The organism is Stenotrophomonas panacihumi (assembly GCF_001431645.1).
Lineage (GTDB): Bacteria > Pseudomonadota > Gammaproteobacteria > Xanthomonadales > Xanthomonadaceae > Stenotrophomonas_A > Stenotrophomonas_A panacihumi.
Genome location: NZ_LLXU01000058.1, coordinates 111,577 through 169,247, shown reverse-complemented (window position 1 = coordinate 169,247; position 57,671 = coordinate 111,577). Strand labels below are relative to the sequence as shown.

Below are 57,671 nucleotides of genomic sequence, written 5' to 3'. Positions count from 1 at the left end.
CTCCGCCCGTGCCGACGAAGGCATGTGGATGCCCACCCAGCTGCCGGCGCTGGCCAAGCCGCTGCGCGAGGCCGGCTTCAAGGGCGACCCGAAGGATCTGGCCGACGTCACCCGCGCGCCGCTGAGCGCGGTGGTCAAGGTCGGCGGCGGCACCGGCTCGTTCGTGTCCAACGACGGCCTGCTGCTGACCAACCACCATGTCGCGATGGGCGTGATCCAGTACAACAGCTCGCCGGAGCACAACTTCATCGACGACGGCTTCATCGCCGCCGGCCGCGCCGACGAGCGTGCCGCCAATCCGGACTTCCGCGTCCTGGTCACCGTCGGCTTCGACAAGGTCACCGACGAGGTGCTCAAGGACGCGCGCGGCAAGCAGGGCCGCGCCTATTACGACGCGGTGGACGCGGCCAGCAAGCGCATCGTCGCCGACTGCGAGCGCGACGGCAGCGTGCGCTGCAGCGTGGCCAACATGTACTACGGCAGCGACTTCTACCGCATCCGCCAGCTGGAACTGCGCGACGTGCGCCTGGTCTACGCGCCCCCGCGCGCCATCGGCAACTACGGCGACGAGATCGACAACTTCATGTGGCCGCGACACAGCGGCGATTTCACCCTGCTGCGCGCCTACGTCGGCAAGGACGGCAAGCCGGCCGACTACAGCCCGGAGAACGTGCCCTACCATCCGCCGGCCCACCTGCAGATGGCCAAGGATGGTCCGAAGGCCGGCGATTTCGCCATGCTGGCCGGTTACCCCGGCATCACCTACCGCCACCGCACGGCGGCCGAGTTCGACGAGCAGGTCAACCACGTGCTGCCGGACCGCGTGAGCCTGTTCGATGGCTTGATCGAAGTGATCGAGGCGGCCGGCAAGACCGACGCGCAGGCGAAGACCCGCTACGCCTCGCAGCTGCAGTCGCTGAAGAACAACCGCAAGCGCGCCGCCGGTGAGCTGGAAGGCCTGCGCCGCAGCGACGCCGTGCGCCTGCGCGCCGAGGACGAGCGCGGCATGCTGGCCGCCACGACTGGCGAGGATGCGCGGGATATCGCCGCGCTGCAGGCCTCGCTGGCCGACGGCGCCGCGCTGGGCGAGCGCGACCTGATCCTGGGCGCGTTCGCGACCCAGACTCAGCTGATGCGCTCGGCCCTGATGCTCGAACGCCTGCGCCTGGAGTCGGCCAAGCCGGATGCCGAACGCGAGACCGGCTACCAGCAGCGCGACCAGGCCATGATCGAAGGCGTGCTCAAGCAGGTGCAGCGCCGCTACGACCCGACGGTGGAGAAGGCGCTGCTGACCTCGCTGCTCACCCGTTACCAGCAGCTGCCCGACGCGCAACGCGCGCCGGAACTGGATGCCGCCTTCGGCCGCACGCCGGCGCAGCTGAAGCAGGCGCTGGACGGCCTGTACCAGCGCACCGTGCTGGGCACCGAAGCCGAGCGCCTGTCGCGCTTCGCCGCCGCGCGTGACGGCAAGCCGCTGGCCGACGATGCGCTGATCGCGCTCGCCCGCCAGTTGGTGCCCGGCCAGCTGCAGCGCGAGGACGCGCGCAAGACGCGCGAGGGCGAGCAGCTGCGCCTGCGCCCGGCGTACATGCGCGCGCTGGTGGCCTGGCGCGAGCAGCAGGGCCGGGCGGTGTACCCGGATGCCAACAGCACCCTGCGCATCAGCTATGGCCGGGTCGAGCCGCTGTCGCCGCGCGACGCGGTGGCGTTCGCGCCGGTCACCACCGTGGCCGGCATCGTGGAGAAGAACACCGGGCAGGTGCCGTTCGATGCGCCCAAGCCGTTGCTGGAGGCGATCGCCAAGGGCGACTTCGGGAACACCGCCGATCCGGCGCTGAAAACGCAGACGGTGAACTTCCTCACCAACCTCGACACGACCGGCGGCAACTCGGGTTCGCCGGTGCTCAACGCGCGCGGCGAGCTGATCGGCCTGAACTTCGACAGCAACTGGGAAGCGGTGAGCGCCAGCTGGTGGTACGACCCGCGCTACAAGCGCGCGATCCACGTGGACATGCGCTACCTGCGCTGGCTGCTGGCGAAGGTGTATCCGGCGCCGGCGCTGCTGGAAGAGATGGGTGTGCCGGCGGGCAAGTAAGGCAGCTTGTGGGGGCGGCAGGCGTTGTCCTGTCGCCCCGTGCCGCGCCAGCGGGAAAGCAGGAGGCTATCGACCCTCCAGCCCCGCCACCGCCCGGGCCACGACCGTCTCCAACGGCGCATCGATATCCACCGCCACCACGTCCGGCTCATCGGCGGGTGGTTGCAGCGCTTCGAACTGGCTGTCCAGCAGTGCCGCCGGCATGAAATGCCCGGCGCGCGCCCCGAGCCGCGCGGCGATCACCGCCGGCGTGCCATGCAGGAAGACGAAGCGCATCGGCACGCCGCTGGCCCGCAACCGCGCCCGATGCGCCGCCCGCAGGCCCGAGAACGCCAGCACCACCGATTTGCCGCGTGTGACGCACTGCCGCAAAGCCTGCCCCAACGTATCCACCCACGGCTCGCGCTGCACGTCGGTCAGCGGCTCGCCGCGCGCCATCTGCGCCTTTGCTTCCACGCTGTGGAAATCGTCCGCATCCAGCAGCGCGAAGCCGTAATGCGCGGCCAGCGCCTGCGCCACCGTGCTCTTGCCGCTGCCCGATACACCCATCACCACGATCGCGAAGGCAGGGGTGTCGGCGGCAGCAGTCATCATCTTGGCTCGTTATAGGTACAGATCAATTTTTCATGCGACGGCCATCGGTTCGGCCGATGGTGTAGCGTCGGCATCCTCGCACGCCCCGTCCCGTTCCGCATCCGGTCCGCCCATGCCTCCTGCGCAGGAAAACGCTCCACGTTCCGCCCCGCCGCTGCGCGAGAAGACCGCGTACGCCTTCGGCGACTTCGGCCTGAACCTCTACTGGGCCAGCATCTCGGCGTTCCTGCTGATCTTCTATACCGACGTGATGATGCTGCCGGCCGCCGCGGTCGGCACGCTGATCCTCGTCACCAAGCTGGGCGATGCCATCGCCGACCCGCTGATGGGCATGCTGGCCGATCGCACGCGCACGCGCTGGGGCCACTTCCGCCCCTGGCTGCTGTGGGGCGCGCTGCCGATGGCCGCCACCGGCGTGCTGGCCTTCACCGTGCCGTCGCTGGCGGCGGACATGCGCCTGCTGTGGGCGTACGTGACCTTCTCGCTGATGATGCTGGCCTACACGGTGGTGAGCATCCCGTACTCCGCGCTGTCCGGCGTCATCACCGCCGACGGCCAGCAGCGCACCGTGCTGGTGAGCCTGCGCTTCATCGCCGCGTTCGCCGGCACCACGTTCGTGAACTACGCCACGCTGGACCTGGTCGCCGCGCTCGGCCAAGGCGATGCCGCCACCGGCTGGCAGCGCACGTTGATGCTGTATGGCGTCATCGCCATCGTGTTGTTCGCCTGCGTGTTCGCGTTCGTGCGCGAACGCGTCGTGCCGCCGCCCACCCAGCGCACCCCGTGGCGGCAGGACGTCGCCGACCTGCTGCACAACCGCCCGTGGCTGGTGCTGTTCGTGCTGGCGCTGGTCATCATGGTGACCATCGTGATGCGCGGCGGCGCGGGCGTTTACTACTTCAAGTACTACCTCGGCCGCCCGGACCTCACCGGCTGGTTCCTCGGCAGCTATTCGGTGGCGCTGGCCATCGGCGCGGCCGCCACGCCGCTGCTCACCCGCCATTTCGACCGCCGCCGCCTGATGATGGGACTGATGGTGCTGGTCGGCCTGCTCAGTGGCGCGATGTATTTCGTGCCGCCGGATGGGTTGGTGGCCGCCTTCGCGCTCAACATCCTGGTCGGCCTGGCGTTGGGGCCGAAGTCGCCGCTCGCGTTCGCGATGTATGCCGATACCGCCGATTACACCGAGTGGCGCACCGGCCGCCGCGCTACCGCGCTCACCTTCGCCGCCGCCACGTTCTCGCAGAAGCTGGGCGGGGCCATCGCCTCGGCCGCCATCGCCTGGGTGCTGGCGGGCATGGGCTACGTGGCCAACCAGTCGCAGAGCCATGCCTCGCAGCACGGCATCGTGCTGCTGATGACCGTCATCCCCGGCCTCGTCGCCTTGCTGGCGGCCTGGACCATGCGCTTCTATCCCCTCGACGACGCGCAGCTGGCGCATATCCAGCAGGCCCTGGCCGAGCGTCACGCCGCCCCCGAAACCCGCCATGACCCGTAACGAACCCGAAGACACCACCGACCTGCTCGGCCCCGTCGCCGACGGCGAGCGCTACGCGCTGTACAGCCCCACCGCCATGCCGAATGCCGGCGCGTTCCTGTGGAACCGCCGGATGATGATCCAGCTGACCTGCCGCGGCTATGCCACCGCGCAGTTCATGCAGCCGGAGCCGGCCAAGTACGCGCATGCGCCGAACCTGGAAGCGCGCACCTTCATGCAGCCGGAGCAGCCGTACTACGCGCATCACCCGGGGCGCTTCTTCTACGTGAAGGACGAGGACACCGGCGCGCTGTGGTCGGCGCCGTACGAGCCGGTTCGCGCCACCCCGCAGCGCTTCGTCTTCTCGCCGGGCAAGCACGACGTGGCCTGGGAGATCGAGCTCGACGGCATCGTGCTGGCGCTGCGCGTGCAGCTGCCGGAAGAGGCGCCGCTGGAACTGTGGACGTGCACGGTGCGCAATGTCTCCGGGCGGGCGCGGCGGCTGTCGCTGTATCCGTATTTCCCGGTGGGCTACATGTCGTGGATGAACCAGTCGGGCGAATATCGCGCCGAGCTGGGCGGCATCGTCTGCCGCAGCGTCACGCCGTACCAGAAGGTGGCCGACTACTGGCGCCAGCGTGACTTCAAGGACTGCACGTTCCTGCTGGCCGAACAGCAGGTGGAGGCTTGGGAAGCGAGGCAGTCGGCGTTCGAGGGCGAGGGCGGCCTGCATGCGCCGACGGCGTTGGCCGGGGAGCGGCTGGGCGACAGCGACGCGCGCTACGAAACGCCGACCGCGGTGCTGCAACAGCGCCTCGTGCTCGACGCAGGCGACGAGACGACGCTGCGCTACCTGTTCGGCCCGGCGCATGACGAGGCGGAGATCGCGGCGCTGCGCGCGCGATATCTCTCCGCCGAGGGCTTCGCCGAGGCGGCGGCAGCGCACGCTTCCCACCTGGAAGCTGGCCGTGGCTGCGTGGAGATCGCTACGCCCGATGCCGCGTTCGACAACCTCGTCAACCACTGGCTGCCGCGGCAGGTCTTCTACCACGGCGACGTCAACCGCCTGACCACCGATCCGCAGACCCGCAACTTCCTGCAGGACCACCTCGGCATGGCGTACCTGGCGCCGGGCGTGGCGCGCGCCTCGCTGCTGCATGCGCTCTCGCAGCAGGAAGCCAGCGGCGCGATGCCCGACGGCATCCTGCTCGACGAACAGGCCGAGCTGAAATACATCAACCAGGTGCCGCACACCGACCACTGCGTGTGGCTGCCGATCTTCCTCGATGCCTACCTGGGCGAAACCGGCGACGGCGCGCTGCTGGAGGAAATCGTGGAGGACCGCGAGGGACGGCGCCTCGATGTCGCGGCCCGCCTGGACGCGGCCATGGACTGGCTGCTGCAGGCGCGCGACGCCCGCGGGCTGAGCTACATCGCCCAGGGTGACTGGTGCGACCCGATGAACATGGTCGGCTATCGCGGCACCGGCGTGTCGGGTTGGCTGACCCTGGCGACGGCCTATGCGCTGCGCCTGTGGTCGGGCCTGTGTGCCCGCCATGGCCGCGCGGACGCGGCGCGTCGCTACGCGCAGGCCGCCGAAGAAGTGAACGCCATCGCGAACCGCGAGCTGTGGGACGGCGACTGGTACGCGCGTGGCATCACCGACGACGGCGTGCGCTTCGGCGTATCGGCCGACGCCGAAGGCCGGATCTACCTCAACCCGCAGAGCTGGGCGATGCTGGCCGGCACGGCCGATGCCGAACGCCAGGCCCGCCTGCTGGACGCGGTGGAAGCCCAGCTGCATACGCCCTATGGCCCGGTCATGCTCGCGCCGCCGTACACCGGCATGCGCGAGGACGTGGGCCGGCTGACCCAGAAGCATCCGGGCTCGGCCGAGAACGGCGCGGTCTACAACCACGCCGCCGCGTTCTACCTGCACAGCCTGTATGCCGTGGGCGAGGGCGAACGCGCATGGGGCGTGCTGCGGGCGATGATCCCCGGCCCCTCGCGCGCCGACCTGCTGCAGCGCGGCCAGCTGCCGGTGTACCTGCCGAACTACTACCGTGGCGCGTGGCGCGAGATTCCGCGCACGGCGGGCCGGTCGAGCCAGCTGTTCAATACCGGCACGGTGGCCTGGGTCTACCGCGATGTCGTGGAGCAGCTGTTCGGCCTGCGTGGCGAGGGCGAGGCGCTGCGCGTGCAACCCCAGCTGCCGGTGCACTGGCCGCAGGCGCGGGTGGTGCGCCGCTTCCGCGGGGCCGAGTTCGAGGTGAGCTATCGGCGGGACGCGGGCGTGGCGGCGATGCGGGTGGTTGTCGATGGCGCGGATTGCCCCGGCGCGTCCATCGCCGGGATCGAGGCAGGAAGGCGGTATCGCGTGGACGTCGTGTTGCCGCAGTAACGCGGCGTCTGAACGCGATCCCCGCCGGGTACACTGCCCCGCATCACCTGTCGCCCGGAGGGGGGCGCGTTGATCTCGAGCTGGATCCTGCTGCTGGTGTCGGTCGGCTATGCCGTGCTGCTGTTCGGCGTGGCGTGGTGGGGCGACCGTCGCCCGCTGTATCCGGACCGGCCCTGGCTGCGCCCGGCGGTCTACAGCCTGGCGCTGGCGGTCTACTGCTCGTCGTGGACGTTCTACGGCGCGGTTGGCACGGCCGTGCGCAATGGCATCGGCTACCTGCCGATCTACCTCGGCCCGCTGCTGCTGCTGATCTTCGGCTGGCGCATCATCGAGCGCCTGGCGCTGATCGCGCGCTCGGAGAACACCGTCTCCATCGCCGATTTCATCTCCTCGCGCTATGGCCGCTCGCGCCGGCTCGCCGCGCTGGTGGCGGTGATCGCGCTGGTCGGCATCGTCCCGTACCTGGCGCTGCAGTACAAAGCGGTGGCGATGAGCCTGGAAGTGCTCACCGGCCAGTCCAACGACGGACGCTCGTTCTTCACCGACCCGGCGCTGTACGTCGCGCTGCTGATGGCGCTGTTCGCCACGCTGTTCGGTACCCGCCAGGCGGATGCCACCGAGCACCACCACGGCATGATGCTGGCCATCGCGCTGGAATCGGTCATCAAGCTGGTGGCGATGCTCGCGGTGGGCCTGTTCGCGTGGTCGTGGCTGGGTGACCACCAGCTGCGCATCACCGATTCGGCGCGCATGCTGTTCGAGCACACGCCCTCGGTAGGCTTCGTCTCGCAGACCATCCTCAGCTTCCTGGCCATCGTCTGCCTGCCGCGCCAGTTCCATGTGGCGGTGGTCGAATGCGGCGACGTCGGTGACATCCGCCGCGCGCGCTGGCTGTTCGGCGGCTACCTGGTGCTGATCTCCGCCATGGTGGTGCCGATCGCCTCGGCCGGCGTGGCGCTGTTCGGCGGCGGCGGGCAGCTGGCCGACGACAGCATGGTGCTCGCGCTGCCACTGGCCGAAGGCAACACGGTGCTGGCGCTGGTGGCCTACATCGGCGGCTTCTCGGCGGCCACCGGCATGGTGATCGTGGCCTCCATCGCGCTGGCCACCATGGTCAGCAACGACCTGGTGATGCCGGTGCTGCTGCGTCGTTCGCGTGGCCACGCGGTGGTGGCGGCCGGGCGCGTGCTGTGGATCCGCCGCGTCGCCATCCTGCTGCTGGCGATGATGGCCTACGGCTACTACCGCAGCAGCAGCAACGACAGCACGCTCGCCTCCTACGGCCTGATGGCCTTCGCCGCAGTGGCGCAGTTCGCGCCGGGCGTGTTGGGCGGCCTGTACTGGCGCGGGGCCAGCCGCAAGGGCGTGGAGGCCGGCATGCTGCTCGGCTTCGCCACCTGGGGCTATACGCTGCTGTTGCCGGCGATGACCATGGCCGGCGATTTCGATACCGGCTGGCTGCTCAACGGCCCGTTCGGCATCTCCTGGCTGCGGCCGCAGCAGCTGTTCGGCATGAGCGGCTGGGACTCGCTCGCGCACGGCACGTTCTGGTCGCTGCTGGCCAATGTCGGCGCGATGATGGTGGTGTCCGCGCGCTGGCGCCCCGGCGTGGACGAACGCCTGCGCGCCGCGCCGTTCCTGGATCCCTATTCGCAGCGCCCGGCCGTGGCGGGTGCGTGGCCGGGCCATGTGCATGTCTCCGACCTGCTCACCCTGGCCGAACGCGTGGTGGGCGAGCGTCACGCGCATCGCGCGTTCGTGGAGCAGGCCACTGCGCTCAATCGCGAGCTGCAATCCAACGCGGTGGCCGATCGCGCCTGGGTGCAGTTCACGGAAAGGCTGCTGGCCGCCTCCATCGGCGCCGCCTCCGCGCGGCTGGTATTAACCAGCCTGCTGCGTGGCTCCGGCATGGAGCTGGGCGAGGTGGTGGCGGTACTCGATGAAGCGGGCCAGGAGCTGCGCTTCAACCGCGAGATCCTGTCCACCACGCTGGAAAACATCAGCGCGGCCGTGGCGGTGGTCGATCCGGACATGCGCCTCACCGCCTGGAACCGGCGTTACCAGCAGCTGTTCGGCTATCCGGACGGCATGCTTTACGTCGGCCGGCCTGTGGCGGACCTCATCCGCTACAACGCCGAGCGCGGCGAGCTGGGCGAGGGCGATGTCGAGGACCAGATCGAGCGGCGCATTCGGCACATGCGCGCCGGTTCGCCGCATGTGTTCGAGCGTACGCGCAGCGACGGCAAGGTGATCGAGATGCGCGGGCAGGCGCTGCCCGGCGGCGGCTACGTCACCAGCTACAACGACATCACCGACTACAAGCGCGCCGAGAACGCGCTGCTGGAAGCCAACGAGACGCTGGAGCAGCGCGTGGCCGAGCGCTCGCAGGAAGCCGAGCTGGCGCAGCAGTCCAAGACGCGTTTCCTCGCCGCCATCAGCCACGACGTGCTGCAGCCGCTCAACGCCGCGCGCCTGTTCGCCTCGGCGCTGCGCGATACCGCGCACAACAACGAGGAACAGCGCCACCTGGCCGAGCGCGTGGACGCGTCGCTGCGCGCCGCCGAGGAACTGCTGGACGGCCTGCTCGACGTATCGCGCCTCGACGCTGGCGGCCTGCGGCCCACCATCGAAGACTTCGACGCCGGCGTGCTGATGGCCGAGCTGGCCGCGCAATACGCGCCCATCGCCGCGAGCCGCGGCCTGCGCCTGCATGCGCACGCACGGCCGATCTGGGTGCGCAGCGACCGCCGCCTGTTGCGTCGGGTGATGCAGAACTTCATCGCCAACGCGCTGCGCTATACCCGCCAGGGCCGCATCGTGCTCGGCGTGCGCCCGCGCGGCGAGCAGGTGGAGCTGCAGGTGTGGGATACCGGACCCGGCATTCCCGAACACCACATGCAGCAGATCTTCAACGAGTTCCACCGTTACCAGCAGCCGTTCGACTGGGGCGAGCAGGGGCTGGGCCTCGGGTTGTCGATCTGCCAACGCATCTCGCGCCTGCTCTCGCACGAGCTCAACGCGCGCAGCCAGGTGGGCCGCGGCAGCATGTTCTCGATCCAGTTGCCGCGCGTGGCGGCCGGGCAGGTGCTGCCGCAGCCGGCGCTGCGCAGCCGGCAGCCGAGCCGCGACGATTCGCTGTCCGGCTTGCGCGTGCTGTGCGTGGACAACGACCAGGAGATCCTGGACGGCATGCGCGCGCTGTTGGGCCGCTGGCAGGTGGAGGTCATCACCGCCTCCACCGTCGACGAGGCCATCGAGAAGGTGGCCCTGCAACCGGACGTGATGCTGGTGGACTACCACCTGCACGACCGCCTCGACGGCCTGGATACGCTCGATGCGCTACGCGAGGCCTCCGCCGCGCCCGTGCCCGGCGCGCTGCTCACCGCCGATGGCCGCGATGAACTCAAGCAGCTGGCGCGCGAACGCGGCTACCGCCTGCTGACCAAGCCAGTGAAGCCGGCCTCGCTGCGCGCCTTCCTGAGCGCCCTGCACGAGCAGGCGCGCAGCGATGCGCCGCTCTAGGCGCGATCAGGCCGCGCCGCTGAGGTGTTCGTAGAGGATCGTCGCGCCGACGATCACCAGGATCACGCCGCCAATGATCTCCGCACGCTTGCCCGCCAGCGCGCCCAGCGCGCGGCCGAGCATGATGCCCAGCGTCACCATCACCAGCGTGCACAGGCCGATGACTGCGGCCACCACGCCGATGTGCACATCGAGGAATGCCAAGCCGACGCCGATCGCCATCGCGTCGATGCTGGTGGCCAGGCCGGTGGTGGCCAGCGACCAGAAGCGGCCGTGACGCTCGCTATGCGCGGCGGCCTCCGCGGGCTCTTCGGGTTCCGGGCGCAAGCCGGCGATGATCATGTGCACGCCGAGGATGCCGAGCAGGCCGAAGGCGATCCAGTGGTCGAATGATTCGACATAGGAAGACGCGGCGCGGCCCAGCAGCCAGCCGATCAGCGGGGTGATGGCTTCGACCGCGCCGAAGATGAGGCCGGCACGCAATGCATCGACGAAGCGCGGCTTGCGCATCGCCGCGCCCTTGCCGATGGCGGCGGCGAAGGCATCGGTGGACATCGCCAGGCCGATGAGGAGGATCGAGATAAAGGACATGGAAGACAGCAGGTCGGGCGTGGCGACAACGGCTTGCGCACACGCCCAACCGTCGTTGCGCGCGCAAACCGCTGGTCTCGCCAACCATCAATGGCTGCCGGCGCCACGGCGCAATGGCCGATTATGTTGACGCGGGCGCTTCCGGGTGGAAGCAGGCTACTCCCCAAGGGGACGCGCAGTTTACAGCGCGAATTCGCGATTGGAACCGCTTGCGCGAAACGCGAAGGTCGGGGTGATCTTCTTAGCTGTGGCTATATGGCGGCGAAATGCCGCAGCGCTCAATCTTCTTCCGGCGGCAACACGATGCCATCCGCATCGATGGCCAGCTTGCCCGCCATCAGCACCGCCTGCGTGCGGTTGGTGACGCCGAGCTTACGCAGGATCGCGGTGACGTGTGCCTTGATCGTCGCCTCGGAGACACCGAGGTCGTAGGCGATCTGCTTGTTCAACAGCCCCGCGCCCAGCATCTGCAGTACCCGGAACTGTTGCGGCGTGAGTTCGCGCAGGCGCTGGCCGACCTCGCGCTCTTCGCGGTCGGTCGGCGGCAGGTGCTGTGCTTCGGCGGGAATCCAGCGCTCGCCATCGAGCACGGTGGAAAGCGCCTGGCCGATGGTGTCCGAATCGGCCGACTTGGGAATGAAGCCGAACGCGCCATGGTCGATGGCCCGGCGCATGATCGTCGCCTCCTCGCGCGCGGACACGACCACCACGGGGAGCTGTGGATGCAAGGCGCGCAAGTGCACCAGCGCGCTGAAACCCTGCGCCCCGGGCATGTTGAGGTCCATCAGCAGCAGGTCGGCATCGGCGTGGGCGTCGGCCAGCGCGTAGAGCGCATCGACGTTCTCGGCCTCGAACAGCTGCACGCCCGGCATCACGCGCTGGACGGCCGCGCGCAGGGCTTCACGGAACAACGGATGGTCGTCGGCAATCAGCAGGGTGGGCATGGCAGGGGAACACGTACGGGGGGAGGCGCGGCGCGGACGGGGCCGGTCACGCCGGCCACCGCCCGCGATGTCACACGATCATCAGCGCACGCGGCGCTCGTTCACCAGCGAATCGACCACCGACGGATCGGCCAGGGTCGAGGTGTCGCCCAACTGGTCGGGCGCGTTCTCGGCGATCTTGCGCAGGATGCGGCGCATGATCTTGCCCGAGCGCGTCTTCGGCAGGCCCGGCGCCCACTGCAGGTGGTCGGGCGAGGCGATCGGGCCGATCTCCTTGCGCACCCAGGCGATCAGTTCCTTGTGCAGGTCCTCGCTCGGCTGCTCGCCGGCGATCAGCGTCACGTAGGCATAGATGCCCTGGCCCTTGACGTCATGCGGGAAGCCGACCACGGCCGCTTCGGCCACCTTCGGATGCGAGACCAGCGCGCTTTCCACCTCGGCGGTGCCGATGCGGTGGCCGGAGACGTTGATCACGTCGTCCACGCGGCCGGTGATCCAGTAGTAGCCGTCCTCGTCGCGGCGGCAGCCGTCACCGGTGAAGTAGGTGCCGGGGTAGGTACGGAAATAGGTGTCGATGAAGCGCTGGTGGTCGCCGTACACCGTGCGCATCTGGCCCGGCCACGAATCGAGGAGCACCAGGTTGCCCTCGGTGGCGCCTTCCTGGCGTTCGCCGTCCGCATTGACCAGCGCCGGGCGCACGCCGAAGAACGGCAGCGTGGCCGAGCCGGGCTTGAGGTCGGTGGCGCCGGGCAGCGGCGAAATCAGGATGCCGCCGGTCTCGGTCTGCCACCAGGTGTCCACGATGGGGCAGCGCGCATCACCGACCACGTCGTAGTACCAGCGCCAGGCTTCCGGGTTGATCGGCTCGCCGACGCTGCCCAGCAGGCGCAGCGATTTGCGCGAGGTGCGTTTCACCGGCTCCTCGCCTTCGCGCATGAGTGCGCGGATCGCGGTGGGCGCGGTGTAGAAGATCGTCACCTGGTGCTTGTCGATCACTTCCCAGAAGCGCGAGACGTTCGGGTAGTTCGGCACGCCCTCGAACATCAGCGCGGTGGCGCCGTTGGCGAGCGGGCCGTAGACGATGTAGCTGTGGCCGGTGACCCAGCCCACGTCGGCGGTGCACCAGTAGATGTCGTCCTCGCGCAGGTCGAACACCGTCTCGTGGGTGTAGCTGGCGTAGAGCAGGTAGCCGCCGGTGGTGTGCAGCACGCCCTTGGGCTTGCCGGTAGAACCGGAGGTGTAGAGGATGAAAAGCGGGTCCTCGGCGTTCATGCGCTCCGGCTCGCACTCGGCCGGCTGGCTGTCCACCACGTCATGGAACCAGCGGTCGCGCGGGGCCTGCATGTCCACCGCGCCGCCGGTGTGGCGCACCACGAGCACGGTTTCCACGCTCTGCGTGCCGGGGATCTTCAGCGCCGCATCGACATTGGCCTTCAGCGGGATCTTCTTGCCGCCGCGCAGGCCCTCGTCGGAGGTGATGATGAGCTTGGTGCCGCAGTCGATCACGCGGTCGGCGATGGAGTTCGGCGCGAATCCGCCGAACACCACCGAGTGGATCGCGCCGATGCGCGCGCAGGCCAGCATCGCCACGGCGGCGTCGGGGATCATCGGCAGGTAGATGGTGACGCGGTCGCCCTTCTTGACGCCCAGGCTGCGCAGCGCGTTGCCGAGCTTGCACACGCGCTCGTAGAGCTCGCGGTAGGTGACGCCGTAGGACGGCGTATCCGGGCTGTCGGGCTCGAACAGCAGGGCGATCTTGTCGCCACGCGTGTCCAGGTGGCGATCCAGGCAGTTGACGCTGGCATTGAGCTCGCCGTCGTCGAACCAGCGGATGCGGAAATCCTTCAGGTCGTAACTGACGTCCTTGATGCGCGTCGGCTTGCGATACCACGCCAGCCGCTCGGCGGCCTTGCCCCAGAACTGCTCGGGCTGCTCGACCGATTCGCGGTAGAGCTTCTCATACTGGTCCTTGCGCACCCGCGCGCCGGCGGCAAAGGTCGGATCTACGGGATAAATGTCAGCCATGGCACCCTCACTTGCACTCAGCTTTTATCGGATGGGTCGATGCGCGCCTGACCGGCGGCACCGTAGACGGCCAGTGTGCCGCATCCCCCCGGCGCGGGGCCATGCCCCCGCCTGGCGCGGGCTTAGACCATGGTCGTACTGCACTGCGGCATCGGCGGTGGTTACGACCAAAGGCGAATAGGCGGTGGCCGGAGCCTGCCGCACGCTCCGGCCAAGCCGTGCCCCCCGCGGGCATGGCGAACCATTATTCGGGAGGGAGTAATGAACATCCGTAAAGCATCGCTGGTTCGCCGACCGCTGGCAGCCGCGCTGTTCGTAGCACTCGTCGCGCCTGGCGCGGCCTTTGCACAGACGGCTCGGGAAAAAGCGCTCGAAGCACGCGTCGCGCAGCTGGAACAGCAGGTCCAGTTGTTGTTGCAGTCGCAACAACAGCAGCAGGGCCAGATCACCCAGCAGCAGACGCAGATCACCGAAGTAAAGACGGCACAGGCCGCGGTGGTACCGCCGCCGCCCAAGCCCGGCGCACCCGCGCCGATCCAGAAGACCGCCATCTCCGCCGGTGCCGGTCCCAATACCCGCTTCACCTATGGCGGCTTCATCAAGCTCGACGCCTCGGTCACCAGCACCAACGACGGCGACATCGCCGACGGCACGGTGGGCCGCATGTTCTACGTGCCCAAGACCATCCCGGTCGGCGGCGGCGCCACGCGCGAAGGCGGCGCGGACACCGACATGGGCGCGCAGTTCTCGCGCTTCTGGTTCGCGACCGATACGGATCTCGAAGGCGGGGACAAGCTGAAGAGCTACCTGGAGTTCGACCTGTTCGGTGGCGGCAGCACCGCCTTCACCGGCAACGAGCTGGCCACCAACACCTACAGCCTGACCCTGCGCCAGGCCTACGTGCAGTGGAACAACTGGCTGGCCGGCCAGGCCTGGACCAACTTCCAGGATACCGCCGCGCTGCCCGATACCGTCGACTTCCTCGGCCCCACGGAAGGCACCGTGTTCGTGCGCCAGGCCCAGCTGCGCTACACCAAGGGCCCGTGGTCGTTCTCGATGGAAAACCCGGAAACGGCGATCACCCCGTACCGCGGCAACATGGGCCAGATCCAGAGCGACGACGGCGCGATGCCGGACTTCACCGCCCGCTACAACCCGAAGGGCGACTGGGGCCACTTCTCCGTCGCCGGCCTGGTGCGCCAGCTCAAGTACCAGAACGGCCCGGCCAACGTGGATTCGGAGAAGTTCGGCTGGGGCCTGAGCCTGTCGGGCAAGTGGAACCTCGGCAAGAACGACGACCTGCGCTACATGGTCACCGGCGGCGAGGGCATCGGCCGCTACGTCGGCCTGGCGTTGAACAACGACGCCGCGCTCGATGCCACCGGCGACCTGGACAACATCGGCGTCGTCGCTGGCTTCCTGGGCTGGCGCCATGCGTTCTCCTCGAAGCTGCGTGGCAACGTGTTCTATTCCCGCGCGCAGTACGACAACCCGACCGACCTCACCGGGCTCGGCATCACCAAGTCCTCGCAGTCCGCGCACATCAACCTGATCTATTCGCCCCTGCCCAAGCTCGACCTGGGCGCCGAGTACATCTGGGGCCAGCGTGAACTCGAGAGTGGCGACCGTGGCGACCTCAATCGCCTGCAGACCCACGTCAAATACACCTTCTGAGGAAGCCGGACATGTCCAGCACCAGCGTCAATGCCAGTCACAAGTCCGTGCTTTCCGGCGGGCACAAGAAAGTCATCTTCGCCTCCAGCCTCGGCACCGTGTTCGAGTGGTACGACTTCTACCTGTACGGCTCGCTCGCGGCGATCATCGCCAAGCAGTTCTTCAGCGGCGTCAATGAAACCACCGGTTTCATCTTCGCGCTGCTGGCCTTCGCCGCGGGCTTCGCGGTGCGTCCGTTCGGCGCGGCCTTCTTCGGCAGCCTGGGCGACCGCATCGGCCGCAAGTACACGTTCCTGGTCACCATCCTGCTGATGGGCATGTCCACGTTCGTGGTCGGCATCCTGCCCAACTACGCAAGCATCGGCATCGCCGCGCCGATCATCCTCATCGTGCTGCGATTGCTGCAGGGCCTGGCCCTGGGCGGCGAGTACGGTGGCGCGGCGACGTACGTGGCCGAGCATGCGCCGGACGGCAAGCGCGGCCTGTACACCAGCTTCATCCAGACCACCGCCACGCTGGGCCTGTTCCTGTCGCTGCTCGTGATCCTGGGCACCCGCCTGGGGCTGGGCACCGAGGCGTTCGAGGCCTGGGGCTGGCGTATTCCGTTCCTGGTGTCGATCGTGCTGCTGGGCGTGTCGGTGTGGATCCGCATGCAGCTGAGCGAGTCGCCGCTGTTCCAGCAGATGAAGTCGGAAGGCAAGGGCTCCAAGACCCCGTTCCGCGACAGCCTGAAGGGCGGCAACCTCAAGCTGATGCTGCTGGTGCTGCTCGGCGCCACCGCCGGCCAGGCGGTGGTGTGGTACGGCGGCCAGTTCTACTCGCTGTTCTTCCTGACCCAGGCACTGAAGGTCGACGGCACCACCGCCAACCTGCTCATCGCCGGTGCGCTGGCGCTGGCCACGCCGTTCTTCGTGGTGTTCGGCTGGCTGTCGGACAAGATCGGCCGCAAGAAGATCATCCTCGCCGGCTGCCTGCTGGCCGCGGTGACCTACTTCCCGATCTTCAAGGGCATCACCCACTACGCCAACCCGGGCATCGAGGAGGCGCGTGCCAAGTCGCCGGCCCTGGTGGTCGCCGATCCGAACACCTGCAGCTTCCAGTTCGATCCGGCCGGCGTGCGCAAGTTCACCAGCTCCTGCGACGTGGCCACCGCCGCGCTCACCAAGGCGGGCGTGCCGTACGACGTGCAGCCGGCATCGCCGGGTTCGCTGGCCCAGGTCAACGTGGGCGGCACCGAAGTGCCGTCCTACGAGGCCACCGGCCTGTCGAAGGATGAAGCCAAGTCCAAGGGCGATGCGTTCGTGAAGAGCTTGAAGGGTGCGCTGGGCACCGCCGGCTATCCCGAGAAGGCCGACCCGGCGCGCATCAACATCCCGATGACGCTGCTGCTGCTGTGGCTCCTGGTGATCTACGTGACCATGGTCTACGGCCCGATCGCCGCCTACCTGGTCGAGCTGTTCCCGACCCGCATCCGCTACACCTCCATGTCGCTGCCGTACCACATCGGCAACGGCTGGTTCGGTGGCTTCCTGCCGGCGATTTCGTTCGGCCTGGTCGCGGGCAGCGGCAACATGTACATGGGCTTGTGGTACCCGATCGCGGTGGCGGTGATGACGTTGATCATCGGCACGCTGTTCCTGCGCGATACCAAGGACGTGGACCTGAGCCAGTAAACGACCCCCCCGAGGCCGGCGTTCGCGCCGGCCCTTCCCGGGCGCCGGCTTGCCGGCGCCTTTTTTTTACCTGCCGCCCGTATAGTCCGGCGCATGGATGCCCCGAACCCCGCCGTCACGCTGGAAGCAACCCTCGCCGGCCTGCGCGCCGCCTGGCAGCGCCGCCGCCCTCCGCTGGAACAACGACGCGCGGACCTGCAGCGCCTGCGTATGTTGTTCAAGCAGCGGCTGGAGGAGATGACCGAGGCCATCGCCGCCGACTTCGGCCACCGTTCGCATCACGAATCCCTGCTCGCCGACGGCATGGCCGTGCTCGGCGAGATCGACCACCTGCTGCGCCACCTGCGGCGCTGGAGCCGGCCGCGCCGTGTGGGGGCTGGCTGGCGGTTGTGGCCGGCGCGCGCGGAAGTACGCGCGGTGCCGCTGGGGGTGGTCGGCGTGATCGCGCCCTGGAACTACCCGGTCAACCTCGCACTGGTGCCGCTGGCGACCGCGATCGCCGCGGGCAACCATGTCCTGCTCAAGCCCTCCGAACATGCGCCGCGAACGTCCGCGTTCCTGCGCCGGCTCATCGGCGAGGCGTTTCCGGCCGACCGCGTGGCGGTGGTGGAGGGCGGTGCCGAGGTGGCCGCCGCCTTCGCTGCGTTGCCGCTGGACCATCTCGTGTTCACCGGCTCCACCGCGGTGGGCCGCAAGGTGATGGCGGCGGCGGCGGCGCACCTGACGCCGCTGACGCTGGAGCTGGGGGGCAAGTCGCCGGCCATCGTCTGCCCGGACTACCCGCTGGCGCAGGCCGCCGCGCGGCTGGCGACCGGCAAGTGGTTCAACGCGGGGCAGACCTGCATTGCGCCGGACTATGTCCTGGCTCCGCAAACCGAATTGCCGGCGCTGGTCGAGGCGCTGCGCGCGGAAGTCGTGCAGCGCTATGGCGACTTCGCCGGCCCGCTCGACGACTACACCCGCATCGTCAACGCGGGCCAGTACGCGCGGTTGCGTGGCTGGCTGGACGAGGCGCGGGCGCGCGGCGCGCAGGTGATCGAACTGGCGCCGGTGCCGCCCGAACGCGCGCAGGCCGAGCGGCTGATCGCGCCGACGCTGGTGATCGACCCGCCCGAAGACCTGGCGCTGATGCGCGAGGAGATCTTCGGCCCGGTGCTGCCGGTGCTCGGCTATCGCACGCTCGACCAGGCGATTGCCGGGGTCGCGGCGCGCGAACGGCCACTGGCGCTGTATCCCTTCTCCCTGCATCGCGAGGATGTCGAACGCATCCTCGCCGGCACCGTGGCCGGCGGCGTCACCGTCAACGACACGCTGCTGCACTTCGCCGCCAATGGGCTGCCGTTCGGCGGCGTGGGGGCCAGCGGCATGGGCGCGTACCACGGTCGCGCGGGTTTCGATGCGATGAGCAAGCAGCTGCCGATCCTGTGGCAGCGACGCCGCAGCGCCACCGACCTGCTCAAGCCGCCCTACGCGCGCATCGACCGCCTGCTGCGCTGGCTGCTGCGCTGACCCGGCGGATCAGTCCTCCGCCGGCGGCTCCCACAGTTCGATCGGCAGGCCTTCCGGATCGTGGATGCGGGCGAAGCGGCCGGTCTCCGGGCTGTCCCACTCGTCGCGCGTCTCCACCGCGATGTCGGCCGCGCGCAGCTTCGCCAGCAGGCCGTCGAGGTCCTGCACGCGCAGGTTGAGCATCCAGCTGCGATCGGCGGGGAAGTAATCGGTCTGCTGCTTGAAGGGCATGAATACGGTGGGGCCCGCCTGCTGCGCCCAACTCCAGCTATCGCCCACCGGGCCGACGCCCAGGTGCTGCGCGTACCAGGCGGCCAGCGCCCCCGGATCCCGCGAACGGAAGAACAATCCACCAATACCCGTGACGTGCATGGCCAGGCTCCGCGGGAAGAGCGCGCAGCATAGCGCGGGGGCCGCGCGTCGCCCGCGCCTTTGCCTGCGGGAGGCCGAGCCGGGAGAATAGGGCGTCCGCCGCAAGAGCCGCCCATATGCGCATCGCCTCCTGGAACGTTCATTAGAGAATCCAGAAGATCTCAGATCGACCCAGGATTTACGGGAAATGCTAGTCAAATCAATATTTTATTGATGATTATTGTCTCAGGCGACTCCGAGATGACTCGAAGCATCCCAGATCGCTGGGGGTATCATTGGGGGTATCATTTTGGCCTCCAATGCTGGGACCTCCCCCATGCTGACCGCCGTCCAGATCAAGTCCGCCAAGCCGGCTGCCAAGGCCTACAAGCTCGCTGACAGCGGCGGGCTCTTTCTACTTGTCACACCCAGCGGCCAGAAGTACTGGCGGTACAAGTTCCGTATCGGCGGGGTCGAGGGCCTGGACGCTTTGGGTGCGTTTCCGGAAGTCAGTCTTGCCGAAGCACGCCAAGCACACGCCGAATCCCGGCGCTCCGTTGCCCAGGGCATCAACCCCGTCCAGGCGCGCAAGGTCCGCAAACAGGCTCTTGCCCGGGAGTATCTGGAGCGGGAGCAAGGCTCGTTCGCTGCGGTCACGGCGGAATGGGCTGCTACTACCGTCGAAGGACTGCGGCCGGCGACTCGCCGGCAGCGAGAACGCGAGATCAACAATGATCTGCTCCCCAAGTTCCGGGGTCGGCAGATCAACGGGATCAAGCGTGTTGAAATCACCGCGCTGTTGAAGTCGGTGGAGCGGCGGGCCCCCGAGGTCGCTCGCAACCTGCGTAACTATCTCTGGGGCATCTTCGAACACGCCATCGAAAGCGGCTTGATCGACGCCAACCCTGTCCCCTCGATCCGACTGATGAAGAAGCGGGACCAGACGAATCATCCAGCACTGTCGTTGGAGCAGATCGGCGAACTCCTCGTGCAGCTCGACGATCGTTCGCTGATGGCAACGCAGACCCGGATTGCCATGCTGCTCGTCATGCTGACCGCCTGCCGCAAGTCGGAGATCATCGGTGGACGTTGGGATGAGATCGATCTGGATGCGGGCGAATGGGAGATCCCGGCCGAACGCATGAAAGCAAAGCGCGCCCACTGGGTACCCCTGTCACCGCAGGCAATCAACTTGTTGCGCGAGTTGCGCAAGCTCGTCCCGGCAGACCAGAAGTTCTTGTTCCCGAATCGCCGCGACCCCAGGCGCCCCATGGCCAATCGGAGCCTCAACGCCGTGCTGGAACGCCTCGGCTATAGCGGCATCGGCACGCCCCACGGCATGCGCGCGGCCTTCAGCACCCACTTCAACAGCATCCGCGCCGACAAGGACGTGGTCGAGATCTGTCTGGCCCACTCCCCCATGGGAAAGATACGTGGCGCCTACAATCGCCACGAGTACATGGCGGAACGTCGGACCATGCTGGAGGACTGGGCGAAGAAGCTGGATGAATTGCGCGAGAGCACACTGAACGCTCTTGAAAACTGAGTACCTGCTGGTGCCGGTCGCAAGGGGAAGCGGCCCATCGCTACCAGTCAGATCCAAACCCTGAACCCGACGAGCCCGAACCAGAATCAAACGAATCCAGCGAACTGGATCCTGATCCGAACGAATCATGAAAGCTGCTGGTGTCGTAGGAGCCTGATCCGAAGCCGGACTCGAGCAATCCGCCATGAGAGGACACATCATCCAGATTCGATCCATACGGATTGCCGCCAACATCCACGCCTGCCGAACTGTCGGAGATCATGGGCAAACCGGTTGCCGGATTGATCCAGGGGCCCGAGCTTTCATGCCCGAAGATCTCATCCAATGGTCGATCAGCGGGATGCCGATGCATCGGAAGCGTCTCGTCGTCGAACCCGTACAAATTGCCCTCGATATCGAAGCCGCCAGCACTACCGTGAAGCATGGGCAGGCCGGTCGCAGGATTGATCGCGTAGTCGTGGCCGGAACCAGGCTGCTGTGGCACCGGTCCGGGCGTCAGGTCATCAGGTGTACGACCGGACCCGTGGTGATCCGGCCGCTCGCCACCGAGCTTCGACAGCCTCACCGCGCCAATGACGAGAATCGCAAGAACAATCAGGACTTCCATGCGCAAGCCCTCGTGATCCGATCTAGATCGACGCTACTGCAGGCCAGTCTCACGAATCAAGACACGCGCAGGGAGAACTCGACGCAAGGCCCTGCTGACGGCAATCATGACACCGCTACCGCGTCGCACAGGCCGTGCCCCATGCCCCGCGTCCGTCATGCGATGGTGCTCCGCCACGTTCATGTAATGGACCATCCTGACCAAGGCAAACCAGCGTCGCCGGATTTCAGCCGCTTCCGCTTCGATCCTGGCAACCAGCTCCACTTCGTCCGGATGTGCCCTCGCGACCAAGGCCGCCGTATCACTTTCGCAGTTCCACAATCGCGGCGGCCGGATCCTTGCCCAACGGCTGCGCTTCCGCACCGCACCGCGCCATCCCAGGTACAAGTAGCCGGCGCTCCGGTTCCAATCAAGGCAGAGCCGCACTCTGTTTGGACGAATGAGCGCTTCTCCGCCTGGCCCACGGGTCGCAATGGAGAGCAAGTGCCGCTCCTGCCTCGCCTTGGCCTTGAGTGCCAGCGCCTGACCTGCGTACTCGTCAGCCAGAATCCTGGCCTCTCGCCGAGTCGAAACGAACGACGCCAAACCAATGGCCCTGCAAATCTCATCACCAATTCCGGCTGAGAACGGGATGGTGCAGTACGGCCCATAGCCGGAATTCGGCATCCAGCCAAACCTCGAGCCATCGTTCGCCGCGCCATGGTCGGCAGCACATGGCGCATCTCCAACGTCACGCCGTAGATGATCCGCGTTCTCCATCGCCTTGCTCCTTGTACGAACCCGCACAAGAATTGTCAGCTGGAGATCGGATCCGCAACTGGACAATTTCCTCGCTGTCCAGTCGCTTGTCTCTTCAGAGAACCCAGAAGGCGCCAGAGGATTCCATGTGATGCGCCGCGTGGATCGGCTCATCCTTCCGAATTCGCCATTACTGACCCCCGGAACGCAGTCCAATGCGCGATCAACGCTGGATTCGACTCACCATGAGGTACCTCTTGGCACGCGTGGCCGCGACATGCAGCAAGCAACGCTCGCTCGTCAAGTTGTCCAGCATGACCCCAGCGTCCTCCTCTTCGCCGTACTCCTTGGCGTAATGTTCCGGCGTGCGATAGCCGGCCAGGATCACGGCGTCGAACTCGAGCCCTTTGACACGATGCATGGTGGCGACGCGTACGCCGGCCTTGTCCTGGTCATCAGGCGTTCCTCGGTCAAGCTTGAGTGTCTCCCGTCCCGTCGAATGCAACCACTGGGCGTACTCGTTCGCCTCTGCGTTGGTTCGCGTGACCAGGCAGACGCTACGCATCGGGATACCATCGGTCTTCAATCGATCGATGGCCGCCTCGATCACGGATCGTTCCTCGGCGCGTGACGAGCTGTTCACCAACTCAGGAGTCGGGCCATGCGACAGGGACTGGTAGCCGACAAGTGCGTCGGGCTGCCCGTCCAGGTCATCGATCGTGCAGTTGGCCAGCTGGGCGACTGCCCACTTCCTGATCTCGTCAGTGGTCCGGTAGTTCACGCGAAGCTTGCGTCCCCGCCCGCGGATGTCGATCCCTACCCGTGACAGCGCCACTTTGTGACGGTAGATCCGCTGGTGCGCGTCACCGACGATGAACAGGTCGTTCGGCCCTTCCGGCACCGCGGCGCGCAGCAGGGCCAACGCCTGCGGGCTCAGGTCCTGGGCCTCGTCGACGACGATCGAACGGATACCCAGCGAGGTGCCCTCGCGTTTCAGGATCGCCAGCGCATCGCGATAGGCCTCTTCCGGCTCCCGGAGATTGGCGCTCCTGAGTTGTGCCCGGTACTCGGCGAACACCGGCCACAGCTCGCGGCGTGAGGACCGGCTCAACTGACGGCCTCGTCCCACACGGCTTGCCCGCAGGTAGTCGTCTACCGACTCGCAAGCCTGCGGCAGGACCACCCGCTCGAACTCCGCCTGATAGAACGGGTCCGGGTATTGCTCGCCGTCCGGCTTGCGAGTCAACGCGCGGGTCCACAGTCCGCGGCGCTTTGTGCCGTCGAACAACAGCTCATGTCGATAGCCCGCACGGCGCAACACCGACAGTGCCCACTGATCGATGTTCGCCACCTCGATCTTGTCCCGTTCCGCGGGCGTGGTGATGGAGGCGACCTGCGAACGGATGTCGTCCGCCAGGGTCCGGGTGAAGGTGGTGAACAACACCGGCTTGCCGGGCACGTCTGCCAGCTTGCGCGCCAGCCAGGCCGCCCGGTGCATGGCCGCAACGGTCTTGCCGGTGCCCGCGCCACCCAACACGCGGACCGGACCGTTCCAGTCGCGTTCGACCAGCTTGCGCTGCGAGGGATGCAGGAAGACGCGCCAGCGTGCCAGTGGCTCTGCGAGGATGGCTTCGAGATCCAGGTCGTCGGTGATCACCAGGAAGTGGCGCTTGCTGCCATCGCGCTCGAGCGCGCCAGCGAAATCCTCGATATCCACCTGGGCCGGTGCTTCTCGCTCGCGCACCAGCGATTCATACGACTCGCCGGCAGCAAACAGGTACAGCGCCTCGAACGCATCATCGGGCAAGCCGGCCTGACTGGCCTCGAGCTGCTCAACCGTGACGATCGAGCGGACACGCTGCACCAGCTCCTGCGGCACGCCAAGACGAAGCAGCTCACGATCCTTCAGGCTCGCGAAGAGGCCTTCCGGTGCCGCCCGAGTTCCCTCGGGCGCAACGACCTCGCCACGGCTGGATTCCAGCACCTGGATCGTGCCGACCTCGGGGTGGATCGCGACTTTGTGCCGACGCGCCCAGTCGTAGGCATCGTCGTGCTTGTCGACCCACAGCAGGCAATAGACATCGCCCTGTTCAGGCTTGAGCACGATGCCTCGGTAATCGATGCCGATCCGGACCGAGCGCATGCGCGGGTCGGTCGCATCGTTGATCTTCTCGTAGTTGATTCCGAGCGACATCGGGTTCTGCCGGAATGTCGCCATGAACTTCACAACCGACTGCTGGCGATCGCGCGGGATTGCCGCGAACGCCCGCAGGAAATCGTCGGAGAGCGCTACTTTGACCGTCTTCTGCATCGTCGTTCCCTGCTCATCACTGCTTCAGCAAGCCGGCAAGATCGCCAGCACCCATTCCCTGGTCCAACACCCTCACCCGCCATCCAGCGGCTTCGAATACATCCCGGCCAACATCGTCGATCAACAGCGCCACCTTGAGATCGGGCCAGGCAAGCTCTGCCTGTGCAACCACCCTGTCCGCGTCGTCCAGGAGTTCATAACCCACGTTCGGACAGTCAGCGGCAGCCTCCATGGCGGCCTGCAACACCCCTTGGGCCTCGGGCAGTGCGTCCGCCATGGCCGCCTCCCATTCGGGAGTCATGTCGCCGAGCTTCCGATAGGCTGGCGCGGCTTCCAGGGAACCAAGGAGTGCACCGGAGTCCGCGGACATCCAGGCGTTGGCCAGCGGCAACAGCAGGTTGGCTGCATGCCACCACTGCTGCCAGAAACGGCGACGTTGCCCATCGTCAAGCGTCGGCACATCCGCCCAGCAGAGGACGACCAGTGGCTGTCGCTCACGTGATCCAGGCTTGGCCGCGAACTGCGGCAACTCGCTGCGTCGCATCTGCACGCCAAGACCGATCTGCCCCGGTTCCGACATCCAGCATCGCCCGAGGTCGGCACCTTTCGGCCACGCGAAACCCTTCACTGCCTGCAGCGCGAGCACGGCCTGAGAATCGAGGAGCGGCTGGAAGGTCGGGGCGGCCAGTGGCTGGGCGCCAAGGCGCAGCGACAGCACCGCGGCAAGCCTGACCATTGCGTCATCCGTGGCAGCCATGCTTCCTGCGATGCGTGCATGCAATTGTTCGAAGGCGGTCAGCGCATGGAACGATCTCAATGCATCGGCATCGAGCAAGGTATAGGTCGGCCCCGAATCCCGGCCGGTGCCGGAGGGCGGCAACGCCTGCGCCCAAAGCGTCTCCGGCACAGCCCCCCCTGGCTCAAGGGCAGCCGTGATGTCATCTGAGGTCAGCGACCAGACGCTGAATTTGCCGCTCCTGGCCACCGCCATCCGCTTGGCGATGTCGTCGCCCATCCGATCCTTGTGGAATCGCCAGCCATCCAGGAACACCGCGACGGGCAGGATGCCGTCGATGTTCTGCGGCCACAGCACGAAGTCCGGCTTGCACGGGATGACAACGCCTCGATCCGGTCCCAGCTCGACCTGCGGTTCCACCATCCACACGCGATCGCCAGCCTGCAGCAAGTAGCCCGGCTTTCCGCGAACGACCTCGTCACGCACCTCGAGCCGCGCCGCGCCGCCAGCAGGCTTGCGACGGAGCGCTTCGATGAAGCGACGCTCCAATTCGCTGTCGAACAGGCTGTTCTTTGCCACCACATCACCGATCGTGGCGACAGGTTTCAACTCGGCCTGGTGCCCGAGGATCTCCTGGAGCAGGCCCGCCGCGGTACGTCGTGAGACGTGCTTGCGCTCCGAGCTGTTGTGATAGCCGTAGAGGCAGCGATAGCAACCATCACGGTTCTCATCAGCAACACAGCTGCAGCCTTGCAGACCCACAAGCGCCAAGCGCAGTACTTCGAACAACGGCGCCGGATCGCGCATCAGCTCCTTCAGATAGCCCGTGCCACCGGGGACGCTGTCGTAGATCACCAGATACTGCCGAGGCGACTCTTCCCCCTGGGCCAGGCGGACATCGCGAGCAATGCGCAGGTGGTCGACCGAGCCCCGGAATCGCTGTTCCAAGCCCATCTGCAGCGCGGCGATGAAGGAATGGACGCTTTCGTCCGAGCCACCAAAACGCGACTCAGGCAAGAACAGTCGGATGCCCTCGCTGTCGAATTCGCGGTAGAGGAACACGCACTCCTGGACGGCCAGCATTTCCTCCTTGCGCCTGGAGCAGTACAGCGCGTGATTCTTCCAGGCATCCTCGCGGCGCCGATTGCGCTGCAAGGTCCCGCATTCGGCACAGATCCGGAATCCCGGCTTGCGGGTGTCGTTGCCGGCAATCTGGATCGGCTCGCCGTCGCCTGTCTGCTGGCCGAAGTTCACTTCGCGGAACTGCACCCGTTCCAGGAACTCGAACGCGAAAGGGAAGCTGTCGTCCTCCACCGCCCAGGCCTGGCGCACGGCACCTGGAGGCACGTCCAGCAAGGCCTGGCGGACGTAGAACTTGCGGTCGCGATCATCGGCGTCATCGCCAATCCGGCTGTTGCTGTCATAGGTGCGGGCGTACACCTTGCTCAGGCGCAACATGGTCTGCACGCGCCCGGCATCGCTCCACATGGGGTCGGCGCACCGGGGGCAGGCGCTCAGCGGCTCGCTGCTCGTCTCCGGTTCGCTGTACGAGCAACTGCGGCAGAAGCGCCACTTCTGCGGCTTGTCGCGGGCGACGTCGACCTGCTCGATGGTGACCTTGCGCCCTTCCGCATAGAACACGCTCTCGGGTGCCAGCTCGGTAATCGCACTGGCCCCGGGGCGTTCGTACTCGAACGTCAACACCCGCTGTTCGGCCGAGGCGACCACCTTCTTGTCATCGCGAATGATCACCGAATGCAGTAGAACGCCCTGTTCGGGGAACGCGTAGTTGGGCAACAGGCCTTCATCGGTGAGGAACTGCAGCGTGTCGCGCGAGTCGATGCCCGCCAGCAGCCGGGTCAACGCGGCCTTCTCCAGCTTGAGTTCCTGCAACTCCTCGTCATCCGACGCTCCGCGTGCATCCAGCCCTTCGATGCGGGCGATCTCCGCCTCGACCCGGGTGCGCCGACGCTTCAGGTCATCCACGTCGCGGATGACCGCGAACACCCGGTTGAGCACCTTCCAAGGCAGGGACCCGGTATCGGTGGAGCCACCCTCGATGAAGCGCCGCAGGTAGTCTTCGCTTTCCATGGTCAGGGGCGTACTCCCCTGCCTGAACAGTTCGATGAAGCCATCGATCAGCGTGGCCTGGTTCTGATGCAGGTAGTCCAGCCAGGGATGCGGAAATTTCGACTGCGTCTGGTTGCGGACCGCGGAGAGCACATCGCCAAGCCGAGGTGGAATCTTTGCCGCTTCGCCGCGTTCCCGCACCCAGTTGTCCAGCGAGAACGCGGCCAACTGCCGCTCCAGCACGGCAGAGGCATTGAGGAACACGCCGGGTGAGTCGACGTGTCCGGCCAGCATCTCGCGTGGATTGGCCCAGAAGTACAGGTCATGCGGGCGGCCCGCAGCCACGGTGCCCATGAATGCGTTGCCGGTCTTGCGGCCGGCGCGACCGGCCCGTTGCAGGTAGTTGGCTTGCGCTGGCGGGACCGAGCACATCAACACCGCCGACAGGTCGCCGATGTCGATGCCCATTTCCAGCGTCGGCGTGGCCGACAGCACATTGACCTTGCCGTTCTTGAAGTCGGCTTCGACCTGTTCGCGCATGGCGCGATCCAGCAGGCCCGTGTGCTCGCGCGCCCGGATCCGCTGCACATCGGCAGACAGATACAGCTCGCGGTAGAACATTGGGACCTCATCTGCGTGCAGTCGGTACTGGCCCCCGCACGCCAGGCGGCGGCATGGCGTGCCGTCCAGGCCGGCCTCTAGGTGATCCATGACGGCGTTGCGGCAGGTATCGCAACGCCATTCCGCCGCCGCATCCAGCAGATGCAACGCCTGCGGCCGCAGCCCCCACACCAGCGTGCCCTGGCGCTCCGACTCCAGCGCCTCGGCAACACCGACATCGGCCAACGCCTGCAGCGTGATGCGGTAGACATCGGCCAGTACCGAATCCTCGATCAGGGCCGCTCTAGCCAGGCCTTCGAGGGACTTGAACGCCCAGTCGCGGTAGAAGCCGGTATCCTCGCCCGTCACTGGATCGCAATCGTTGTAGGGCAACAGCGACAGGAAGCGTGGCCGACGCGGCGTCTTCAACATCGCATACTCGGCCGGATTGTTGGCCCGATAGACGAAGATATTGCAACCGTGGCGCGCATAGGCCTGCAGGAACTCGTCCCACACCGCGCCCACGCGCCGCATGCGCGCCAACAGCCCTTGCAGGAATACCTTGGCTTCGGCATCGGTCACCGCCCGCAGCGCATCGACTTTCTCGCGCCATGTGGCCGCGGCGGCTGACGCTGCAGCCGCAAGCGCCTCGGCATCGACCACGACTGCCGCCGTGCGGGTACGCGGCAAGGTACGCCCCACATGGGCGTCCTGGGCGAACTCGCCCAGCATCGCCCAAGTCAGGCCACGCCGGACCAGCTGCTGCAGGTAGTTCCCCTCAGGCAACACATCCTCGTGCAGCAGCTTGTCGTAGTCGCGCAGCCAAGCGATGGACGGCGGCAGGAAGGTCTTGATGTAGTCCTTTTCCCCCAGCCGGCTTTGCCACTGCTTGTCGAACGCGCCGGGCAACGTGGCCAGGCTCAGCGGTGCTCCTTTCGCCACCGCCTCGTGGATGACCTGTGCCATCGCCGGCCGCAGGTTCAAGCGCCAGGTTCGAGCCTCGAAGAAGCCGGCGCGATGCGCCGCGTCCTGCACGGAATCCGAGAATGCGATCAGCTTCTTGTCGCCGTTGTACGGGCTGCCGAACAGTTGTCCCACGCTCACGCTGGCCAGGCTCGCCGCCTGCGCACCGACGATGGTCAGGGTGCGGTCGCCATCGCAGTACGGACAATCGTGGTGCGACTTGGTGAAGGGCGCGCCGTTGCGTCGGCCCTGGCGCTGGTTGGCGGCCAGGTCGATTGCCAACAGTGACTTCGATCCACAGTGATTGCAGTCCTGGGCGTCGCGAGGATTGAGGGTGCCGCATTCGCTGCAAGCCTGCTTGCGCTCGAGTTGCTTCGGATCGATGGGCGTCTCGCCCATGGCCGGAAACAGGAAACGCGTCCCGAGATCCAGTCCGAAGAATGCGGTGTAGAAGCCCTGCAGATCGCTCTTGAGACGATTCCGGTCGGTGGAGCTGACCACGGCACCCCAGCCCATGGCATGGCAATCCCGGCAGTGGATCAAGGGCAGATACACGCCGGTATCGCTGCCGGCCAGATCGTCCGAGTGCACCAGCCGGGGCTGGCCGGACAAACTCGCGACCATGCGGCGCAGTTCGCGCAACCACAACTCCACGCGTGCCGACAGGAACGGCCGGCGCCGGCCGCTGTCGTCTTCCGACGCTGCCGCGTGAGACACCAGCGTCAATAGACTCAGCAGCCAACGCCTCGGATAATCGGCCGGTGCATCGCTTCGATCACGGAGACGACCGCCGATCGCGTCCTCCAGATCCGCCAGCGCGACGGCCCTGCCGCCCAGGCGATGCAGGTCGCGCAACAGGTTCTGGAAGGCGACGTGCTGCTTCAGCTGCGCGCCCAGGCGGGCCTGGAACTGGACGTCCTGCACGTCTACTTTATCGTCGACATCGAACCAGAGTGCGTACTGCTCGGCGATGTAATCGCTTGCATCACGCTTGCCCGGTGTCAGCCTCACGTAGTCGGCAGCCGTGGGCATGCGCATGAACTCGACCGCGTCGTTGGCCAGATACTCGGCGACCGATTCGCGGTCCTCGCCGATCACAGCGTGGTCGTCGAAGACTTCGCCGAACACGTCACCGGCAAAAGCGAGCAGGCGTTCCTGCCCATCGGTGCCCAGCGTGGCCGAGGTGCCCACGCAGGCCAACGCCCCTGGCGGCGTGCGCAGGCGCGCCTTGAGCCGGCGGATCAGACAGGCCAGATCGGTGCCCTGCGCACCGTCGAAGGTATGCAGCTCGTCCACCACCAGGAAGCGCAACGTGTCCGGTGCGTTGTGCCGCCACAGCACCGAGTCGCGGGCACGGATCAGCAGGAAGTCGAGCATCTTGTAGTTGGTCAACAGGATGTCTGGCGGTTCTTCCCGCAGGCGGTCGCGCTCGGTGATCACCGTAAAACGGCCATCGTCGAGCTGACGCACCGTGGTGCTCTTCTCGCCGGGCTCATCGCCTACGTAGAGTCCCGCGGTGATGCCGGCAAAAGCCTCGCGCGCCAGAATCTCCTTGGCCAGTCGACTGGCCTGGTCGGTGGCGAGCGCGTTCATCGGGTAGATCAGGATCGCCTTGATGCCACGCTTGCCTGCGGCCCGCTGCTGCCGGCAGTGCTCCAGTACCGGGTAGAGAAAGCACTCGGTCTTGCCCGAGCCGGTGCCGGTCGCGATCAGCGTGGACTTCGGTGCATCGCCCACCAGGCGTTCGAAGGCGCGTGCCTGGTGCGCGTGCGGGACAAAGCCCCTCTCCAGCCAGTCGAATACCGGTTTGCCCGCGTATTTGCGGAACGGCAGACCGATGCTGACGTACGGTCCCTGTGCCAGCTTGCCGGGCGTGGCGAGGAAGTCCGCCATCACGGTTTCGAACCCGGGCGTGGTCGCCGGGAACGTCGTCGCCAGGAAATCCTCGACCCCCTGGCGCACTTGCTCGGCGACAATCAACGGCTGCATGTCATTCGCGCTCCATCGTTGTCTGGAAGCCCGGGTACACGAACGCCCCGGCGATCCGGTCGCAATCGGCTTCACTGACCCCGGCGGCACGCGTGGTGGCGAACCATTGCGCCTGCACCGTCTCACGCATCGCTTCGACCAGCGCCGCCGCATCGCCAGGGCGCAGCCCGAAGCGGGTGGCTTGCGAGAGCAGGTTCTGCGCGGTGGCCGCGCGACCAAAGTCGCCGACGGTCAGCGCCAGGTCGCGACGCTCGATGCTGACCTGCGGATTGGGCGTGAGGTCATAGGCCGGCGCCAGCTGCCAGTGGCGATCTCGCGCCAGCAAGGCGTGGTTGCGCGGGTGATCGTCGTTGTTGGAGATCAGGGCGTTGAAGCACATCCGCCGGAACAACTCCTGCACGTCCTTCTCGGCCTCAAGGCAGGCGCGCCGCACCTCCTCGGCCAGCAGCAAATAGGACCAGCGCGGTCGATCCTGATAGCCCTCGTCCGCGCGCAGCAAGCTCAAGCCGCTGACCATGCGGTGGCGAAAGTATCCCCGCTCGGTCTTGTCGCGATCGAAACGACGCACCAGCAGCACGTCGCGCCCGCCGACCGACACGACCTTGCTCTGCGCCACGTCGAGCCCGCACCGGGCCGCCAGCCGCAGCATGGCGTGTTCGACCCGCGCCATGTTCCAGCGATCGTCCTTGAGGTTGAACTTGGCCAGCCACAGCTCTCCATTGTCCTCGACCACCACTTTCGGGCGCGCACCGCCCATCGAGGTGCCGGCACGCATCAACTCGGCGACCTGCACCGCCGTGACATCCGTGCGCGCCGCCTCGTCGAGCAGGGCCTCGGCAATCTGCTGCAACCGCGCCAGTGCCAAGGTCTGGTTGTACTCGCGGCGCGGCGCGGGCGGCTGCACCCCCAGGCCGAAGCCCAGCGCGCCGGCACGATCATCGGCTGACTCCAACAGGTACCCCAGCTCGTCCGCCGGCGGCCTGCCGGCGTGGCGCTCGATCACCAGCCGTCCCCAGTAGTCCGGCCCGGCGTCGCGCAGCACGCCGAACACGCCCTTGTGATGCGTGGTCCGGTACTCGCGTTCGCCCAGGCGCAGTTCGACCGGGTCGAACTCCACCGCATCGTCGCGCTGCAGGTAGCGGCGGCCATAAACGAAGCGCCCGACCGGCACGCCGTCGCGGCCGGCATCCAGCTCGAACCGGCCCGCGGTGACCGCCTCCTCCTGTCCGGGCAAGGTGATGTAGACGAAGCATTCGCTCATGGCCGGCCTGCCTCGTCCTCAGAAATCGTTGTCGAGCTTGCGGCGTGGCCGGGCGCGCTCGCGGCGGTCGGCCAGCGCATGGCCAACCTCGTCCGTACCCGGTGCCGCCAGCGGATCGACCTGTTGCAGCAGGTCATAGGCCCACAGCAGCGCGAAGTAGGTGGCGATGGCGGTGGCGGGTTTGCCTTTCTCGGCATCGGCCACCGCGCGCGGCCCGGTGCCGATCTTCTCGGCCACCTGGGCCACGGTGAGATTGCGCCGCAGACGCGCCGATTTCAGGTTCGCACCGAGGCGCTGCAGCGCGGCCTCCACCTCCAGCGGGGGCGTAGTGCGCAGGAGATTGGTCCTTGCCATGCGCTTTAACGGGCTAATAAATTGATATTTAATGCGTTATAAGGCCTATTTCAGGAAAAGGCAAGAGATTGCCGCTGTCGCGTATCGCCCCTGAAGGCACAGGTCGAGGCCTGCACCTGCAAGCCCTACTCGATCATCGCCGGGCGTAAAGGTCAGTCTCTGGAGAGTGGCTGAAAGACGACTCCACCCGGCTGGGGTTGTTCATGCCGCCGCTCTCATCGCAATCACGCGCCACGCGAACTTGTCTTCCTTGGGATGCTTCTCATAGACAGCCACGGCAACTACGTCCTCGACGGCGTTATCGATTGCTTCGACTAACCGATGCGAAACGTAGACACCGTCCACGAAAGCGAACCCCTTCGGGTTGCGGAGAAGCTGGCCCGTTACACGCTTCACCACCTTGTCTGACACTTCTCCACGCTCGGCCTGCAGTGCGTCAAGTCGGTCATTCTTGGGGTTACGAACCAGCCCCAGTCGAACACCATCGCCAACGGACAGGGTATTGTCCGCTGGCCCGTCAACGCCAAGCACTTCGCCGCCTCCAACAACATAGACCTTCAAGCGTTCGGAGGCGGTGGCTTCACGCACGACGAAGCCAGCGCCCTGCTCGAGACAATCCCAACGCGCCCCTTCGGTTCTGCTGGAAACATGGACGATGGTTTGCCTGTCTTCGCCATCCTGGCGACCGATGACGACCGTCAACGGCGCACCAACCTCAAACTTCAGCTTCTTCATGCCTGGGCCGACCAGACTCCAGGTGCGGCCTTTATCGTCCTGGACGGCGAATCTCGGCAGCGGCCTCGGCTTCCAGCCAGGACGCGGGTCCTTGGGGGTATGTGGGACTAGAAGACCGAGGTAGTTCGCAGCCTTCGTTTCCACCACGTCGAAGCAGAGTGCCAGTGCTGCAGGCGAGTGGCGACCATAGAATTCTTTCGGATTCTCGGCTCCTTCAGCAGATGGGTCGTACCAAGGCTTGGCGATCAGCGCTTCCATCTCCCGTCCGACCGGCCAGCCTTCAGAATGGCGGACATCAATGGTGATGGCGACCTCGCGACTGGCTTGGGCGTACTCCTCTTGCTCAGCCAGCAACTCGGCCAGTTCGCGATGTGCCCTTACCAGGAACTTGGATTCAGCAGGGCATTCAAGCGCACGGCAAAAGCACGACAGGGCAAGTTCAGGCTGCTCGGACCGGTACAACCTTCCTGCCTCAGCCCAAACCCAGAACTCATTCCGCTTAGCCTTGATGACGCTGGTCAAGAGCTCAGTGGCTCGCTGAAATTCGCCTCGCTGGCGAAACAGGATAGCCGCGTTCCAGTTCAACCAGAGCTCATAATCTCCCGGCGCGCGCTCCTTCGCTCCCTCAATCCACTCCAAGGCCATGCTCACATCTTCGTCAGTCGACGTGTCAGGATTGGCCTTGATCCATTTGCACAACGCGAGGGCAATTTTTGCGGCTAAAGAAGGGTACGTCTTTCCCTCGAACACATTTGGCTGCCAGTCTTCGTCGCGAAGTCCATCCGGCCTCAGCCAGTAGATTGTGTCCGCGTACTTCGGCAGCAAATGACCGATCTTGGTGATCTGCCCGACGATCATCGAACAGGCCATTTCTGGCACCCGGGGTTCGGACTGCTGGTACTCCACCCAGCGAATCCACACGAGGTTCATATCCTCAGAATTGGCACGCTGGCCAGCTTTCAACGCAGCTTCTATCCGGCCTACTGTCTGTTTGATCTCGGCAAAGGTTACCCATTCCAGCTGTGAGCGGACCTTGAAGTCATCGGGATGGACGGCAAGAATGCTCAAAGCTACCTCGCGGGCCTCTTTCAGTTGCCCGCCCTTGCGAAGCTTCTGGACATCCTGCCAATTCACAACAATGCTTCCTTGATCTGGTCCAACAGGCCCAAGTCACTGGCATGAAGCAGGCGCAAGCTGGAAACCAATCCCTGCTTGTCGAAGTTGGCCTCGATGGAGGCCCGTTCGTCATGACAGCGCACGACCGTGATGAGCAGTCGATAAGCAGACTCGGTCGCCGAAACAATCCTCCAGCCACAGCCCCCAAGTCGCGAACGAGCAGAACGAAGCAAGGACTCTGCCTCCGGCGAGTAGCCATTCACCTCAATACACGCTGATGCCACGTCGACAACCAGTGGCCAGAACGCGGCATCCTTGACGTGAATAGCAGTCACAACGTTCTTCCCGTTGTAGGGAATGCGAAGCTGACACTGCTCACCGTTCGGCCCGGCCAACTCGTACTGCTCCTGGTAGTTGTGGCACGCGGCCTTCGCCACTTTCCACCCAAGGGGTTCAACTGAGCTGGCGATGCGAAGCCATATGGCGACAGACTTGAGCACATCCCCGGATTGATCGAGCCCGGGCGGCAAGCTGCGTTGCTGATCCTTCTCCGAGACGATGCCGTTGGGCGTGAACGACCATCCCGCGCCGACCGAGATGTCGCTGGACACGCTACAGCCCCCGGCATTCCAAGTCGCTGAATCGAACGGATGGATGTCGGCAAAGTTCAGCAGCACCAGTTGGCGCTCGGCCACTGTGAGTGCCGAGTAGAGCCAACGGAAGAACCCCTCCGAATGCAGACCGGCCGAATGTTCGCAGTTCACATAGCAGACCGGCTGCGACATACCTTGGGCATGATGGACCGTCGTTGCGTATCCATAACGCACGTAGGCAAAATCTGGCGCAGGTGGCGGCACCATCGCCTGCTCAAAGCCAGGAAGCGCGTCCTGCTTCCCTTTCAAGACCTTCTCTCTCTCTTTCTTGATCGAATTCCGCCATACGCTCTCGGCGACGGCGGTTTCCTTATCCAACTCCGGCTTCTCCGCCGTCAGAAATTCCTCAAAGATTCCAAGTTGATACTCCGCCTTGGCGCCGAAGTCGAAATAAACGGAATGAAACCTGACCGGGTTGTTCTTTGCCCATTTCAGACCTTGCGTGTACTCGGTTCGGCCACCAACGCTCGCCACTGCCAATCGCCCGCCCGACTGCACCGAGAAGGTCGAACCAACCGAATCCTGCACATCCGGGCTGACATAGACTTCCAGCAAGTCACCTTCCTCAACGCTACCCAGCACCTTCTTGCCCCGCAGGCGCTCTCGCAGCCAACGCGTCAACGCATTGGCTTTGGCGTGCGTCTCGGCCAGACACCACACCGAATGCGGATCTTCGCGGTAGCGGTCAAGAATCTCGGCTGCTGCCTGCCTTGCACCATCCTTGTCGGTGATCCTGAACCTCTCATCGGAGGCAAGTTCCAGCGATGAAAACTTCTGTGTGCGAATGGCAGCCACAAGTCGCTCTGCGTTGTCGAGTGCCGCAGAGCCACCGGTCGTATCGATAATCTGGGTTAGCTCCAGCGTCTGATGCATCAGTCCACGTGACTTCTGGAAGCCACCGGTAAGCACCGACTCCTCTTCACCGGCACGCTGGATCTGGTAGGGATCCCCGAAGAACAGCGCTTTGCGCCTGGTCTTGCCCAGCCCGGCAAAGTCGAAGAAGTCTGCCAGCAGCTGTCCGCTTCCGTACTGCTTTCCATCTGGCGTAGTGAATCGCGAATTGCCAAGCAGGTGCGCATCATCCAACAGATAGATGCAGTCGTCATTGTCTTCGCACTGGCGTAGTGGAATGACCTTGAGCTTCTTCTGCTCACTGCTTGTATCCAGCTCTTCTTCCTCAACCGCACTCCCGATATACATATGGGCGTAGATGCTGCTGACCTCATATCCAGCCCACCTCGCTCCTTCTGCCAGGCGACGATTTGGCTCCAGGACAATGGCTTTCTTTCCCGTTTTCGTGATCTCCTCGCAAGCCTCCATCAGCAAGCGACTTTTTCCTGTGGACGTCATTCCGAGTACGGAGCAGGTCACCTTCTCATCAGACCCGATGACGCCACGCAGGGTTTGTAATGCCTCCTTCTGGTGCTCTGTCAGTGGGGTGCGCCCATGCGGTTGTATGGGGCGCGGTTCAATGGCGCGCACTCTCGGGCGGGTAGACGTCCACTCGATCGGCTGCGCGCCCAGTCGTTGGACAATCTCCAACGCCTCCTTTCTGTCAATACTGAGCTCTGGCGAAGCAAGGCCGTCCAACAGGGCCGCGCAGGTATCGAGATCGGTCGGATAGAGCCATGACCGAACCTTGGCCGGGAGCTCCAACCGGTCATCAATACCGCCCGAGAACACGACCCCAGCAGCGATATGCCCCAGATTGCGCCCCGCGAGAAGCGTCTTGGACTCCAGCCAGTTCAGGATCGAGAACTTGTTGTCACGAAGCTGTTGGTATGGATTGGCCTTCCGGCCGCCCTTGACCAGCACGCCGTCTGCCTGCCACGGACCGTTCTCGGTGCCGGTGAGCTTGCCACCGTGGCTCTTGAAGTCGGCCACCAGAATAGCCGATGGCAAGAGACATACCAGGTCGATCTCTGCACCGTTCCACATGGCGTTGGCGATCACCATGATCCAGTCGTCGCTTGTTGCCCAGCGGTCTTCCAGACGCTCCAGGAAGGCCTGAAGCATCAGGTTTTCGTGGCTTCGGCCGGCCTTCTCGCCGTAGACGAGAATGGTCATTTCCGTGCCATCAAGTTACGCAGATCCATGGTTCACCTCACCGGTCATCATCCCTATGCCTTTCGTCGACGCGCTCCCTTGGCAACACCGGATCCAGCGTTGCACTGCGCATCACGCTGCCGATATTCGCTGCGTTCTGGCTCAGGCCATAGGCGACGGAGAGTCGGTCAAACCCCGACTGCAGCTGACCAACGATGTCGTGCGGCCTGACCAGCTCCGAGACCTGGAACCTGACGCCAAGAACACTCATGGCCTCCCTGGCGATACGTTCGAATCGCTTTTGCAGCGATGGGATGCGACTTCCGCCGCCGCACAGGAACAGGCGCACGTTCTCTGACCGTTGGAATGCCGGGGACGTGGGATACGTTGCTTTTGCCGCGATGGTGGCCACATTGAACACTTCGGCCACCGAACTCAGGTAGAGCGATCGCCGGTTGCACACATCGTTGGGCGGACAATCGAGCTTTCGTCCGACCTCAGCGTCTGACAGAGAGGACTCACTGTCCGTCCAGACGAGACGGCTTTCCGCGCCGGACAGGGCCGCGATGAGGTAATGCGCCCCCAACCTGTCCACCTCGGAGGCGAAGATGGGCAGCAGTGCCTCGCCATCCTTCATGAACACGTTGAAGTAGGCGACGTCCAGCGTGCCCGCTCCTACATCGACCAGCGCATGCAGGTCATCCCTGCGCTCGGGCGACAGCAGGTAGGAGTACAACTGGCATGCGAACTCGGGGAAGACGTCAACGGCGGGCCTGTCGACCTGGTCCGTCATCCGCAAGGCCTCAAGTGCGACGGCTCGCGTCACCGGCGCTGGCATGCAGGCCAGCACTCTCGCGGCCTGCGCCACCGTCTTGAACGTCTCCGTGGTGACATCGCTATCCCACGACTTTGTCGGCAAACCGACATGCAGGCGCCATCTCACTCCCTTCTGTGCGTCGTGGCTTGTCCGTTGCAGCCACCTACTCACGTAACGGAATGCCAAAGCAATGAAGATCACAGCGTCTGCCATATCTTCATCACTGACCCGAGCTCCGGACGACAGCAGCTTGAGCTTGATTCCTTCGCAGACAGACCAGCCAGGTGCATTGGCCGCTCCCAGAACGCAACCTCCACCCCGCACTTCGCTGAAGACCGAAGCCAGCAAATGGTGATCTTCACCCTCGACAACGTCCGACCAGTCAACGGCGAAGTGACGGCCAGCCCAACGCACTACAGCCTTGGTGAATGCGGTTCCGAAATCGAGCCCAAGAATGGCGAGCTTGCCGTCCTTTTTTTCGATCACCGGCGGCAGTACCACAGAGCCGCGAGGGCGGGACATCCCGGCGGCAATCCGCAGATCACGCACGTCGGCCGAGGCCTCGCGCAATCGTTGGTGCAAGCGCTTCGCAACGGGTGCTGGGTCAACAGCCTGTGGAACGGGGGGCGGCACCGGACCAGCAACTCGAGGGACGGGGGCAGGCACCTCCGCCCGTTGCCGGGGTGGAGACACGGCGGATTTTTCCTTGCGCTTCTCGTAGCCGATCGAGGTGCCCTTTGTAACTTTCACCTCACTGCCGCCGCGCTTCCAGCTGCGAATCATCTGCTCACCACGTCTCTTGCCGTGGCTTCCATTAGTGCCGCTCACGGAGTCGACTACCGCTGGTGATGGTTCAGGCCTGGATGCCTTCCACTGCGCCATGAAGTCCGATGCGGCATCCCCCAGCGTCGGCGTCGATTTCCCCTTCCCCCTGTCCATCCGGTCAGCCCCTGATCCTGACGAATCCCGAAATCAATCCACTGCGCGTCACACTGGGTTGCTCTCGCTGATCCAGGCCGGCAACCGCCACATCATGCTTCTGGCGCAAGTCTCGGATCTGCCCCTCAGCCATCCTCCGGTAGTTGGCGCGATGCGATTCGGCCACCCGCTGCATCGCCAGTTCGAGCTTGCCGATACGGCGCTCCAGGTTGCGCGCCAGGCTTTCGCGCTGGATGCGGATGCGGTCGGCGTTCTCGGCCTGGAAGGCTCGCCTCGCTTCACGGAACTGGCGCAGCAATGCCGCCTTCGTGCTCTCCAGCAACTCGGCAGAAGCCTCCTTGTCTGGCAGGCACGGTCCGATGTCCACCCAGTCCCGGGTTTGTGTGCGCAATGCGTTGACCAGGTCGAAGCCGCTTTCCCCGCCGATCGGCTCGCCTCCGCGAACAGGAAGGAAGCATGCGCGAATGGTTTCCTCGCGTCGCGCACCTTCGAACTGCCAGATTTCTGCCGCAAAGGCGTAGTCACCCGGTGAGATGTCCAGCCCGAGTTGCGCCAGTTCCACCTCGGCGGCCACCACCAGGTCGCGATGCTGGCTGCGACTCTCATGGTCGGCGATCATGCGCACCAGCGGGTGGTACTGGTTGATCAGCTCATACTTGGCCGGATGCTCGCCGCGATTGACGTGGTTGCGGATCACCACCTCGCAATCGCCGCCGCTTTCCAGCTTCGAGCGTGGCAGCTGGCGGCCTTCCCGGAAGCGGATCAGCTTGGCGGTTGCGTCTGCGCCCAGGCGGATACTGCCCGTGGCGCCTCCGGGGTCCATCCGCATCGCGTAGCCGGGTGCGTTCTCCTCGAGATACTCGCGGATATGCAACTGCAAGTCCTGGTCGATGATGCGTCGCTGGGTGTCGTGCGCGTGCGAGACCTTGTTGCGCACGAACTCGCCCAGGCCGACGAAGTCGGCCTCGTGCTCTTGGATCTCGGCCATGTTGCGCCGGTTCTGCTCCATCACCGCGCGTGCCTGATCGATGCGCCGCTCCTGCTGCTCCGGGGTCAGATGGCCGCTGAGCAGGTCACGCGTCAGCAGGCTGATGCCATCCTGTAGCACGTCTTCCGTGCAGCCCAGCGCATCCTCAAACAGCTTCAGCTTCTCGAACAAGCGGGTCAGGATTCGATCGTCGATCGTGTCCTGATACACCAGATTGGCGATCGAGATGGCCTGCGCCTGCTGGCCGATGCGATCGATGCGGCCGATGCGCTGCTCCACCCGCATCGGGTTCCAGGGCAGGTCGTAATTGACCAGGAAGCGCATGAACTGCAGGTCCACGCCTTCTGCCGCGACTTCCGATGCCAGCAATACCTTGTAGCAATCGGACTGGCGGAACTCGTCGATGCGGGCCTGCTTGTCGTCGCCCCCCATCACCACCAGCGCCGGAATGCCCACCGCCTCCAACCGCTCCTTCAGGTAACCGAGCGTGTCCCGGAAGTAGCTGAAGACGATGACCTTCTCGCGTGGATAGTCGCGGGCGTACTCCCTCAGCAGCGCTTCGAGCTGTTCGTATTTGGAATCCTGGGCGCGCAACGCCTTCAGGTCGACATGGCCCACCAGCGCACGGGCGACATGCCCGGACACCGAGGTCAGGTCACTGGGCGCGATGTCTTCGCCGAAGGCGTCGTAAGCGAAAGCCTCGGCCTCTTCCCCGCTCCATTCGCCGGCACGCCCCAGCCAGCGCGATGCCGCCGCGAACATGCAGCTGGACATCTGCCGCTGCGGCGTGGCCAGCAGGAAGCCCTGAACCCCACCATGGTGCAGACCGTAGGAAATCACCGCTTCGGTCACCCGCTGGTAGAAGTCCTGCTCGAGGGTGGTCATCGGCACCGGGAAATTTCGCACCAAGCGTTCCACCCGGTTCTCAAGCACCTCGCGCTTGCGCGAGCGGACGATCACCTGCCCCAGCAGGTTGACGCGCTCCAGCCGGTGGTTCATCGCCACGCGCTCTTCCGGCGCCAGCACCTCGGCATCGTCACGTTCGCCCAAGCTCTCCTTGAGCAGCTTCAGGCTTTCGCTGTTGCGGAACAACCAATGCAGTTCGGCCTCGTCCAGTGCTTCGCGCACCATGCCGATGCTGGCCTCCGGCCGCTTGAGCTGGTTGGCCAAGCGCACCAGCGGCCGGTTGGCGCCGAGCACGTTCTCGAACTCCCCCTCGAAGCGGAACTGGTCCGGGTCCACCAGCGAGACCAGGTTGAACAGGTCGGTGCTGCGGTTGTTGACCGGCGTCGCCGAGAGCAGGACGAAGTACTCCGCCACCGGGCGCAGTAGCTGGCCGAGAAACGCTGAAGAGGTCTGGTGGTTGCGCAGGTAGTGCGCCTCGTCGATCACCACCAGGTCGAACAGGGTCTGGCCCTGGGCGTCATTGAGGTGGCGCGCCAGCCGCACGACCGCCGACTTGGTGTTCGCATCGTCATCGGTGGCGTCGGTCGGCGGCCGGATGCCCTGCAGGCTGCAGATGATGGCCGGCACCTTGGGCGCGGCCTCACCCTGCTGAAGGTGTTGCAACAGCTCACGGGCATTCATTACCTGGGCGGTGGTGCCGAAGCGGCGATACAGCTCCTGCTTCCACTTGTCGCACAGCACGGCCGGGCAAACCACCAACAGACGGGTGGCGTGGGTGCGGAAGCGCAGCTCGGTCCAGATCAGCCCGGCCTCGATGGTCTTGCCCAGGCCCACTTCATCGGCGATCAGCACGCCCTTGGACGGCGAGTCCAGCAGCGCAAGCAGCGGCTTGAACTGGTGCGGCATGAACTGGGTGTCGGTGGTATCCAGGCTGTAGATCATTTCCGACAGCTGGCCGGCCAGCTGGACCGAGGTCAAGCGCTTGCGCAGGTGTGCGGCACTGGCGAACTTGCCGGCCAGCACCTGTTCGCGGTCGTCGAGCTCGGTGTCGGCCGGCTCCAGGTCCTCGGCCATCTCGAAGCGCGGCTGCTGGCCCGGGAAGCGGACCTGCACCATCAAGCCGTCGCCATCGTCACGGGTGCGGCCGGTGGATTCGCCGATCAGGCCTGCGTCGTGGCACGAGCGGACCCGCGTTCCCGGCTGCGACAGGCTTATCTCGAACTCGGCTTGCGACATTAACCTCCCCCCATTCTGCGCAACCTGCTTCGCCCTACTTGATCATCTCAACCAGGTTGAGCGGCTTGGCCAGCACCTGCACGCCTTGCGGGCTACGCCCGGTCTCGAACACGGTCTGCCAGAAGCTGTTGTTCTGCTTGCCGCCGAACACGGTCTCGGACAGATCCTTGTTCACCCACAGCGGCAATGCCGCCAGGTTGCGGACGAAGTTGCGGATATTCGTCCACAGCTGCTCCGGGAACGGGTACTGGAACAGCTTGTCTTCCTGGATCGGCTTGCCGGTGTTGATGAAGTAGTTGCGGGCGACCTGCTGGATATAGCGCAGCCAGTTGTAAACCAGCTCCTCCTTGCTCATGCGGAAGGCCCGCAGGTGGTCGTGCTTGAACACTTCGCCCTTCTGCAGCCGACTTTCGATCTTGTCGGTGCCGATGTCCGGGTCGAACTTGCCGACATAGAGCTCCTCGGCCAAAACATTCATCAGCTTGATGATTTGCGCGGTTTCCAGTTCGCGCGGGTTCTCGCCATTCTCGGCACCGAAATTGAGCGGGGTCGCCAGTACGCCCTGGTGGACGAAGAAGGAGTAGAAGGTCTTGTCGATAGTGCTGTAGGACAGCGGGCGCTCCTTGCCGCGGCCGCCGTAGTCGATGAAGTCTCGCAGCTTGTTGTCCGCATCCGAGGTGACGGCATCGCGCACCGCGTCCAGGATGAAGCGCTTCATCTCGCGCGACTGCCCCTTGAAGTAGACCACCAGGTCCTGCTCGCTGAAACTGAGATCGCCTTCGGGTCGCCCCGTCTCGGCACGGAACCGCTGCAGCCGGTCGATGTAGAGCGTGCCGCCCAGGTGGCGCTGTACCGACTTGTCGAAGGCGACCTGCTTGAGCGTGGTGCCGGCATTGGTGTTGGTGGTGATCAGCGTGTCCGGGTCCGGGTCGATGAACACGCGCATCGGCAGGGCCTTGGCCCCCAGCATGATCTGCGCCGCCGCTTTGTGTTGTCCGTCGAAGACATGGATCGCACTCTTGTCACCCTCGGAGCTTGCCCATGCCAGCGGCACGTGCAGCTGCGGGCGCTTCTGATAGAACTCTTCCACCAGCTTGCCGATGTTGCTGCCGATGCTGCGCGGGTTGATGCGATCGTCATGGGCCAGGTACTGGATCGGCAGCTTGGCGAAGAAGTAGCGGAAGCCACTCAACTCGTCGACGTAGACGGGCACCGTATGCACCCGCTCATCGCCGATCGCGCTGAGGGTGAAGCTGACGCTGCCATTCTCGATCTTGAAGGCGAGTTGCTGCGTCCCGCCTCCGGCTTGCTGCAGCACGTCACCCAGGTTGGCGTTGCGGTTCTCGGGGGCAACGGCGTCCTTGAGCCGGCTGAAACGCTGCAGGACCCGGGCGACCTCCAGATTGGACGCCTGCTTGGAACGATTGCAGCTGGCATGGGTCAGCGCGAAGTTGGACGGGTCATCCTTGCCACCGGTCTTGATCGGTACCACATGATCGATGTCGATGCTGTCCTTGTGCAGCACCAGATCGATGCCCTGCTCGCAGATGAAGCAGTGGCCATTCTGGGTGGCATGCAGCTGGGCGATCAGGGCCTTGCGTTCATCGGCGGTCTGGCGGGACAGGAACAGCGACGACATCAGTGTGCTTCCTTGGGTTGTTGTTCGAAAAACTCCCACGCGATGCGGTAGTCGCTTTCGCGGTCTGCCAGCGCAAACGGGGCGACGTACTCGATGACGCGCTCATGCGGGCCGTCGGGCAGGGTGTCGTCCGTGACGGGGCGGCGGATGCGGGTGCCGTCGGGGATGCGGGCCTCAAGCGTGCCATCGGGTTTCTGCGTGGGTTGGATGTCCTCCCAGCCGAGGCGTTTGCGTTGGGTCTTGCCGTCGGGGAATTCGAGGGTGCAGTCGGCATCACTGCGGCCGGCCTTCCGCGGCAGGCCGACGCCGACCAGGCCCTTGGAGTTGGTGAAGGCGATGCGGCCGGCGGCGTCGTACCAGGTGTCGCGTTCGTAGCCTTGCATCACCGGGAACTGCACGCGGTAGATCAGCAGCAGTTCGTCCAGGGTCAGGCCCAGGGCCTGCGCGACCAGCACGTCGATCTCGACTAGGGCCATGCGGCGGGCGTAGTCGCTGCGCAAGGCGCAGTCGCGCTGCCAGTGTGGCGTGAGCTTGCTGAAGAAACCCCGCGGCAGGCGCGGGTTGGCGGGCTGGCTCCAGCTTTGGATGGTGAAGGCGGGATCGAAGACTTCACTCCAGAGATCGGCGTAGTGGGTGGTCAGCGTGACCAGCGCTGACACACGCGAAACGATCGCTGGATCTTCCTTTTCGGCAATGGGGAATTTGTCACCGATGTCCCCACGGAAGTCCTTCTTTCCGGTCGTGCGGTGATAGAAATCGAGCGGCAAAGACGACCAGAACCCTGCGTTCATGACTGCATCGTGGTCGTTCCGAAACACTACGCTGAAAACGCGATCAATATGTCCTTGCTCTTTCAATAGAACAATGGGTCGAATAGATCGCTCGTCAGCGGGGTGCGCGCCACGGCGCACTGCAAGCCGGTAATGTGCCGTCACTGGCTTTGCTGAGACCTCACCTCGCTCTACCCAGGCCACCTTTGGCACGCGACGGGCGTACTCGGCGCGATCCGCCATGGGTACGTAGTTGCTGCGCGGCAGATAGTCTTCGGGCAGGGTTTGTAGGTCCAGCACGTCGTAGTGGCCGTTGGCGGTGCAACTGCGACGCGGGCTCTTGTTGTACGGATTGGCGAGAAAGAAATGTGGGCCGGACAGTACCCAGTCCTGCGCTGATTCTGGGAAAGTGTTGTCGCCCGGCGCGCGGCGGATGATTGTGCCGTCCTTTTGCCTATTCGCTTCATGCCACATCTCAGTGGGACAGTAGTCATCACCGAGATCACCAAGTCGACGTGGATAGGCCGCCAACTTATCTAGCACGCTCTTCAGCGTGCCAGCATGCAACGCGGGCAGACGTGCCTGACGTGGTGGAGTCCCGGGTTCGTCGTACAGCTCCGCGAATACGGCTAATGCAGCCTCGTCCACGCGTACGATGCGGTCACGGTGACCGGTAGTGTTCCATTTTCCGTCTTCGGTCTTGATTCCGCCGACCGCGCCACTTCCATCGTGGCCATACGATGTATCGATCGTCGCCGGCCAGTACAGGTTGGACATGTGATCAAAGGCGACCGTTGCAGTTGGTTGGGCGTAGAGATGCAGGCCGAATCGCATACGACCGTGATCGTTGGTCCCTTCGAAAAGTTGCATTTCATTCTGGAACTGGAAATGCATGCGCAACCGAGGATACAAAGCTTCCCGCAAAGCTCCTCCCTTGGGGTCATCGTACGGACCTTCTGGGTGTACGAATCCTGAAACACCATTGGTTGTGGTGATACGCCAAGCCAATGGCAGGAAGCACTTGAACAAGTTTGTCTGGACGCCCCTAAGCAGCGGATAGTTCTGTGCTGCGTTGAGAAACTCCTGAGTGCCCTTCTGCGCGGCACATTCGGCGATATAGTCGACGCGGGCAGCCGGCAAGGCATCGAAGACGGCATCGCGCGCATCTGCCGTCTGCTTGGCACTGAGGCTGCGAATCACGAAGCGCGCATCGAAATCCGACAGCAGGCTCTGCTCGTTCCACTCCACCTTGATCCACGGCGGGTTGCCCAGGATCAGGTCGAAGCCGCCGCGTTGCACGAACTGGTCGGCAAAGGCCAGTTCCCAGTGAAAGAAATGCAGTGAATCGGACAGGGCCTGCGCCTGCTTCAGGCGCGGATTGGTCTGCAACAGCAGGTCCAGATTCACATGACCGAACTTGTCACGCTCCACCGCCAGGTTCAGGCGCGCCTGCGGGGTGACGGCGTCCAGTTCGGACTGAAACAGGTCGCTGGCCTCGCTGGTCACCTGCACCGCATTGCCCAACAACAGCCATTCCAGGTCGTCCCACCATTCGGCGCGGCTGGGCAGTTGCTCGGCTTCGGTCACCGGCCAGAACCACAGCGCGCACCAGTAGTCCATCACCAGCTTCAGGCGGCGGTAGGGCGAGGCGTTGCGCACCTGCTCGCTGAGCATCTCGCGCTGCCACACCTGATCCTTCTGCGCGGTGCTGGTGGGCGCGCGGTTAGGGGCAGCATCCGGCCAGACGTGCAGTTCATCGCTGGTGAGTGCGCGCACGCGGGCCAGTTCCTGCGCGTGTTGCTGCCAGAGGTCTTCGACGGCTTGCGAGAGGCGGCGGGCGCGGGTGACTTCATCCTTGGTGAGCGGTGCGGTGAAGGTCTTGCGCCACTTCTTCATGCGCTCGAAGTGACCCGGCTCCAGCGCCTTGACCACCTTGTCGGTGCAGCCGGCCATGCCGGGGTCGGGGAGGAGGAAGTGCCAGATGTGGTTTGTGGTGAAGGGCGCGCCCCCGCCCCAACCCTCCCCCGCAGGCGGGGGAGGGGGAACAACCTTGGGAGAAGGGAAGGCGATGCGTTGGGGGACGGCGGCGCGCCAGTCGAGTTGGGCATTGCCGGCTTCGCCGCGGCCGGGGGTGAGCTTGGCGGCGCTGAAGGCGTCGCGGCGGCAGCCGACGAGGGAGTTGCCGTTGAACAGCTGCAGGCCGAACCAGGGCACGTGCGCGCCTTCGAAGATGGCGTTGAGCCATAGCGACACTTCGGCCAGCTGCGCGGCGATGGGGTTCAGGTCCACGCCGAACACATTGGTGTCGGCGATGTACATCTTCACCCGCTGTTTTTCGTGGGTGTACTTGTCGTGGGCTATGGTCTGGCCCAGCTCCTGCTGCTTGCGCTGCAGGTAGGCCTCGGCCAGCTGGTCGATGGCCTCGTTCAAGAACGCGGCGCTGCCCATGGCCGGCTCGCACACGGTGAGCTTGAGGATCTCTTCGGCGGGCGTGTCGTCGGTCAACAACTCCTTCAGCGCGTACTTGACCAGGCAGCGGGTCAGCACTTCCGGGGTGTAGTAGCTGGCGGATTTCTCGCGCTCGCGCCCGGCCAGGCGGTAGATGAACTTGCCGCGCGGGTGGATGCGTGGTTCGCCATCGAACAGTTTTTCGGCGCTGGTGTAGTCCTTGATGCGGCTGGCGGGGACGAACCATGCCGGGGCCAGCGGGTCGATATCGTCGCGGCCACGGCGCAGGCTTTGCTCGTCGGCCGCGACGGGCGCGTCGTCCGCTTCGTCATCCGTGTCCGCCTCGGCCTCGTCCTCCGATATGGTCGCCGCCGTGCCCTTGGCCGGCTTGACCTCGTACAGGTCTTCCTCGGCAAAGAAGCCGCGGAAGGACAGCAGCGCCTCGTACACCGCGCCCAGCTGGTTGATGCCGAGCTGCGCGTAGGAAATGCGGCCGGCACGACGGCGGCTGTCGCCCTTGGACAGCGACATCAGGCGGATCACCTGCTGCATCACCCGGTTGCGCAGCTTGACGCTGCCCAGGATCTTCAAGCGTGCCGGGTCGAACAGATGGCCTTGCAGCGGGGCCAGGCGGAAGCCGTTGCCGTTTGCGCCGGTGAAGCCCAGGCCGTCGGTTTGTTCGGGGAATCCGTTCCAGATCAGGTCGAACAGGATCTTGATGGACTCGTGGATATAGCTGCCGTCTTCGGCCTCGGGCGTCTGCAGGGACAGCTTTTCCAGGTCGCGCAGGTGCTCCAGACTGTAGCCCTTGAGGTAGGCGGCGGCCTGGATGGGCGCATAGCCCAGTTCCGGGCGGGCTTCCAGATAGAACAGGAACAGCAGCCGGTACATGAAGACCAGGCACTCTTCCGACAGCTGCGCAGCGAGATCCAGATCGTTGCGGTCGAAGACCTTTTCCTTGGCGATGACGCGCTTGTGGCGGATGGCCTCGTTGCCGATCAGCTCGATGGCTTCGCGCAGGGCGTATTTGAGGTCGGTGGAGACCCCGTAGGCGTGCTTGTGCGAATTGCCGTCCAGGGTATCGAGCAGGGCAGCCGCGCCTTCGGCCGGCAGGATGGAATCACGGCTGGCCAGCGCGGCGGTGGCGCGGAACAGCTTGTCGTCGCGCAGGCCGAAGATCTCCGGCAGGTCGAAGCGCAGCAAGGCCTTGCGGCTCCATTTGGCGCGTTCGATCACCAGCAGTTCGTCGTGGCCCAGGATCAGCAGCCAGCGCGGCGGGTGGGTGTCGGCAAAGACAATCTTCGTGGCGACGGTTTCCCAGTCGCTGTCCTCGTCCATCAGCGCCGGCTCGCTATAGCTCACTTGCAGCGGGCGACTGGCCAGCGCCGACCATTCCTCGGCATCGTCATCCATCGCGAACGGAGCCAGGGCGATGACCAGCGCCGGATGACCATCGCTGCCTCGGTAGCAGGCCGCGACCGGCAGCTCGCCGTCTTCCAGGGCCAAGGTTTCCGGTTGCAGGGTGTAGCCGAGCACGCCGAACAGGCGCTGGGCGATCTCGTGCAGCCCGGCGAGGCGATCCTCCAGCGTGCGCGCCTTGATCAGCTGATCGCGCAGCTTGAGGTAGTCGCCGGCCAGCTGGCGCAGGCGTGCGGGCGGCGACGCACTGCCCTGCTCGGCCCAGCGCGCGAACAGGTTCTTGAGGTCGTTGTCCAGCACCTCGTCGAGGTAGTGCTGGCTGTAGAAGTCGTTGGCGTTTTCGATGCCGGTCAGCGGGAAGCTCATGGCTCAGGCGTCCTTGCCGATCAGCACGGCCGCGACGGTGAGCTGGGCGCGGGCATCGAGTTCGAGGGTGCGGCTGACCCACTCGCGGTAGCTGTGGAATAACTGCTCGGTGTCGCGGGCCTGTTGCTCTTTCTTGCGTTCGCGCAGTTGCGCCAGGGCGTCCTCGCCGCCACGGAAATCCAGCTCCAGCTGCTGCAGGTGCTGCTGGCGCAGGGTGTCCAGGCGCGACAGCTCGTCGCTGCTGCGGCGCTTGGCATCCTGACTGAAGCGTTTGTGCTCGTCGCGCATGCGCTGGTCGGCGGCGGCCAGCGCCGGGGCGAGGCGGCGCTGCAGATCGACGGCATCGATGGGCTTGCCGGCATTGGGCACCTCGTCGCGGCCCAGGCCGGTGACCTGCACGACTTCGGCCAGGGTCAGCACGCCACGTTCCTTGCCGGAGGCATCCACGCAGACCGCGAACCAGTCGTTGATCATCGGCTGGCCACGGCGGTTGGGGATGACCGCGGCGATCAGCACCAGCGCATCGCCGTTGCCGATGCCACGGGCCACGCGCAGCACCGGTGCCTTCTGGCGGCCGATCTGCGCCAGCAGGCGGTAGTCCAGCCACTGGGCGATGGGGTGCAGCGGCCAGAGCAGTTGCAGATCGGGCCAGGCATCACCATCGCGGGCGCGGGCAATGGCCTGCTGCACGGCCTGGCGGTCAGCGCAGAGCACATAGCGGTGATCGTCCGGGCGCATTTCCTGTGCCAGCTGGCCGGAGAGATACCGATGCAGGTCCTCGCCGGGCTGAAGGGCAATCGTGCGGCCTGGCACATCGACCTGCGCGCGAGTAGGCAAGGCCTTGGCGCGATGCAGGTGCTCGATGGCGTGTTGCAAATAGTCGAAGTCGCTGGGAAACAGCGACAGTGGCTCGTCGGTGCGGGCTTGCACGGGCACTGGCGCGTCGCTGCCGCCCGTGCCCATCAGCGCATCGAGCCAGTCCAGGCCGCCTTCAGGCGCTTGAAGCGAGGCATCGAAGTGGTCGGCCTGCTCGCCCGATTCGATGGCCTGGGCCACGCGGCGGGTTTCTTCGTCCTCGTCGTACAGGCCCATGAAGATCGACGGATCACCGATGTTCTTGGCCGCCTGCTCGTCTTTCTCGGTGAGAATTTCCAGGATGCGCAGGTCGCCCTTGATGCGCGGATGCGCGACCTCGTTGAAGAGATACGCGATCAGAGGAGTCTTGGCCTGGCCGTAGCGATCCACGCGGCCGTTGCGCTGCTGGAACACCATCAGCGACCAGGGGATGTCGAAATGCACCAGGCGGTGCGACTGGAAGTGCAGGTTGATGCCTTCGGAGGCGACATCGGAGGCAATCAGCAAGCGGAGCGGTGAGTGGGTCTTGCCGAACTCTTCCACCGTCTGCTGGATCTGGGTGTCGGGCAATTGGCCGTGGAGGACGGCGACGGCCTTGTCGGGCAGGCCCAGTTTGGCGGCCAGATGGGTCTGCAGGAACTTGAGGGTTTCGATGCGCTCGGTGAATACCACCAGGCGATCGGAAGCGTCGGCCTTGTCCCAACGCCAGCTGGGATCGGCCTGCAGGCGCTGGACCAGTTCGGTGAGCTTGCTGACGGCTTCGGGCGTGATGGCCTCGATGGCATCGCGCAGGCCTTGCAGGGCCGGCAGGTCGGGGTGCGCCGGGTCGCGTTTCTCCAGCCGGCTCATGCGCTCGCGCACGGTCTGCGCGCAGGCGGCTGGCGAGGACAGCAGCGCCTTTTCCAGGGTGGTGCGGAATAGCATGTCGGCGCCGCGGCGGTCGGCATCGATGTGCAGGTCGAGGTCGGCCAGGGTGGCGAAGGCATGTTCCTCGGCGGCGCTGGGCCTGGCCTTGAAGCGGAACACCTGGCGCTCGGGGAAGTGCTGGCGGATCTCCTCGCGCACGTCTGCTTTGAAGCGGCGCACGAACAGGTGGGCGATGTCGTCCTTGGTGTAGTCGGTCTTGCGCGGCGGCAGCACGGTGGGGTCGAGCATCCGCATCAGGCTGGCGAAGCTCTCCGGCCGGCCGTTGTGCGGGGTGGCGGTGAGCAGGACCAGCGCATCGGAACGCTGCGCCAGCAGGGTGGCCAGCTTGCCGCGCTTGCTGCGGCCGGCACTCGAACCCTTGAACGAGACGTTGTGGGCTTCGTCGATGACGATGATGTCCCAGAAGGCGCTTTCCAGGTAATGGCGGTACTCGCTGTCCTTCTTCAGCGTGTCCACCGAGATGATGGTCTTGTCGTGGTACAGAAACGGGTTGTGGTTGGCCGGCAACTGGCGGCGGATGCGCTGGATGCCTGCGGAGTCGAGCCGGGTCAGAGGGATCGAGAAGCGGGACCACAACTCCTTCTGGAACTGCCGCATCATGCTCTTGGTGGTGACCACCAGGATCCGACGACCCTTGCCACGGCGCATCAGCTCCGACAGCAGGATGCCGGCTTCCAGGGTTTTGCCGAGGCCGACCGAATCGGCGATCAGGAAGCGCGGGCGGACCTGTTCCAGCGCCTGATGGGTGGGCAGCAGCTGGAACGGCAGGGCGTCCATGGCGCCGCGATGGCCCAGGGCCAGTTCGGTGCCGGTGGGGACGGACTGGCGCAGCCGCGCCTCCAGATACAGGCGACTGCCGAGGTAGGCGGGCGAGTCGTCGCTGACCAGCTCGGTATCGCGCGGGTCGAGGACCTTGACCTCGTCGATTTCGGTCAGGAACAGGGCCTCGCGGTGGCGGACCGTCTCCGAGACCCCCAGGCACTCCAGTTCATGGCCGCCAAGGTCGCACTGGTTCGCGCCACGGACCAGCCATTCCTCGTCCCGGATCAGTACCCGTGCGCCGGGCGCTGGTGCCTGCATTGCTTTCCCCTTCCTTCCCCAGAATTCCAGATTCCGCCCCTGCCACTCACCCGCCGCCCCGCTCACGCCTGAGGTCATCCTGGGCGCCCGACGCCACGGTCTGGACGAACGCCAGCTCCATCCCCAGCACCCCGAGTACCGCAAGCAGCTTGCGCGCACCGAACTCGGCGCACTTGCCGCACTCGAACCGCGACAGCACCGCCTGGGCAATGCCCGCCTGCCGCGCGACATCGCCCTGCTGCAGGCCAAGCGCACGCCTGCGCGCCGCAACCGCGGGGCCGAGCTCGGAGATCGTCTGCATTCGACTTATTCGTCAAATCCCGGCTGCAAATTAGCCGGATTTTGACCAATACGTCAAATCCCCTCGAAAGCCGTCCGCCTGAAAGACGCAAGTTTCCCGCCAACTTTGCCCGCCGCCGCCCTGGTGTATAGGTGGTGGGGTCCAACTACGAAGGAGTTCGCCATGGAAGCCAGGTTGATCAGTCTGCCCCTCGTGCAACTGGCCCGGCTGCTGGGCCTGGTCAGAAGCATCGAGCCGGTCGAACTGCAGGACAGCAGGGACTGGGGCCTGCTGATCCGCGGCCGGGGCTTCACCCGATTGCTGGAGCAGGAGCTTCTGCACGCGCCGAATCTGATCCGGCCGGTCGGCTGGTCGACGCCCCGTCCCATCACCTTCCGCGGCCGGCAGGCGGCGGTGACCTATGCCCAACGCCTGGGCCTGCTGCCCAGACAGAAGACATGGTCCGTGTCGGCAAGCGAGTAGACAGGCAAGTCGCGTCGGCGAGACCGTCGCCGTGGTGTTTCGCGCAGTTGCCGGTCATTGCGCACGCGACCGATGCACCCAAGAGCATCCATATCGATCCACGGGAACAGTTGTTTGCAAGCTGCGCGGTGACGCCGTAGCTTTCGCGGCAAGTACTGCCCGCGAACCTGGCGCATAACCCAGGCACTCAACTATCCCGGCTTCGTCCCGGGATCATCGAACCGGACAGCAGCGCCATGCGCGCTCTGTCCTGATCCACTGCAAGGCTTCGGGCATCGCCATGCCTGCCCGACTTGCCATCACCAGAACGCGCCCACGCTCCGGCCACGCTGGCTGGACGGCGCATATCAACCGCGCAATCGGTGCCATCGCAGCACCGGCGGCGACGCCACCCTCATCGCTTCGCAGTGCGAATCGCGAGAGTGACGCAACGGCACTGCAGCCGGAAGGCCGCCAGAACAAAGGCTTCTGCGCTCAACCGTGCCAGTGACACCACGAATCGCACCGGCGCAACACGTCGCCGTGCGACATCCATGCTCGACTCACTATCCATGCACACCAGGCCCGCCTCCTGGAGGTCGCCCTAGAAGCTGCATTCGCGGCGCCATCACTCGAAGCAGTTCGAGCGATCCGGCAGGGCCCGTTACTCACCGGTTCTGTAGCCGCGCTGAGGGCTGATGTGCACGCGGGACATTTTCCCGCACTCCAAAGCCGTCAGCGCGGCAAGCACGCGGAGAGAACCGTGAGCAGAAGAACCGAGTTCCAGGCTTCGATCGTCGCCGTCATGGCGCGACTGGGCGGATCCCGCCTGACCCGCGAGGCCAGGGAGCGCACCGCCGCGAAATTTTCCACGCTGATGTACGCGGCGGGCTATACGCACCTTGCGAGTCCTACCGACATCAGCGGCAAGCATCTGCGGGCCTACGTCACGGCGCGGCAGGCCGATTCACCCGGCGTGCGAACCCTGCAGAATGAGCTGGCGCACTTGCGCAGCGTTCTGAGGAGCGTCGGCAAGCAGGCAGTGGCCGGTGCGCCCGAACTGAGCAACGAGGCGCTCGGGATTAGTGGCGGATCGCGCCTGGGCTCCAAGACCGCCATGTCCCGTGAGGATTTTCTGACCGTCACCGCGCATGCCGAGCGCCAGAACCGGCCAGGGATGGCTGCGCTGCTGCGGCTGGAACGGCATCTTGGCCTGCGAGGCAATGAGGCCATCCATGCCAGGGAAGACACGCTGCGCCGTTGGGAGCGTGAGCTTCAGGCGGACGGCCGGATCAGCGTGCTTGCTGGAACCAAAGGGGGTCGGCCACGGACAGTGGACGTGTTTGATCGGGCAAGCGCCTCGGCTGCGGTCTCGTTGGCTCTCGTCGTGTGCGCGAAACAGGGCGGCTTCCTGGTGGTCCGTGCCAACGGGTCACCAGCAGGCGGGCTGAAGCAGGCCCGTCGCATCTATCACTCCTGGGCGCACCGCAACGGTATCCAGCCTCACTCTGCACGCTATGCGTTCGCGCGGGAGCAACTGGACGGCTACCTTTCGAGGGGCTACTCGTCGCGCGAAGCCCTGATGGCCGTGAGCCACGACCTCGGCCATGGCGACGGGCGTGGCCGCTGAGTCAAGAGTGTTTACATGCGGTAGCGACTCCGCGACATCGTTGTTCACCACGTTTTCTGGACGCCCGCGAGTGGAACCGCGAATCCTAGCGGACTGCGTTCTGCGCTCGAAGCTCCACTTCAAGCATCGCCAGCCGTTCACGTGCATCCACCAGTGATGCCTGTACAGCCTGCCTTTCCGATCGTTCAGCCAGAAGAGCCTGTTCACGTTCATCCAAGCGTGCACAGGCGCCCGCGCTCTCCACCTTCGCCGACGCGTTGGCAGCCGACAACTCCTCGACCTTCAACTCAAGCTCTTGTTGCCTCAGTACGGCTGCCGCGATCTGGGCGGTTGCCTTGTCCAGCAACGAGGCCATTTCGGCACGTTCCGTCTCCAGCTCCTTGCGAGCCGTACGCAGCGCGTCGCGCTCGCTGGAAACCAGCTCATCGGCCACACCAAGCGCCTCGGCCCAGACATGCTCGGCCTGCTGCCGCATACGGGCCGAGAAAGCTTCCGGGATCGGCATCTTTGCGCCCGCGGCTTTCATCTGCTGCCCCCTCCACTCGGCCATTGCCGGCGCGATCGTGGAGAACGAGCCAGTCTCGCCGAGCATCTCGCGTACCGCCGCCAGCGTCGGTGTTTAACCAAGGCGCTGAAGTTCGTCCGCCACTACCCAGATCTGATCTTTGGTGATGCCCATGAAGACTATCCTTCTGTAGTGTGTAGCGCGCTACAGCTGCTACGCGCAGCCAGTCGCCGGTGAGTGGTCTTACTTGGACGATTTCGTCTCTTTCGGAGGAATTCCCAGCTGAGCAATGGCCGCTTGCATGGCGGCAAGCCCCCTCGCACGCGCCTCCGGATCCAAGCGACGCTTCTCTTCTGCTCGCCGCTTCTCGGCCTCCTGCGCATCCCGCGCCACCCTCTGACGGTCGCACTGGATTGCCAGCGCATGATTGGGAACGAACGCGCCGGCCAGCGCCTGCCTCACCACGCCACGGAACCACCCCGGCCACTGCGCCTTGATTGCCTTGGCCCTCAGCGCGCCAGCTAGCTCGTCGACGATATCCTGATGCTGGATCTCCGCAACTCCATCCAGCATGTCGACTACTACTACCCGTTCTTTCTGGCTCAGCTGAGGGAGATGCGACCAGTTGATCGAATGCGGCGTGCCCTGTAGTGGTGGTTCAGATTGGTGGTTGCTTTTGGTTCGGGCGACAACGGCGTCACTGCCTTCGCGCTTCTTTGTCATGGGGGCGGGTGGCACCTTGGCCACGGGTGACAATTTGTCACCGCCTCCATTTGGATCGCCTTCACGGAGACCCGCCACGTTGATCTGGTATCTCCTGGATCCCGTGCCACCCTGCTGGTTGCCGACGACGGCAATCAGCGTCATGGCTATCAGCTCACTCATGATTCGCTGACACTGCCGTTTCGAGATGCATGCCTTGTTCGCCAGCGTCAGCATGCTGGGAAAGCAAAAGCCGGTGTCATTCGCCCAGTCGCACATCGCCAGCAACACGAGCTTCATGGTCGGGGACATCTTGATGTCCCATGCGAGATTCATAAGCTTGATACTCACGTCACGCCACCTCGCGGGTAGCGGTGATGCGTTGCTGCAGCCAGCTTTCGACTTCGGCTTCGATCCACGCCGTAGCCCGCTTACCCAGTTTGATCGGCCGCGGAAATCCAAAATCGGCAGTCAGCCGATGAACCTGGGACTTGGACAGCCCTGTGCGGCGGCAGACCTCACCGATGCGAAGCATGTTGGTGCAATGCGGTTCCATGTATCGTCTCCATGCCCCTTGCGGGCGTTAGCGCCGACCCGGGCATTTCCGGGCCGGTCGGAGACAAGCTAGGACTCTGCAATTCCTAATTGGCGGTCAGAACTGCGCGAACTATTTTTGCGTTAGACCTTGACTTTTTGATGCGACAGCATTCGCAACCGCCGCTTCATGACGCCCGCCACGACGTCCTCGCTCACTTCATTGCCAGTAATTGCGGTCGTCAGCGTTGCGGTTGCGGAAAAGTGGTTGCGACCGAACCAGTCCCGGACACTGCTTCCGATGTGCCAGATGATGTCGTACCGCCCCCACCCGCAGTCCTCGGCCCATTCCTGGGCGCCGGTCGCAAGTGCCTGCATGGCTTCACGCGGATCCGAGTAGAGCTCCATGACTTCGTGCTCGATCTCGTACTGCAGCGCTTCAAGCTGGTCAGCCACGGATTTCCTGGCGTCAGCCGCGATTCCTACGCGATCAAGCACCGCCAAAATTTGTTCCGTGGTCGATTCAAACGGCTGGGTGACCTTGTTTTCTGCTTTGTCCCAAGCCGCAACACCAACAGCACTGGCAATTCCGAGCGGATACAGACCGAACGCCGAACTCGTACCAAGCCGTTCGATCTGGCGTGCAAGTCCTTCAACGTGTTTCTGGATGGCGCCGGAGATCGCCTGACGATCATCGTCAGTTCGCGGTTGACCAGGATCAGGCCCAAGCGCAGCGTAGTGCAGTACGCAAAGCAAGGAATGGACAGGCCCCTTGAACTTGAACGACTCCCGATGCTTGTCGAACATATGCCACACTGCCTTCATGTTCTCCGCGTGATCCACGAGCTTCTGGATGTGCCAGCTGTAGAAGGGAAGATCTCTCGAGCCGGTGAGCAGCTCGTCCTTCACCCAGTGAGGCAGCGAATCCCATTCCCGCGGAAGATGCAGTTCCACGTCCATTGCAAACTCCTTGTGCCTTGAGTGGTAGCGAGTGCTCCTGCGAACACTTGGAGTACGATGGATGCGCTTGGGTCGATATGTAAGTGGACAAATTCCGCTGTCCTGTCTGGACGCGCAGCCCTACCGAATCGATCTGGGGGTACGGGTGGGGGTATAAGAACCAGCTGCCTGACACGAAATCCAATTAAATAAAATGGATATCGCGATCATGAAAATCGCCTCCTGGAACGTCAATTCGCTCAACGTGCGCCTGCCGCACCTGCAGCAGTGGTTGCAGTCCGCCGCGCCGGACATCGTCGGCATCCAGGAAACCAAGCTGGAGGACCACAAGTTCCCGGATGGCGAGCTGGCGGGTATCGGCTACCGCAGCGTGTTCGCCGGGCAGAAGACCTACAACGGCGTTGCGGTCCTCTCGCGCGAACCCGCGCAGGACGTGCAGGTTGGCATCCCCGGTTTCGAGGATGAGCAGAAGCGCGTGATCGCCGCCACCGTGGGCGAGGTGCGCATCGTCAATCTCTATGTGGTCAACGGGCAGGACGTGGGTACCGACAAGTACGCCTACAAGCTGCGCTGGCTCGATGCCGTGCACGAATGGCTGGCCGCCGAGCTGCAGCGCCACCCGAAGATGGTCGTGCTGGGGGATTTCAACATCGCCCCGGACGAACGCGACGTGCACGACCCAGAGGTCTGGAACGAAAACCACATCCTGACCTCTACCTCCGAGCGCGCCGGCCTGCGCAAGCTCGAGGCGCTCGGCCTGCACGACGCCTTCCGCCTGCACCATGACGAAGCCGGGGTGTTCAGCTGGTGGGATTACCGCGCCGCCGGCTTCCGCCGCAATCTCGGCCTGCGCATCGACCTGACCCTGGTCTCCGACGCCCTGCGCGCGCAGGCCAAGGCGGCCGACATCGACCGCGAGCCCCGCACCTGGGACCGCCCCAGCGACCACGCGCCGGCGTGGGTCGAACTGGCGGACTGAGCGCGATGGCAGGCTTCCGCGAAGTCGGCGGCACGGTCATCCAGCCCGTGCACCTTGCGCGCTGCCATTGCGGCGCGGTGGTGCTGGAACTGCAGCTGCCCGACGGCATCGTCGACCCGCGCCGCTGCAACTGCTCGATGTGCCGGCGCCGCGGCGCCATCGTCGGCTCGGTGCCGCTGGAAGGGCTGCGCGTGGTGGGTGACGGTGGCCAACTGCGCCTGTACCAGTTCAACACCCACGTGGCCGAACATTATTTCTGCGCCACCTGCGGCATCTATACCCACCACCGGCGGCGCTCGAACCCCAACGAGTACGGCTACAACGTCGGCTGCCTGGACGGCGTGGACCCGTACGCGCTGCCAGGGCCGATCCCGGTCTCCGACGGCGTCCACCATCCCGCCGACCGTGCGCCCTGAAACGGCGAAGCCCGGGCCAGGCCCGGGCTTCGGTCGATCGGAGGCCGCGTGCGATCAGCGTGCGCGGCCGCGGGTGAACAGGTTGACGATCGCCAGCAGGATCACCGCGCCGATCAGGGAGAACAGGAAAGTGCGCAGCGTGATCGCCTCGTTGATGCCACCGCCGAACAGCCAGCCGGCGAGCAAGGCGCCGATGATGCCCACCACGATGTTGAGGATGATGCCCTGCTGA

At 65.2% G+C, this 57,671-nt stretch carries 35 protein-coding genes (2 of these 35 only partly in view); 12 read left to right on the top strand and 23 right to left on the bottom strand.

From position 1 onward, the window contains the following. A protein-coding gene (locus ARC20_RS05600) for a S46 family peptidase (RefSeq protein WP_057645577.1) crosses the window boundary here: on the top strand, nt 1–2,095 show its 3' portion. It extends 56 nt beyond the left edge of the window; 2,095 of the gene's 2,151 nt are visible here — the last part of the coding sequence; the start codon falls outside the window, past its left edge; the stop codon is at nt 2,093–2,095. Nucleotides 2,096–2,161: 66 nt separating this feature from the next. On the opposite strand, the gene ARC20_RS05595 is transcribed toward ARC20_RS05600, so the two are convergent. After that, a complete protein-coding gene (locus tag ARC20_RS05595; protein WP_057645574.1) occupies nt 2,162–2,689 on the bottom strand; it encodes a gluconokinase in 528 nt (175 codons plus the stop codon). A 112-nt stretch (nt 2,690–2,801) separates the two neighbouring features. On the opposite strand from ARC20_RS05595, the gene ARC20_RS05590 reads away from it, so the two are divergent. The 3 genes from ARC20_RS05590 to ARC20_RS05580 all read left to right on the top strand — a co-directional run bounded on the left by ARC20_RS05590 (nt 2,802) and on the right by ARC20_RS05580 (nt 10,089). Then, entirely contained in the window at nt 2,802–4,187 is a 1,386-nt protein-coding gene (locus ARC20_RS05590) for an MFS transporter (RefSeq protein ID WP_057645571.1), read from the top strand. Then, entirely contained in the window at nt 4,177–6,567 is a 2,391-nt protein-coding gene (locus ARC20_RS05585) for a GH36-type glycosyl hydrolase domain-containing protein (RefSeq protein ID WP_057645568.1), read from the top strand. The genes ARC20_RS05590 and ARC20_RS05585 overlap by 11 nt, the downstream gene beginning before the upstream one ends. Before the next feature lie 69 nt (nt 6,568–6,636). Beyond that, the gene (locus ARC20_RS05580) at nt 6,637–10,089 is read left to right on the top strand and encodes a hybrid sensor histidine kinase/response regulator (RefSeq protein WP_057645564.1); all 3,453 of its coding nucleotides are present in this window, start codon (nt 6,637–6,639) and stop codon (nt 10,087–10,089) included. A 6-nt stretch (nt 10,090–10,095) separates the two neighbouring features. On the opposite strand, the gene ARC20_RS05575 is transcribed toward ARC20_RS05580, so the two are convergent. From ARC20_RS05575 to acs, 3 genes are all read right to left on the bottom strand, one after another. Next, on the bottom strand, nt 10,096–10,680 hold the full coding sequence (locus tag ARC20_RS05575; protein WP_057645562.1) for a manganese efflux pump MntP: 585 nt from the start codon (nt 10,678–10,680) through the stop codon (nt 10,096–10,098). A 278-nt stretch (nt 10,681–10,958) separates the two neighbouring features. Next, complete coding sequence (locus ARC20_RS05570) at nt 10,959–11,624, bottom strand: response regulator transcription factor (RefSeq protein ID WP_057645557.1); 666 nt, start codon at nt 11,622–11,624, stop codon at nt 10,959–10,961. 81 nt (nt 11,625–11,705) lie between these two features. Then, the gene (gene acs, locus ARC20_RS05565; RefSeq protein WP_057645554.1) at nt 11,706–13,649 is read right to left on the bottom strand and encodes an acetate--CoA ligase; all 1,944 of its coding nucleotides are present in this window, start codon (nt 13,647–13,649) and stop codon (nt 11,706–11,708) included. A gap of 261 nt (nt 13,650–13,910) precedes the next feature. Between acs and ARC20_RS05560 the strand changes: the two genes are divergently transcribed. The 3 genes from ARC20_RS05560 (at nt 13,911) to ARC20_RS05550 (ending at nt 18,505) form a co-directional block, all read left to right on the top strand. Further along, nucleotides 13,911–15,323 (top strand): DcaP family trimeric outer membrane transporter, encoded by a 1,413-nt coding sequence (locus tag ARC20_RS05560; protein ID WP_057645551.1) that lies wholly within the window; start codon nt 13,911–13,913, stop codon nt 15,321–15,323. Nucleotides 15,324–15,334: 11 nt separating this feature from the next. After that, complete coding sequence (locus tag ARC20_RS05555; RefSeq protein WP_057645549.1) at nt 15,335–16,996, top strand: MFS transporter; 1,662 nt, start codon at nt 15,335–15,337, stop codon at nt 16,994–16,996. Between the two features lie 93 nt (nt 16,997–17,089). After that, nucleotides 17,090–18,505, top strand: coding sequence for a coniferyl aldehyde dehydrogenase (locus tag ARC20_RS05550; RefSeq protein WP_057645544.1), 1,416 nt, complete (start codon nt 17,090–17,092; stop codon nt 18,503–18,505). Between the two features lie 9 nt (nt 18,506–18,514). Here ARC20_RS05550 and ARC20_RS05545 read toward each other — a convergent pair whose 3' ends face one another. Further along, a complete protein-coding gene (locus ARC20_RS05545; protein WP_057645541.1) occupies nt 18,515–18,877 on the bottom strand; it encodes a VOC family protein in 363 nt (120 codons plus the stop codon). 316 nt (nt 18,878–19,193) lie between these two features. Here ARC20_RS05545 and ARC20_RS05540 point away from each other — a divergent pair, with 316 nt between their 5' ends. Beyond that, the gene (locus ARC20_RS05540) at nt 19,194–20,402 is read left to right on the top strand and encodes a tyrosine-type recombinase/integrase (RefSeq protein WP_081418047.1); all 1,209 of its coding nucleotides are present in this window, start codon (nt 19,194–19,196) and stop codon (nt 20,400–20,402) included. A 40-nt stretch (nt 20,403–20,442) separates the two neighbouring features. Here ARC20_RS05540 and ARC20_RS18610 read toward each other — a convergent pair whose 3' ends face one another. The 13 genes from ARC20_RS18610 to ARC20_RS05480 form a co-directional block, all read right to left on the bottom strand. Next, a complete protein-coding gene (locus ARC20_RS18610) occupies nt 20,443–21,009 on the bottom strand; it encodes a hypothetical protein (protein ID WP_108143283.1) in 567 nt (188 codons plus the stop codon). Between the two features lie 961 nt (nt 21,010–21,970). Beyond that, nucleotides 21,971–24,058, bottom strand: coding sequence for a UvrD-helicase domain-containing protein (locus tag ARC20_RS05535; RefSeq protein ID WP_057645535.1), 2,088 nt, complete (start codon nt 24,056–24,058; stop codon nt 21,971–21,973). Nucleotides 24,059–24,074: 16 nt separating this feature from the next. After that, nucleotides 24,075–30,416: a DEAD/DEAH box helicase gene (locus ARC20_RS05530; protein ID WP_057645532.1), complete on the bottom strand. Its 6,342-nt coding sequence runs from the start codon at nt 30,414–30,416 to the stop codon at nt 24,075–24,077. A 1-nt stretch (nt 30,417) separates the two neighbouring features. Continuing rightward, nucleotides 30,418–31,677, bottom strand: coding sequence for a type II toxin-antitoxin system HipA family toxin (locus ARC20_RS05525; RefSeq protein WP_057645529.1), 1,260 nt, complete (start codon nt 31,675–31,677; stop codon nt 30,418–30,420). Between the two features lie 18 nt (nt 31,678–31,695). Then, nucleotides 31,696–32,031, bottom strand: coding sequence for a helix-turn-helix transcriptional regulator (locus tag ARC20_RS05520; RefSeq protein ID WP_057645527.1), 336 nt, complete (start codon nt 32,029–32,031; stop codon nt 31,696–31,698). 201 nt (nt 32,032–32,232) lie between these two features. Further along, entirely contained in the window at nt 32,233–33,900 is a 1,668-nt protein-coding gene (locus tag ARC20_RS05515) for a tetratricopeptide repeat protein (RefSeq protein ID WP_108143282.1), read from the bottom strand. Continuing rightward, complete coding sequence (locus ARC20_RS05510) at nt 33,897–36,602, bottom strand: NERD domain-containing protein (RefSeq protein ID WP_202595431.1); 2,706 nt, start codon at nt 36,600–36,602, stop codon at nt 33,897–33,899. The genes ARC20_RS05515 and ARC20_RS05510 overlap by 4 nt, the downstream gene beginning before the upstream one ends. 37 nt (nt 36,603–36,639) lie before the next feature. Further along, entirely contained in the window at nt 36,640–38,181 is a 1,542-nt protein-coding gene (locus tag ARC20_RS18195) for a hypothetical protein (RefSeq protein WP_146165785.1), read from the bottom strand. A gap of 160 nt (nt 38,182–38,341) precedes the next feature. Next, nucleotides 38,342–41,467: a DEAD/DEAH box helicase gene (locus ARC20_RS05500; protein ID WP_057645519.1), complete on the bottom strand. Its 3,126-nt coding sequence runs from the start codon at nt 41,465–41,467 to the stop codon at nt 38,342–38,344. A 34-nt stretch (nt 41,468–41,501) separates the two neighbouring features. After that, nucleotides 41,502–43,106, bottom strand: a complete 1,605-nt coding sequence (locus ARC20_RS05495) for an HNH endonuclease (RefSeq protein ID WP_057645511.1) — start codon at nt 43,104–43,106, stop codon at nt 41,502–41,504. Further along, a complete protein-coding gene (locus tag ARC20_RS05490; protein WP_057645509.1) occupies nt 43,106–48,109 on the bottom strand; it encodes an Eco57I restriction-modification methylase domain-containing protein in 5,004 nt (1,667 codons plus the stop codon). The genes ARC20_RS05495 and ARC20_RS05490 overlap by 1 nt, the downstream gene beginning before the upstream one ends. 3 nt (nt 48,110–48,112) lie before the next feature. Further along, the gene (locus ARC20_RS05485) at nt 48,113–50,971 is read right to left on the bottom strand and encodes a DEAD/DEAH box helicase (RefSeq protein ID WP_057645506.1); all 2,859 of its coding nucleotides are present in this window, start codon (nt 50,969–50,971) and stop codon (nt 48,113–48,115) included. A 46-nt stretch (nt 50,972–51,017) separates the two neighbouring features. Further along, nucleotides 51,018–51,272: an XRE family transcriptional regulator gene (locus tag ARC20_RS05480; protein WP_057645504.1), complete on the bottom strand. Its 255-nt coding sequence runs from the start codon at nt 51,270–51,272 to the stop codon at nt 51,018–51,020. 162 nt (nt 51,273–51,434) lie between these two features. Between ARC20_RS05480 and ARC20_RS05475 the strand changes: the two genes are divergently transcribed. Then, entirely contained in the window at nt 51,435–51,734 is a 300-nt protein-coding gene (locus tag ARC20_RS05475) for a hypothetical protein (protein ID WP_057645502.1), read from the top strand. Between the two features lie 742 nt (nt 51,735–52,476). Next, complete coding sequence (locus tag ARC20_RS05470; protein ID WP_057645500.1) at nt 52,477–53,343, top strand: integrase domain-containing protein; 867 nt, start codon at nt 52,477–52,479, stop codon at nt 53,341–53,343. Nucleotides 53,344–53,428: 85 nt separating this feature from the next. Here the strand turns inward: ARC20_RS05470 and ARC20_RS05465 are convergent, their stop codons facing one another. From ARC20_RS05465 to ARC20_RS05455, 4 genes are all read right to left on the bottom strand, one after another. Further along, on the bottom strand, nt 53,429–53,953 hold the full coding sequence (locus ARC20_RS05465; protein ID WP_272914600.1) for a DNA-binding protein: 525 nt from the start codon (nt 53,951–53,953) through the stop codon (nt 53,429–53,431). Nucleotides 53,954–54,091: 138 nt separating this feature from the next. Then, nucleotides 54,092–54,901, bottom strand: a complete 810-nt coding sequence (locus tag ARC20_RS05460) for a helix-turn-helix domain-containing protein (RefSeq protein WP_057645493.1) — start codon at nt 54,899–54,901, stop codon at nt 54,092–54,094. A gap of 1 nt (nt 54,902) precedes the next feature. Next, nucleotides 54,903–55,106, bottom strand: coding sequence for a helix-turn-helix transcriptional regulator (locus ARC20_RS17870; protein ID WP_081418046.1), 204 nt, complete (start codon nt 55,104–55,106; stop codon nt 54,903–54,905). A 122-nt stretch (nt 55,107–55,228) separates the two neighbouring features. Further along, nucleotides 55,229–56,044 carry a hypothetical protein gene (locus ARC20_RS05455; protein ID WP_057645491.1) on the bottom strand — a complete coding sequence of 272 codons (816 nt, stop codon included), beginning with the start codon at nt 56,042–56,044 and terminating at the stop codon, nt 55,229–55,231. Between the two features lie 208 nt (nt 56,045–56,252). Between ARC20_RS05455 and xth the strand changes: the two genes are divergently transcribed. Continuing rightward, nucleotides 56,253–57,023, top strand: a complete 771-nt coding sequence (gene xth / locus ARC20_RS05450) for an exodeoxyribonuclease III (RefSeq protein WP_057645713.1) — start codon at nt 56,253–56,255, stop codon at nt 57,021–57,023. 5 nt (nt 57,024–57,028) lie between these two features. Continuing rightward, entirely contained in the window at nt 57,029–57,439 is a 411-nt protein-coding gene (locus ARC20_RS05445; RefSeq protein ID WP_057645488.1) for a GFA family protein, read from the top strand. 54 nt (nt 57,440–57,493) lie between these two features. Here ARC20_RS05445 and ARC20_RS05440 read toward each other — a convergent pair whose 3' ends face one another. Beyond that, nucleotides 57,494–57,671: the 3' portion of a GlsB/YeaQ/YmgE family stress response membrane protein gene (locus tag ARC20_RS05440; protein WP_057645485.1), read on the bottom strand. It continues 74 nt past the right edge of the window; the window shows 178 of its 252 coding nt (coding positions 75–252); its start codon lies off the right edge, out of view — the gene reads right to left on this strand; its stop codon occupies nt 57,494–57,496.

Excerpts from the sequence above, each read along its gene's own strand:
- acs (WP_057645554.1), bottom strand. The coding sequence starts at position 13,649 with ATGGCTGACATTTATCCCGTAGATCCGACCTTTGCCGCCGGCGCGCGG.
- ARC20_RS05525 (WP_057645529.1), bottom strand. The coding sequence starts at position 31,677 with ATGAGCGAATGCTTCGTCTACATCACCTTGCCCGGACAGGAGGAGGCG.
- ARC20_RS05585 (WP_057645568.1), top strand. The coding sequence starts at position 4,177 with ATGACCCGTAACGAACCCGAAGACACCACCGACCTGCTCGGCCCCGTC.
- ARC20_RS05540 (WP_081418047.1), top strand. The coding sequence starts at position 19,194 with ATGCTGACCGCCGTCCAGATCAAGTCCGCCAAGCCGGCTGCCAAGGCC.
- xth (WP_057645713.1), top strand. The coding sequence starts at position 56,253 with ATGAAAATCGCCTCCTGGAACGTCAATTCGCTCAACGTGCGCCTGCCG.
- ARC20_RS05445 (WP_057645488.1), top strand. The coding sequence starts at position 57,029 with ATGGCAGGCTTCCGCGAAGTCGGCGGCACGGTCATCCAGCCCGTGCAC.
- ARC20_RS05510 (WP_202595431.1), bottom strand. The coding sequence starts at position 36,602 with ATGACCATTCTCGTCTACGGCGAGAAGGCCGGCCGAAGCCACGAAAAC.
- ARC20_RS05560 (WP_057645551.1), top strand. The coding sequence starts at position 13,911 with ATGAACATCCGTAAAGCATCGCTGGTTCGCCGACCGCTGGCAGCCGCG.
- ARC20_RS05595 (WP_057645574.1), bottom strand. The coding sequence starts at position 2,689 with ATGATGACTGCTGCCGCCGACACCCCTGCCTTCGCGATCGTGGTGATG.
- ARC20_RS05590 (WP_057645571.1), top strand. The coding sequence starts at position 2,802 with ATGCCTCCTGCGCAGGAAAACGCTCCACGTTCCGCCCCGCCGCTGCGC.
- ARC20_RS05495 (WP_057645511.1), bottom strand. The coding sequence starts at position 43,106 with ATGTCGTCGCTGTTCCTGTCCCGCCAGACCGCCGATGAACGCAAGGCC.
- ARC20_RS05485 (WP_057645506.1), bottom strand. The coding sequence starts at position 50,971 with ATGCAGGCACCAGCGCCCGGCGCACGGGTACTGATCCGGGACGAGGAA.
- ARC20_RS05520 (WP_057645527.1), bottom strand. The coding sequence starts at position 32,031 with ATGGCAAGGACCAATCTCCTGCGCACTACGCCCCCGCTGGAGGTGGAG.
- ARC20_RS05475 (WP_057645502.1), top strand. The coding sequence starts at position 51,435 with ATGGAAGCCAGGTTGATCAGTCTGCCCCTCGTGCAACTGGCCCGGCTG.
- ARC20_RS05455 (WP_057645491.1), bottom strand. The coding sequence starts at position 56,044 with ATGGACGTGGAACTGCATCTTCCGCGGGAATGGGATTCGCTGCCTCAC.
- ARC20_RS05555 (WP_057645549.1), top strand. The coding sequence starts at position 15,335 with ATGTCCAGCACCAGCGTCAATGCCAGTCACAAGTCCGTGCTTTCCGGC.
- ARC20_RS05545 (WP_057645541.1), bottom strand. The coding sequence starts at position 18,877 with ATGCACGTCACGGGTATTGGTGGATTGTTCTTCCGTTCGCGGGATCCG.
- ARC20_RS05535 (WP_057645535.1), bottom strand. The coding sequence starts at position 24,058 with ATGCAGAAGACGGTCAAAGTAGCGCTCTCCGACGATTTCCTGCGGGCG.
- ARC20_RS05550 (WP_057645544.1), top strand. The coding sequence starts at position 17,090 with ATGGATGCCCCGAACCCCGCCGTCACGCTGGAAGCAACCCTCGCCGGC.
- ARC20_RS05575 (WP_057645562.1), bottom strand. The coding sequence starts at position 10,680 with ATGTCCTTTATCTCGATCCTCCTCATCGGCCTGGCGATGTCCACCGAT.
- ARC20_RS05500 (WP_057645519.1), bottom strand. The coding sequence starts at position 41,467 with ATGTCGCAAGCCGAGTTCGAGATAAGCCTGTCGCAGCCGGGAACGCGG.
- ARC20_RS05480 (WP_057645504.1), bottom strand. The coding sequence starts at position 51,272 with ATGCAGACGATCTCCGAGCTCGGCCCCGCGGTTGCGGCGCGCAGGCGT.
- ARC20_RS17870 (WP_081418046.1), bottom strand. The coding sequence starts at position 55,106 with ATGGAACCGCATTGCACCAACATGCTTCGCATCGGTGAGGTCTGCCGC.
- ARC20_RS05490 (WP_057645509.1), bottom strand. The coding sequence starts at position 48,109 with ATGAGCTTCCCGCTGACCGGCATCGAAAACGCCAACGACTTCTACAGC.
- ARC20_RS05530 (WP_057645532.1), bottom strand. The coding sequence starts at position 30,416 with ATGCAGCCGTTGATTGTCGCCGAGCAAGTGCGCCAGGGGGTCGAGGAT.
- ARC20_RS05570 (WP_057645557.1), bottom strand. The coding sequence starts at position 11,624 with ATGCCCACCCTGCTGATTGCCGACGACCATCCGTTGTTCCGTGAAGCC.
- ARC20_RS18195 (WP_146165785.1), bottom strand. The coding sequence starts at position 38,181 with ATGATTCGCAGCTGGAAGCGCGGCGGCAGTGAGGTGAAAGTTACAAAG.
- ARC20_RS18610 (WP_108143283.1), bottom strand. The coding sequence starts at position 21,009 with ATGGAAGTCCTGATTGTTCTTGCGATTCTCGTCATTGGCGCGGTGAGG.